Source organism: Mycobacterium lehmannii (assembly GCF_002245535.1).
Lineage (GTDB): Bacteria > Actinomycetota > Actinomycetes > Mycobacteriales > Mycobacteriaceae > Mycobacterium > Mycobacterium lehmannii.
On record NZ_NKCN01000011.1, the window covers coordinates 112,974 to 166,893 of the forward strand.

Here is a 53,920-nt window from a genome sequence, read left to right on the forward strand (position 1 = left end):
TCCCGCGCTGCTGCTCGAACTGGCCCGCACACACTACGACGCCGCGATCACCCGGATGGCCGCAGCGCTGCGGGTGATCTTCCCCGCCGGGTTCGCCGAGCGGATCGGCGAGGAGACCGTCGAGGAATTGGCCGACACAATCCTGCGGTATGCGGTGATGGTGTTGCTGCTGCCCAGCTCTCAGCCCCTTGAGTCAGCCGACGACGTTCGTGCTTTCGCTCGCAAACACTTCCTCCCCAGCCTGCCCACGGCTTTGCGAACCGTGCCCACCGGTTAGGCGAACTGCGTTTCGTATTTCGGCTCTCCGGGCAGTCATGGTCCATGACCAGCGAACAAGGCCAGGAGAACGAAGGGTTCATCGAGGAGCAGCGCAAGGCTGAACCGGAGACCGACGAACACCACCAGGTCACCAGCGAGCAGGAAACGCCGCCGCCCACCGAGAAACCCGAAGTGACCGACGAGCATCGGGAAAAGGCCAAAGAGATGCACAAGGCCTACGAAGAAGAAAGGCCGACCACGAAGATGCCGGGCAGCGGCGGCGCCGTCGCGGGTACCGCGGTGAACGACTGGCTCGACGATGACGGAAACCCGAAGTTCAGCAAGGAATCTGCGGGCAGCGAAGCATCCGAGGGCAGCGGCACCTGACTGGCCGAGCGGTCGCGTGCCTACGCTAGGCGACCGTGACCCCTCTGGAACAGATCGCGCCGGCGTTCGTTGACATGGCCCACTCGATCGTGTGGGCCTCGGTGGCCACTGTCGACGCAAACGGCCGGCCGCGCACCCGCATCCTGCATCCGTTCTGGGAGTGGGACGGGACCGATCTCCTCGGCTGGATCGCCACCGTGCCGTCGCCGGTGAAGAAGAACCACCTCGCGGTACACCCCGAGGTCTCGGTGAGCTACTGGACCACCAATCACGACACGTGCAGCGCGGAGTGTCTGGTCGAGTGGTACGTCGACGACGAAACCAGGGCCGCGGTATGGGACAAGTTCGCCACCGCCCCCGCACCGGTGGGCTACGACCCACGGATCATCCCGATGTGGCAGGACGGGCCGACCTCCGAGCAGTTCGCCGCGCTGCGGTTGACGCCGTACCGCATCCGGGTCATGCCCGGGACGGTGATGACGAAAGGCGAAGGCGCACCGCTCACCTGGTCGGCGTGAATATCGCGTACCGGTGCCGAGCCGCCGCGACCTGGGCGATGATCTGCACATGACCACCACGCTCGACGTCTCGGCGTTGCCGCTGGTGCCGAAGAACCCGCTGCCGATCTGGCGGTTGGTCCGACTTCTCCGCAGGCTCGACACCGGCCAGGACGTCATCCGCGACGCCGGCGGCCCGATCACGCGCATACAGGTCGCGCCGAAGTGGCTGTATCAACCGATCGTCGCCGTGATGTCGCCCGCCGGTATGCGCGACATACTCGGACGCCCCGATGGCTCGTCTGAGCGATGCATCTACCACGACGAAGTCCGCAACATGGCAGGCGACAGCCTGTTCGTGCTGCCCAACGAGCTGTGGCGGCCGCGCAAACGGGCCCTGCAGCCGGTGTTCACCAAGCAGAACGTCCGCAATTTCGGCGGCTACATGTCCGCGGCCGCCCAGGCGTTCGTCGACCGCTGGCCCGATGGCGGCGAGCTCGACCTCGACGTCGAGTGCCGCCGCGTCGCGATGCAGTCGCTGGGACATTCGGTCCTGGGTGTCGACCTCAACGAGCGCGCCGACACCATCGCCCGCTGCATGCACGTCGCGTCCTCCTACACCGCCGATCGCGCACTGCGGCCGGTGCGGGCGCCGCGCTGGCTGCCCACGCCTGCTCGTCGCCGGGCCCGCCGCGCGGTCGCCGAGATGAGGGAGATCACCGACGAGATGGTGCGCGCATGTCGCGACGACCCGACGCGCGACGCCCCGCTCGTGCGGGCGCTGATGGCGGCCAGGGATCCCGAGACCGGGGTGCCGCTCTCGGACGACGACATCTCCAACGACCTGCTGATCTTCATGCTCGCCGGGCACGACACCACCTCGACTGCGCTCACCTTCTCGTTGTGGGCGCTGGGGCGTCATCCCGACATCCAGGACCGCGTCGCCGCGGAGGCCGCAGCCATCGGCGAGCGGGAGCTGACCCCCGACGATGTGCCCCGGCTGACGTACACGGTGCAGGTGCTGCACGAGGCGATCCGGCTGTGCCCACCGGCGGCCGGGGTGGCCCGGCTGGCCACCCGCGACATCGCGGTCGACGGTTATCGCGTCGAGGCGGGCACCCTCGTGGCGCTCGGGCTCTACGGACTGCATCACGATCCGGCGCTCTGGCCCGACCCGATGGTCTTCGACCCCGAGCGGTTCAGCCCCGAGAACACCGCTAACCGCGAGCGCTGGCAGTTTCTGCCGTTCCTCGCCGGCGGGCGCCCGTGCATCGGCGAACACTTCGCACGGCTGGAGACGACGCTGGCGCTGGCCACGATCGTGCGGGCCGCCCGCATCGAATCGCTGGACAGCACGTTCGAGTGCGACGTGCCGTTCACCACCATCGCCAAGGGCCCGATCTGGGCCCGCCTGCGGCCGCGCGCTTAGACCCGCGTCAGCAGGACGGCCTGGTCGAACGGCAGCAGCCCGAACAGGGGCCGCATCCACCCGGTGACCGACGGCGCCGCCTCGGCTTTCGTCACCACCCGGGGGTCGCGGACGGCGAAAGTCCGGCCATACCTTCTCATCCGCCCACCGCCTGCCGCGGTGATGTTCTTCAACCAGTCCCGGTCCGGGCCGTAGGTGAGCAGAACGGCCACCCCGTCATGGGTCGGGAACACCGTCAGCGGGGTCCGGTAGGGCCTACCCGATTTGCGCCCGGTGTGCTCGAGGATGCCCATCGACGGAGCCCAGCCCGCCCACAACCGCTGGATCGGATTGGTGACCCGGCGGTTGAACCGGGCGAGCCACTGTGGGAGCTGCATGGCCCCCATCCAACTCGGAAGCCGCACGCGGCTCAAGCGGGTGACCACTACACCCTGTAGTTGACGGTTTGCACCCGGCTGGGACACTGGTGGCCATGCGTGCTGACCAGATCACCACCGAGGTGTCGGCGCGGTTGTTCGCCGAGGCGTCGGCCGTCATCCCGGGCGGGGTGAACTCACCCGTGCGGGCGTTCACCTCGGTCGGCGGCACCCCTCGGTTCATCACCTCGGCCAACGGTTACTGGCTGACCGACGCCGACGGCAACCGCTACGTCGACCTGGTCTGCTCGTGGGGACCGATGATCCTCGGCCATGCGCATCCGGACGTGGTCGCCGCGGTGCAGCGGGTCGTGACCGACGGCCTGTCCTTCGGTGCGCCGACCCCCTCGGAGTCGGAATTGGCCGCCGAGATCATCGGCCGGGTCACACCGGTCGAGCGGCTGCGGCTGGTGAACTCCGGCACCGAGTCCACGATGAGTGCGATCCGGCTGGCGCGCGGCTACACCGGACGGGCCAAGATCGTGAAGTTCTCCGGCTGCTACCACGGCCACAGCGACGCGCTGCTCGCCGACGCCGGTTCCGGTGTCGCCACGCTCGGGTTACCGTCCTCGCCGGGTGTGACGGGCGCCGCCGCAGCCGACACGATCGTGCTGCCTTACAACAACGTGGCCGCCGTCGACGAGGTCTTCACTCGGTTCGGCGACGAGATCGCCTGCGTGATCACCGAAGCCAGTCCGGGCAACATGGGCACGGTGGCACCGCAGGACGGTTTCAATGCCGCGTTGCGCCGCATCACGGCCGACCACGGCGCCCTGCTGATCGTCGACGAGGTGATGACCGGCTTCCGGGTCAGCCGGTCCGGTTGGTACGGCATCGATCCGGTCGACGCCGACCTGTTCACCTTCGGCAAGGTGATGAGTGGCGGGCTGCCCGCGGCGGCGTTCGGCGGCCGCGCCGAGGTGATGGAGCGGCTGGCCCCGCTGGGGCCGGTGTATCAGGCCGGCACGTTGTCCGGGAACCCCGTCGCGATGGCGGCCGGTCTGGCGACACTGCGCGCGGCCGACGACTCCGTGTACGCCACACTCGACGCCAACGCTGACCGCCTCACGGCGCTGCTCGAGCAGGCGTTGACCGAATCCGGTGTGGCGCATACGGTGTCGCGGGCCGGAAACATGTTCAGCGTGTTCTTCACCGACCAGCCCGTCACCGACTTCGCCTCGGCGCGGGCCTCGGAGACGTGGCGGTTCCCGGCCTTCTTCCATGCGCTGTTGGACGCCGGTGTGTATGCGCCGCCGAGTGCTTTCGAGACGTGGTTCGTGTCAACGGCTTTGGATGACGAGGCATTCGACCGCATCGCCGCCGCGCTGCCCGGCGCGGCGCGCGCCGCCGCCGAGGCGGTCAAACCGGCATGACCGACAAGCCGTCCGGGGCCGCCGAGCCCGTGAAGACAGTGGTGCACGTCATGCGCCACGGTGAAGTGCACAACCCCGACAAGATCCTCTACGGTCGACTTCCCGACTACCACCTCTCCGAGCGGGGTCGAGCGCAGGCCCAGGCCGTGGCGGGCTGGCTCGCGATGCGCGACATCGTGTACGTGGTCGCCTCACCGCTGGAGCGGGCGCAGGAGACCGCGGCCCCGATCGCGGCGGGTCTGGGACTGTCCGTCGACACCGATGACGAGCTCATCGAATCGCTGAACATCTTCCAGGGACAACGGGTCTCGCCGGGCGACGGTGCGCTGCGCGACCCGCGCAACTGGTGGCATCTGCGCAACCCGCGCATCCCGTCGTGGGGGGAGCCGTACCACGAGATCGCCGAGCGGATGACCGCTGCCGTGCATCGTGCCCGGGCCAAAGCAACCGGCCACGAGGCGGTGTGCGTCAGCCATCAGCTGCCCGTTGAAACGCTGCGTCGATCGATGACCGGTCAACCGCTGCACCACTTCCCGACCCGGCGGCTGTGCAACCTGGCGTCGGTGACGTCGTTCTACTTCCACGGGGACACCTACGTCGGCTGGGGTTACGCGGAGTTGGCCGGGCAGTGAGTCGGTGGGTGGTGCTCGGCCGTCGGCTCTTCGCGCAGGCGGTCATCGCGGCCTGCGCCGGATGTGTCGCGCTGGCGGGCTGCTCCACCGGTGACGACGCCGTCGCGCAGGGCGGCACCTTCGAGTTCGTCGCCCCCGGCGGTCAGACCGACATCTTCTACGATCCCCCGCAGGATCGTGGCCGCCCCGGCCCGCTTCGCGGTCCCGATCTGATGGACCCCGACAAGACCATCTCCCTCGACGATTTCGCGGGCAAGGTGGTGGTGCTCAACGTGTGGGGCCAGTGGTGTGGTCCGTGCCGAACCGAGATCACCGAGCTGCAACAGGTTTACGACGCCACCAAGGATCTCGGTGTGCAGTTCCTCGGCATCGACGTCCGGGACAACAACCGAATCGCGGCGCGCGACTTCATCGTTGACCGCGATATCACCTTCCCGTCGATCTATGACCCGCCGATGCGGACCATGATCGCGTTCGGGGGCCGCTATCCGACGACGGTGATCCCCTCGACGGTGGTCCTGGATCGTGAGCATCGCGTCGCCGCGGTGTTCCTGCGTGAGCTGCTGGCCGAAGACCTCCAACCGGTGGTGGAACGCCTTGCGCGCGAGAAGAATGGGGCCGCCGAGCCCGAGAAGGCCGGCACATGAGTCTCGACCAGGTGGACCAGCTGATCGCCGGTGGTCCGGTTCTGTTGGCTCTCCTGGTCAGCGCGCTCGCCGGGCTGGTGTCGTTCGCATCGCCGTGCGTGGTGCCGCTGGTGCCCGGTTACCTCTCGTATCTGGCCGCGGTCGTCGACGTCGAGGACACCGCTGCCCCCGGGCACACCCCGGTATTGGTTCGCCGGGACCGACGTTCTGGCGGAAATACGGGGGAAGAACCCGCCAAAACGTCGGTCTCGGCGAGAACCACCCGGCTGCGGGTCGCAGGCGCGGCCGCATTGTTCGTCGCCGGGTTCACGGTGGTGTTCGTGCTCGGCACGGTCGCCGTACTCGGGATGACGACATCGCTGATCACCAACCAGCTTCTCCTGCAACGCATCGGCGGTGTGGTCACGATCGTGATGGGGCTGGCCTTCGTCGGATTCATCCCCGCATTACAGCGTGAGGCCCGCTTCACGCCGCGTCAGATCTCGACGCTCGGTGGCGCCCCGCTGCTCGGCGCGGTCTTCGCCCTGGGCTGGACACCGTGCCTCGGCCCCACCCTGACCGGCGTGATCGCGGTCGCCTCGGCCACCGATGGCGCCAACGTCGCTCGCGGCGTCGCGCTCGTCATCGCCTACTGCCTCGGCCTGGGAATCCCGTTCGTGCTGTTGGCGTTCGGCTCGGCGCGCGCAGTGCAGGGTCTGGCGTGGTTGCGCAGAAACACCCGCACGATCCAGATCTTCGGCGGCGTGCTGCTGATCCTGGTCGGCGTCGCGCTGGTGACGGGGCTGTGGGGAGACTTCGTGTCCTGGGTGCGGGACGCCTTCGTCAGTGATGTGACGCTGCCGATATGACGAAAGTGTTTGCGCTGGTACGTAACACCTGGCGGACCCTGACATCGATGGGCACCGCGCTGGTGTTGCTGTTCCTACTGGCCCTCGCGGCGATCCCGGGCGCCCTGCTGCCGCAGCGCAGCCTCAACGAGTCCAAGGTCGACCAGTACATCGCCGAGCACCCGACCATCGGGCCGTGGCTCGACCGGCTGCAGGCGTTCGACGTGTTCTCCAGCTTCTGGTTCACCGCAATCTATGTGCTGCTGTTCATCTCGCTGGTGGGCTGCCTCACCCCACGGCTGATCGAACACTTCCGCAGTATGCGGGCCAACCCCGTTCCCGCTCCGCGCAACCTGGGTCGGCTGCCCAAACACCACACCGCCGAGGTGTCCGGTGAGGCGGATGACCTGGCGGCGACGGTGAACGCGCGGTTGCGCGGATGGCGCAAGGTCACCCGTGAAGACGACGGAACCGTCGAAATCTCGGCGGAGAAGGGCTATCTGCGCGAGTTCGGCAACATCGTGTTTCACTTCTCGCTGCTCGGCCTTCTCGTGGCGGTGGCGGCGGGCAAGCTGTTCGGTTACGAGGGCAACGTCATCGTCATCGCCGACGGTGGCCCGGGGTTCTGCTCGGCCTCACCGGCGGCGTTCGACTCGTTCCGCGCCGGAAACACCGTCGACGGCACCTCGTTGTACCCGATCTGCTTACGGGTCAACGACTTCGACGCCGACTATCTGCCGACGGGACAGGCCACGTCGTTCGCCGCCGACATCGAGTACCAGGCGGGCACCGACCTGGAGTCGGGCACCTGGCGGCCCTACCACCTGAAGGTCAACCACCCGCTGCGGGTCGGCGGTGACCGCGTCTACCTGCAGGGCCACGGTTACGCCCCCACCTTCACCGTGACCTACCCCGACGGACAGACGCGCACGCAGACATTGCAGTGGCGACCCGACGACCAGATCACCTTCCTGTCGTCGGGCGCCATGCGATTCGACCCGCCCGCGGGCACCTATCCGGACGCCGACGAACGTCGCAAGAACCAGCTCGCGATCCAGGGCCTGTTCGCCCCCACCGAACAGCTGCACGGCACGCTGCTGTCCTCGAGCTTCCCGGCGCTCAACGACCCCGCCGTCGCGATCGACGTCTACCGCGGCGACACCGGCCTGGACAGCGGACGCCCGCAGTCGCTGTTCACCCTCGACGCCCGCCTGATCGAGCAGGGCCGGCTGACCAAGAAGGCGCGGGTCAACCTCGGCGCGGGCGAATCGACGCGGCTCGACGACGGCACCGTGGTGCGCTTCGACGGCGCCGTGCCGTTCATCAACGTCCAGGTCTCCCACGATCCGGCGCAGGTGTGGGTGCTGGTGTTCGCGATGACCATGATGGCGGGCCTGTTGGTGTCGCTGGTGGTGCGCCGGCGCAGGATCTGGATTCGGATCAGCCCCGCCGGGCCGGGTACCGTAACCGTCGAGCTGGGCGGGCTGGCGCGCACCGACAACTCGGGGTGGGGCGAGGAGTTCGAGCGGTTGACGCAGCGCCTCCTTCCCGACGCGAGGCCGGCGCACGCCGCAGGAGAGAAGGTCACATGAACCCCGAGCAGATCGACGTCGGTTTGGCCCGCTACTCGGACTGGGCGTTCACCTCATCGGTGCTGGTCCTGGTCGGTGCGCTACTGCTGCTCGCGATCGAGTTGGCCTACAGCCGCGGCCGCAAGGCCGATGCCAGAGAGCTCGTGGGAGCGGCGGCGACATCGGGGCGGGGAGCCGCTTCAGCCGGCAGGGTGGGCGCCGACAGCACCGCACCGGGCGTCGTCACCGAGACCCGGCGCCGCCCGCTCGACGAACGGATCGGCGGTGCGGGTCTCGCACTGACCTACCTCGGCATCGGCCTGCTGCTTGCCTGCATCGTGCTGCGCGGTGCGGCCACCTCGCGGGTGCCTTGGGGCAACATGTACGAGTTCATCAACCTGACCTGCTTCTGCGGGCTGGTCGCCGCCGCGGTGGTGCTGCGCCGCCGCCAGTACCGGACGCTGTGGGTGTTCGTGCTCCTTCCGGTGCTGATCCTGCTGACCGTCTCGGGTCGCTGGCTGTACACCAACGCCGCGCCGGTGATGCCCGCGTTGCAGTCGTACTGGCTGCCCATCCACGTGTCGGTGGTCAGCCTCGGGTCGGGGGTGTTCCTGGTCGCCGGCGTCGCCAGCATCCTGTTTCTGCTGAAGATGTCGCGGTTCGCCGACCCCGAGGGTCGCTCGGGCGACGGCATTCTCACCCGCGCGCTGGACAGGCTCCCCGACGCGCAGACCTTGGACCGGATCGCGTACCGCACCACGATCTTCGCGTTCCCGGTGTTCGGGTTCGGCGTCATCTTCGGCGCGATCTGGGCCGAAGAGGCTTGGGGCCGTTACTGGGGCTGGGACCCCAAGGAGACCGTGTCGTTCATCGCGTGGGTCATCTACGCCGCGTACCTACACGCTCGCTCCACCGCTGGGTGGCGCGACAAGAAGGCCGCGTGGATCAACATCGCCGGCTTCGTCGCGATGGTGTTCAACCTCTTTTTCATCAACCTGGTCACCGTCGGACTGCACTCCTACGCCGGCGTCGGCTGAGTCGGGAATTGGCTAAGATCCGCGACGAAATCTTGCTAAGCCTTGGGGGGGCCGTCAGCGTGTCTGAACAACCGGTGCACCACGCCCAGGATGGTGTCGGCAAGGACGTGGCTCCTCCCGCGATAGTGCCTGAAAACGCCTATGCACCAGGGGGATTCCGCGCACAGAGCCGGTTCAGCGATCCCGCGGCCGATCCGCCGCCCGAATCGACCGCAACCACGCCGCCGCACGGCCTTCCGGTCGTCTCCCCAGCACCGAATACCGTCGAGGCCGACCCGGCGCCGTACCTCGACCTCTCGACCGTCGCGCTGCTCGGACAACCCAAACGCGCGCCTGCCGAGGGCTGGCGCAAGTGGCTGTACTACGGGTCTTTTCGATTGATCAACCTCGGTGACGGGCCGAAGGCGCGACGCCGACAGGCCCTCACCGCAGAGATTCAGCGCCCGTTGCGCGGGTGCCACCGCATCGCGGTGCTGTCGCTGAAGGGCGGGGTCGGCAAGACGACGATCACCGCGACGTTGGGCGCGACCCTGGCGTCGCTTCGCGGCGACCGCGTCATCGCCGTCGACGCGAACCCCGACCGCGGCACCCTGGGCGAGAAGGTGCCCCTCGAGAGCCCGGCCACGGTGCGGCACCTCCTGCGCGACGCGAAAGGCATCAAGGCCTACAGCGACGTCCGCGCCTACACCTCCCAGGGCCCGAGCCGGCTGGAGGTGCTCGCCTCCGAAAGCGACCCCGCGGTGTCGGAGGCGTTCAGCTCCGACGACTACAGCCGCACCCTCGAGGTGCTCGAGCGCTTCTACAGCCTGGTGCTCACCGACTGCGGCACGGGGCTGATGCACTCGGCCATGGCGGCGGTGCTGGCCAACGCCGACACGCTGGTGGTGATCAGTTCCGGTTCGGTCGACGGGGCCCGCAGCGCGTCGGCGACGCTCGACTGGCTGGACGCCCACGGACATCAGGACATGGTGCGCAGCTCGATCGCGGTGATCAACGCGGTGCGCCCACGCTCAGGCAAGGTCGACATGCACAAGGTCGTCGACCACTTCAGCCGACGGTGCCGGGCCGTGGTCGAGGTGCCGTTCGACCCGCACCTCGAGGAAGGCGCCGAGATCAGCCTCGACCGGCTCAAACCGGAAACAAGGGCGGCGTTGCTGGAGCTCGCCGCCGAAGTCGCGGTCGGATTTCCTGGCGCCCGACGCTAGAACCGCGCGGTCACGGTCTCGGGTTGTCCTCCTGGCCGAGCCGACGCAGGAATTCAGGATCGTCGTCCGGCCCGATCACCCGGGTGCGCGGACGGCTCGAAGACACTCGGGTCAGCCGCCAGCCGACATACGCCAGCGTGCACACCACGAGAATCAGGAGCAGATACGCCACGAGAACAAAACCTCCTTGGTTCGAATATACGCGCCATCGGTAGGCTCGGTTCGTGTCCGACGGTCGCCAGGGAACTCGCCTCGTGGTGGACGTGCTGGCCTATGTGCTGGCACGGCTTCTGCTCGTCGCGGCGGTCGCGGCAGCGATTCTCGGCGCCGGACATCTGCTCGGACTGCGCGAATTCCCGCTCATCGTCGCGTTGCTCTTCGCCTTGGTGATCGCACTGCCGCTGGGCATCTGGCTCTTCGCCCCCCTTCGTCGCCGCGCCACCGAGAGCATCGCCGCCTTCGACGAACGCAGGCGCCGCGACCGGGAGCAACTCCAGGCCAGGCTGCGGGGCGAAGACCCGCCGTCTCGAGGATGACCGCAGGCATCCGCGCATCGGTGCGCGCCGGGGCCGTCCGCGCCGGATCCACCGCTTCAACGACGAGAACGACCTCGATCGATTGCTCGACACGCTGGGCTGATGTGACGTTCCCCCAATTACCGCCCATTTGCCCATGTCGTACTCGTCGGTAGATTGCGTTTCTCGCCCCGGGCCGGGTAAGACACCAACATGATTTCGCCTAAAGAGCTATACACACGATGGATAGACGAATTGTGGGCGGGAGAACCCGTTGCGGCTGAGCTGGTCACCGAAGAATTCGTAGGACATTGGCCGGGCCGGGACGTCCGAGGCCCTGCGGACCTGCAGGCGGTCGTCGGGGAGACCCATCAGATGCTCAGCGACCTGAAGTTCGTGATCGAAGTCGAGCCGTTCGTCGACGGCGACATGCTGGCGGCCAGGTGGATCGGAACGGGCGCGGCCCAGGACGGACCGAAGCGGTTCACCGGTAACGACATCCTGCGCATCGAAAACGGCCGCTTCGCGGAGTACTGGACCGGAACCAGCACCGGCTAACCCGCAGCGTCCTGCAGCACCTGCTGCAGCTTGTCCAGCGGATCCCCGGAACCGGGATCCAGCCGCAACGCGTCCCGGGGTGTGTCGGCGTCGGGTGCCACCGGAGCGGGGGCCGGCGCCGCCGGTGGTGGGGGCGGCGCCAGCGGCGGCGGAGGCGGAGGCGCAGCGGTCAGACCGGCCAGTTTGGCCTGCAGCCGCGGTGCCGCGTCGTTGCGTACGGCGCGCCGATCGGGATCGGGGTCGGCGTTTCCTCCGAAGCAGCCGTCGGGTGCGTTCTCGACGAGACCCAGCGCGCTGAGGTACCGGTCGCGCGCCGCGTCGGGCCGGTTCTCCCACGCGTCGATGTCGCCCTGGCGCTCGCGCACGAGTTCCAGGTTGACCAGTACGGGACAAGACCGATCCGGCGCAGTGCGGCTCAGCGCTTCGGAGAAGTGATCGTCGGCGTCGGCGAGGCGGTCGTCGAGGACCGCGAGAGTCCCCGCCGCGAACGGCGCCTTCGCGGGTTCGACGATGTTGAGCAGACCCATCACCGCGACATCGCCGCGCAGTGCATCGGCGTCGCGGTCGGCGAAGTTCGACACCGCGGACTCACCCGCCATGACAGTGGAGATGAGCTTGAGCGCGATCGCCAGCGCCACGATCACGACGGGCGCCGAGAACAGCAGCAACCGGCGGCGCAGCCGCAACCGGGAAGGACGCATCAGACCACCTCGTCCCGCCGAGCCGCGCGACTGGTGCGGAACTCGCGCAGCGTGAGGTAGATCTCGAACAGCAACAGCACCGCGGCCACCATGGTGAAGAACCAGTACAAGTCCGTTCGATCGGAGGCGGTGGCGTCGGCCTGCGCCGACGAGACACCGTCGACATCGGGGGCAGCCTCGGTGACCGCCTGCGAGGTGTCCCGGGCCACGAACGGCACGCCGAGCTGATCGGCGATGGCCCGCAGACGCGACTCGTCGCGGGTCGCCCCGTAACCGAACACCGCACCGCCGTCCACCGACCCGGGCACCGGATCGAACTCGCCCTGCGGGGCCTGCGACCCGGGCGCCCCGGACCCGAAGTAGAACACCAGGTTGTCTGCGTCCGGGCTGCGCTGGCCCGCCGCGATCAACTGGTAACGCAGGACATTCGCGGCCGCGGCCGCGTTCACCTCGGCCCCGGCGGTGTCGGGGGCCACCGCCGCGACCACCGGCTTGAGGCTCCAGTTGTCTTCGGACAGCGGCCATTCCACCGAGGAGCGCCCGGCGAACGTGATGAGTGCAAACCGTGCTTGCGGGTAGTGGTCGATGAGCGCGGCGACGTCGTCGCGAATCTCGGCGATCGCCGATCCGGCGGAGGTGTCGACGATCAGGAACACGTTGGCCGTCGTGTCGCCGTCCGAGCCGGTCGTGACCGATTGCTCGGCGTCACCGCCGATGGCCGGTCTGGCCGCGGCGATCAGCATCAGCACCACGGCGAGCGTCAGCGCCGACCACCGCCACACGGTGGTCCATCGTTGGCCGGCACTGCGCGCGAGCTGGCGCATGGTGATGAGCCGCAGCACGATCGCGGCGACAGCGACCGCGATCAGCAGTACCGGCGGTACGACGGGGGAGAACGTCATCGTCGAAGCACCGCCAGCGACAGGCACAGCAGCGCCGACACCGCGACCGCGATCGCCAGCGGGACGGTCGGGGTGTCACCCCGGAATCCTGCGAGGGTGGCGGCCCGGTCAGCCTCGGGCGGATGCGCTCGGATCCCGTCCAGTTGACCCGCCAGGTCGGGCCCGATCGGTGCGTATCGCCCGCTCGTGGCCGATACGACAGACCGCACCGGACCCGGTGAGGACACCAGCGCGTTGACCTGGATTCCGCGCTCCTGCACCAACTCGGCGACCTGTTGTTCGGTGTAGAGCGACGGGCGGGCCTCGTCAGAGGCGCGAAGTTCACCGGGCCCCAGGTAGATGATCGAACGGCGGCGCTCACCGGGGCGCTCGTGGGAGGGGAAGCCCGCGGCGCACAGCGCGAGGACGTCGGCGACGCTGGTCGCGTAGTCCACGTATGTCACGGGCGCGGCGAACGACGCGAGGCTGTTGCGCTGGGCGGGCGTGAGCGCCGAATCGTCGGGTAGCCCGGCGAGACCAGCTGCCTCCCCGAGTCTTTCGACCGCGAACTGGTAATCGCGGGTCAGCGGGATCACCCGGCGGTTGACCGAGGTCAGCCCGATCCGCTGCGTGCCGAACGTTCCGGTGCGCTGCGCGAAATAGGACAGGAACGCGCCGGTGCTGGGATCGTCGACCGGTTCGGCGACACACAACATGACGTCCTCGGGTACCTCGGACGTCTGGAGTGACCACCACAACCCGCTGGGCCGGGCGCTGGCCAGCACGGCTGCGCCGAACAACAAGACGAGCAGCGCGATCGTGACGACCATCGACACCGTTCGCGCCCGCGCCACCCGCGCGTATTCCGGCAGACGGGTGAGACGGGTGGTGTTCGCCAACGGCCGCAACTGTCGCTGCAACTGCTTGGTCGGCACGAGGACCGCGAGCGCGACAGCGCCTGCCAGACAGGCGAATCCGATGACTGCGATCGGCCACCAGGTCAGGGCCACGAGCGGATCAGCTCCTCGGTCGTCGCGCCGACCTCGTCGACCCGAACCGGTGAGGCCGCATTGAACTGCGCGTCGTCGAGTGCGGCGAGCATCGGCGCGGCGGGCGCCAGCTCACCGGATGCGATGTCGTCGAGCTGCATGTACTGGGTCCGCGTTCCAGTCGCCTGGTGCAGGAAACTGCGCAGAGTGCGGCTCATCGCGGCGCCCGCCTCGGCATCGGTGAGCTCGCCGTCGCGGTGGCCGGCCGCAATGCGTTGCACGCAGCGCGCGAAGCGACGGCGCAGCAGCCGGGCATGCAGGGATCGCACCACGGGAAGACGCCGGAGCTGCTGCGCCGGCAGCGTCCACACGAAAACACCGATGTACCAGGCGATTACCAATAGCACGATCAGCAGGCCGAGCCACAACCACCCCGACGAGTACGGCATCGGCCCACCGACGAACCGCAACAAGTCATCCGGCACGGGCGAACACCTCGGTCAGCGCGACGAGCCGGGTGCGGATCTCACCGCTGCCGCCGATCCTGGTATGCGGGACGGCGCGGGCGGTCATGAACTCGTCGAGTCGCTGCGCCCGCGCCTGCTCGGCCTTGCGGTACGCCGCGACCACCCGCGGACCGAGCGTGGCGGTGTCGAGCACGAACCGGCCGGTCGACACGTCGAATCCGGCCCGGTCGTCCGTGGCGCCGATGGCGGGCATGTCGGAGACCGTCGCCCACAGCACGTCGTGGCGGGCGGTCAGCCGGGTGACGGCGTCGGTCAGCCGGTCGTCGACCTCCGGCTCATCGGAGACCACTACGACCAGCATCGGGTGGCGGTAATGCGTTGCCACGTAATCGAGTTGGCAGACGATGTCACTGCGGCCCGTCCCGAGCGATGCGTGACCGTAGTACCTGTGCAGCAGGCTTTCGATGTGGGTTTCGCCGCGGCGCTGCCGGATGTTGACGCACCCGCGGGTGTCGCCGAACACCATGCCGATCTGGTCGGACCGCCCGAGCGTGATGAGCCCGAATGCACCCAGGATGTTCACGGCCACATCGCGTTTCAACTCCCCGCTCGGGGTGAGGGCCGCCATATTGCGACCGGCGTCCGCGACGAGCAGCAGCTTGTGGTGCTTCTCGGACACGAACCGCTTGATCAGCACATGACCCGAACGCGCCGAGGCCTTCCAGTCGATGTCGCGGACGTCGTCGCCCGGTACGTAGGGCCGCAGATCGTCGAATTCCAGGCTGCGGGTGTGCAGCAACGCGTAGCGACCGCCTTCGAGCATGCCGCGGGTGTCGGTGCCGAAGTGCGTCCTCGCCGTGGTGAGGTGTCTGCCCATACCGGCCCTACGGCACTCGAACCGCTTGCAGCACAGCGTCGATGATCAGCTCGGGGGTGACGTTCGCGCTGGCGGCCTCGAAACCGAGGATGAGCCGGTGCCGCAGCACCCGATGGGCGAGCTTGGCGATGTCGCCGGGGATGACATGCCCGCGGCCGGACAGCAGGGCCAGCGCCCTGGCGGCATTGCAGAACGCGATGGTGGCGCGAGGGCTGGCGCCGTACTCGATCAACCGGGCCAGTTGGCGCGGAAGATACTGCTCGGGTTCACGGGTGACGGTGACCAGTTGGCTGGCGTAGTGCATCAGCGCGCGGTCCATGTGGACGTGGCGCACGACTGCGCGCAGCCGGCGGATGTCGTCGAGGCCGGCGACCGGCCTGCTGCGGTGCTCTTTGTCGTAGAGCCCAGCGTCCATCCGGGACATCATCTCCACCTCTTGCTCGGGGGTGGGGTAGTGCACGACGTCCTTGAGCATGAACCGGTCAGTCTGGGCTTCCGACAGCGGATAGGTGCCTTCCTGGTCGACGGGGTTTTGCGTCGCGATCACCAGGAACGGCTCGGGAATCGGATACTCGGTGCCCGCGATCGTGGTCTGACGCTCCTCCATCGCCTCGAGCATCGCGCTCTGCGTCTTGGCGCTCGACCGGTTGATCTCGTCGAGCAGCACGATGTTGGTGTGCACCGGCCCGAGCTGGGTGACGAACGAATTGGTCGCGGACTCGTAGATCTGGGTGCCGATGATGTCGCTGGGCAGCAGGTCGGGCGTGCACTGGATGCGTCGGAACCCGCCGTCGATGGCTTCGGCGATCACGCGCGCAGCCGTCGTCTTGGCCAGCCCCGGAACGCTCTCGATGAGGATGTGACCGCCCGCGAGCAGGCCGATCAGCAACGACTCGCGCAGGTTCTCCTGGCCGACGACCTTGGCCGAGAATGCGTCAGAGACCGCGGCGACGACGCGTCGCGCTTCGGCGAGATCGCGCTGGTCGAGTTGAGTTCGTGCTGCGGTCATGGATGCCTCTCGTCTCCGGCTGCCGGATGCGGATACCCGGGCCAGGGTATTCACACACCGCTGATCGGGCGAACAGCCGCGACGATCCGCGCGAGGGCTAGGCCAAAAAGCGTTCGACGTACGGGGCGAAGCGGGCCGCCAATTCGTTCGGGTCGAGTCCGAACATCTCCGGCGAGGTCGCCACCCGCCCGAGCCGGCCCCGCTGGTGTCCCGCGAGGTACTCGGCCATGGCGGCGCGGGCGTCCCCGCTCATCGCCTCGTCGGCAAGCGTGTAAATCGCTGCTGCGGTGCCCATTTCGTCGGCCATGAAGTCGTCGAACCTGACGTCGATCGAGCGTTCGGCCCCAATGACGTCGCGATCGCGGATCAATGCGGCCAGCATCAGCTCGAGACGGTCGATCCAGCATGCGGCGATGTCCTCGACCGGAACCGGTGCGCAGTGCATGCGCGCGGAGTAGGTCAGCATCGCGAGCATCGACAGCACGACGGGGACCGGATCGCGGTGGGTCGTGATCACCACCACACCGGGAAAGACCCGGTCGAGCACGGGCAGCTGCTCGAGGTGCTGCGGGGATTTGAGCAGCCACCGTCTGCCCCCGCGCAGGAACTGCAACGCCTTCAACTGCAGCGCCAGGTGCTCGTAGTGGGGCGTCTGGTCATGTGAGAGGTAGTAGTCGCGCCACCGCGGCACATACGCCAACGTCTCGAACAGCATCGAGCTGAAGTCGTTGGCCAGCAGCTGGATCTCCTCGTGCACGTGGTCGGTCGTCATCTCGTGCATGAGCGCGAAGTGCGGCATCACCGCGTTCATGAACTCCACCGCGGCATCCATCCGGGTGCGCCGGGGATCCGGGTCGATACCGGCCTCTGAGGGCAACGGGAACGGTTCGTTGCTCTCGAAGTACGGAAGGGTGCGAAAGGTCGGACCCGCGGCCAGCAGGTTGTGCAGGTGGGTGGTGCCGGTGCGTGGCAGCCCGGCGATGACGACCGGCGGCGCCAGTTCGATGTCGTGGATCTCGGGATGGCTGGCCAGGAGGTCGGTGAGCAGCAGGCGGTTCTTCAGCAACTGGACCAGCTGGGCGTGGAAGTTCACCACTCCGGCGTCGCTCAGTCCCGGAATCTCCTGCAACGCAGCCAGATACACGTCGAGGCGGTCGCGGTAATCGTCGGGGCCGAAGTCGTCGAGCCCGGTCTCCGCGCTGGCCTTTGCGTGCAGGACGTCGGCGTCGAGCGGACACTCGGGCGCCATCGCCGCCATCATGTCGCGAATCGGCTGGATCTCCACGGGGAAGCGCGGCTCGGCGAGGTCGTCGAGGACGACGGGCGGCGCAGGTGAGATGTCGGTCACAGTGAGTTATGTTACTGTCGGTTTCGTAATGACGACGGAAATTGGCCGACCCCGCGACAAGCGCATCGACGACGCGGTGCTCAGCGCGACGGTCGACCTGCTCGGATCCACCGGTTACGCGGACCTCACCGTCGACGCGATCGCCCGTCGCGCGGGCACGAGCAAGCCTGCCATTTACCGCCGCTGGCCGGGAAAGGCCCATCTCGTGCACGAGGCGGTGTTTCCCCTCGGCACGGCGACCGAACTCCCCGACACCGGGTCGCTGGCCGGCGACATCCGCGAGATGCTCAGCCGCACCGTCGGCGTGCTGACCACCCCTGCCGCGCGCGCCGCACTACCGGGCCTGGTCGCGGAGATGGCCGCCGATCCCGCGCTGCACGCCGCGCTGCTGCAGCGCTTCTCGCACGTGCTCTCGCGCGGGCTGACCGAACGGCTCGACGCGGCCGCGGCCCGCGGCGAGGTACGGCCGGAGGTGTCGGCCGCCGACGTCGTCGAGGCCATGGCGGGCATGACGTTTCTGTGCCTGATCACCCGAGCAGATCGACTCGACGACGCGTGGGTGGACCGGACCGCCACTTTCATCACGAGAGGAATCAGCGCATGACGCACGAATCGACGAGCGCGTGGCGAGAACTGCTCGACACCCTCGGCGGCCTGGACCGCAGCTTCCTCGAAGGGGACCGCGCCGTCTCCGACGACCGTCACATTGCCGACGGCTACCGCATGCTGGCCACCACGCTCGGCGTCGCGTTCGACACATATCTCTTCGCCGAGCCGAGCCGGCCCGTGTGGGTCGAACTCAACACCCCGTTCCGTCGCGACCGGCGCTGGGGCGGGGACAACACCGACGCCTTCTACTTCATGTGCCCGGTCGACCCGAAGCGCCGCTACCGCATCAGCGGTAACAGGGGCGACAGCGTCTACTTTTCGGTGACCGCCTACAACGAGCCGTCCCCCGGCGCGTGGTCGGATCGGATCGTCGCGCTGGTCCGCGACGACGACCTCGAGTTTGATGCCGACGGCAACTTCTCCTTCGAATACGGCCCGACCGACGGCGGTGTGGTGCTGGTGACCCGCGACTACCAGGCCGACCCGCTGACGGGGCGCCCAGTGTCCTGGCATATCGAGGCGCTCGACGAGCCCGACCCGATCCGGCACGGCGACGCCGAGACCGCAGCGGCGCTGCGGTCCAGCGCGGCGTGGCTGCGCACGATGTTCGCGATCCTGCCGCTGGCGGTCGGTGTGCGAGTCGACGACGCCCACACGCTCGGTCACGAGATCGCCCAGGCCGCAAACGAATTCGCCGAGCCATACCAGGTGCCCGACGCGAACTTCGGGTGGTCGGCACGCGACGCGTGCTACTCCTACGGCAGCTTCGTGCTCGAAGACGACGAGGCGCTCGTCGTCACCCACCGGCCGCCGGCTTGCCGGTTCTGGAACCTCGTCGTGTGGAACCAGTTCATGGCGGGTGTGACCGACGCCAGGACGTCGATCAACGGTTACAGCGCGGTGCCCAACTCCGACGGTTCAATCACCGCCGTCATCTCCCGCGGTATGACCGCGCACCCGAATTCCATTACCACCGTGGACTATCCGCGCGGCAACCTGGCGTTCCGGTGGTTCCTCGCCGATGCGGTACCCGCCAAGCCGGAGGTGACGCTGGTGAAGGTGACCGACGCCCCGACCGACGTCACCTAGTCAACTTCAGCGCGAGCGTGCGTGTTGGCACACGACACGTCGCGAAATCCCGACATTTCACGCACGCTCGCGCGGCGTGAGATCACCCGAGCGCCAGCGCAAGCGCCACAGCGACCGCCCACACCAGCATCGTCAACCCCGTGTCACGCAGAACCGGGATCAGGTCCTTACCGCCACGGCCTCGACGCACCGGTGCCGCCGCGCGCACCGCGAGCGGCAGGGCCACCAGGGCGACAGCCGCCCACGCCGTCGCAAGCATCAGCGCCAACGTCAACGCGAATGCCACCACCAGCAGCAGCTGATACAGCAGCCGGGTCCGCGCGTCGCCGAGTCGTACGGCCAGCGTGATCTTCCCTGACTCCGTGTCGGTCGGGATGTCGCGCAGGTTGTTGGCCACCAACACCGCCGACGACAGAGACCCCATCGCCACCGCGATCGCGGCGCCCACCCAGTCGATCCGCAGCGCCTGGGTGTACTGGGTGCCCAACACGGCCACCAACCCGAAGAACACGAACACCGCGACCTCGCCGAGTCCGAGATAGCCGTACGGCTTCGACCCGCCGGTGTACAACCACGCCCCGGCGATGCACACCGCGCCGACCGCGATCAGCCACGGGGCGCTCACCACCGCCAGCACCAGACCCGCGATCGCCGCCATGACCAGGCTCACCACCGCGGCGGTCAGCACGGCGCGAGGCGTGGCGACCTTCGAGCCGACCAGCCGCAGCGGCCCCGCGCGGACGTCGTCGGTGCCGCGGATGCCGTCGGAGTAGTCGTTGGCGTAGTTGACCCCGACGATCATCGCGACGGCGACCGCCAATGCGAGCAGCGCCTTCCACCAGCACGCGGCCTGCAGCCACGCCGCGGCACCGGTGCCCGCGATCACGGGTGCGATCGCGTTGGGCAGCGTGCGCGGCCGAGCGCCCTCGACCCATTGCGCGAATGTCGCCACGAGCGCCAGTCTCGCACGGCGGCAGGCCGTGGCAGACTGAGCGCATGGAGGACCGACTCAGCAAGGCGGAGATCCGCAAGGACGCCGTGCAGGAGATCTTCGACTCCGGCGTATCGACCGTCGGCGAGGTGGTGTCGATCGTCACCACCGCGGTCAAGGACGTCGCCAATGCGATCGGCGGTTTCGCGACCGACGCGTTCGAGATCCGTGACACCGTGCGGCGCGCGTCGCAACAGGTCGACGAGACCGACGACCAACCGCCCGCGTAGACGTGCTGGGAGTCATCGGCGGGAGCGGTTTCTACAGCTTCTTCGGGCCCGACGCCCGCAGCGTCACCGTCGACACCCCCTACGGCGCGCCGAGCGCCGCGATCACCATGGGCGCCGTGGGCGCGCACGAGGTGGCGTTCCTGCCGCGCCACGGCGCCGACCACGAGTTCTCCCCGCACACGGTGCCGTACCGGGCCAATATGTGGGCGCTGCGCTCCCTCGGGGTGCGACGCATTTTCGCGCCGTGCGCGGTCGGCAGCCTCACCCCCGCCCTCGGGCCCGGGGCCATGGTGGTGCCCGACCAGCTCGTCGATCGCACCCGCGGGCGCGTCGACACCTACTTCGACTCCGGCGGCATCCACGTCGCGTTCGCCGACCCGTACTGCCCGAGCCTGCGCGCGGCGGCCACCGACCTGCCCGGCGTCGTCGACGGCGGAACCATGGTGGTGGTGCAGGGGCCGCGGTTCTCCACCCGCGCCGAGAGTCGGTGGTTCGCCAACCAGGGCTTCACCCTGGTCAACATGACCGGCTACCCCGAGGCGGTGTTGGCTCGTGAACTCGAGATGTGTTACGCACCAATCGCATTGGTGACTGATCTGGATGCCGGCATCGACAGCGGTACGGCCGTGCGCACTGTCGACGTGTTCGCCGAGTTCCAACGCAACCTGGTGCCGTTCAAGAAGCTCGTGCACGACGCCATCGAAAACACTGCAAACACGGCCGAGGTGAATTCCTGTACGCACTGCCTGGCGCACGAGGGTGTCCGACTGCCGTTCGAACTCCCGTGAGAGTCGTGCTGACCGGCGCGGCCGGATTCATCGGGGCCCGGATCCACGAGGCGCTACGCGACGCGGGACACGACGTGATCGCCGTCGATGCGATGCTCCCCGCCGCCCACGGGCCGGGTGCCGAACCGCCGCCGGACTGCCGGATGGTCGACGTGCGCGACGCGTCCGCGCTGGCGCCGCTGATGAAGGGCGTCGAGGTGGTGTGCCATCAGGCGGCCGTGGTCGGTGCGGGTGTCAACGCCGCCGACGCGCCCTCGTACGGCTCGCACAACGACTACGGGACGACGGTGGTGCTGGCCGAGATGTTCGCGGCGGGCTGCCAACGACTGGTGCTGGCGTCGTCGATGGTGGTCTATGGGCAGGGCCGTTACGACTGCGCCGAGCATGGACCGGTCGACCCCCATCCGCGCACGCGCGCCGACCTCGACGCCGGCGTGTTCGAGCACCGGTGCCCTGTGTGCGGCGAGATCGTCCAGTGGCGACTGGTGGCCGAGGACGCGCCGCTGCGGCCCCGCAGCCTGTACGCCGCCAGCAAAACGGCGCAGGAGCACTACGCGCTCGCGTGGGCGGAGGCCGTCGGCGGCGCGGTTACCGCGCTGCGCTACCACAACGTCTACGGCCCTTACATGCCCCGCGACACCCCGTATTCCGGCGTGGCCGCGATCTTCCGCTCCGAGCTCGAATCCGGCGATGTGCCACGTGTTTTCGAGGACGGTGGGCAGATGCGTGACTTCGTGCACGTCGACGACGTGGCGGCGGCCAACGTCGCGGCTGTGGAATTTGAGCGGGGAGGATTCGACGCGTTCAACGTGTGCTCGGGACGACCGATCTCGATCCTCGAGGTGGCGACCGCACTGTGCGAGACGCGTGGCGACGCTCCGCCGGTGGTCACCGGCCAGTACCGCAGCGGAGACGTCCGCCATATCGTCGCCGACCCGGCGCGCGCCGCCGAGGTGCTCAGGTTCTCCGCGGCGGTGGACCCGCTCGACGGGTTGCGCGAGTTCGCGTTCGCGCCGTTGCGGACCTGATGCACCGCACCGTCCGCGTTGTCGTTATCGTCACGCTCGTGGCGTCCGGTCTGATGGGTCTGCTGTGGTCTCAGCAGCGGCGGTTGGTCTACTTCCCGTCGCCGGGTCCCGTGCCGTCCGCCGCCACGGTGGCGCGCAACGGACAAGACGTGGTGATCGAAACCGACGACGGAATCCGTTTGGACGCATGGTATTTCCCGGTTGAGGGGGACGGTCCCGCCGTGCTGGTACTGCCGGGCAACGGCGGGGACCGGTCGATGCGCGCGCCGCTGGCCGTGGCGCTCAACCGGATGGGCTCCTCGGCGCTGCTGGTGGATTACCGCGGTTTCGGGGGCAATCCGGGCCGCCCGTCGGAGGACGGTCTGGCCGCCGACGCGCGGGCCGCGCAGTCGTGGCTGGCCGCACAGGACGGGGTGAACGAGATCGCCTACTTCGGCGAATCTCTCGGCGCCGCAGTCGCTGTCGGTCTTTCCGTCGAGCGACCGCCGCATGCGTTGATGCTGCGTTCACCGTTCACCTCGCTACCCGACGTCGGGGCGGTGCACTATCCGTGGCTGCCGGTGCGGTGGCTGCTGCTGGATCGCTACCCGTCGCTGGAGCGGATCCCGTCGGTGCGCGCGCCGCTACTGGTGATCGCGGGGGACCGCGACGACGTCGTGCCCGAGCCGATGAGCCGACGGCTTTACGACGCCGCCAACGAGCCGAAGAGCTACGAGCTGGTGCCCGGCGCCGGGCACAACGACCTCGAGCTGCTCGCCGGCAAGCAGATGCTCGACGCGATCCGGCGGCTCCTGTCTCGGGGGTGACCCGGGGTAGCCATACTGGCCGGGTGAAACCAGCGATTTGTGAGCAGTTCGGCATCGACTTCCCGTTGTTCGCGTTCAGCCACTGCCGCGACGTGGTGGCCGCGGTGTCCAGCGCGGGCGGCTTCGGCGTGCTGGGCGGAACGGCGTACACACCCGAGCAGCTCGACCAGGAGCTGTCCTGGATCGACGACCACGTCGGGGGCAAGCCGTACGGCGTCGACCTGATCGTCCCGGCCCGCTACGAGGGCAAGGGCGAGGATCTGACGATGAGCGACCTCGCGGGCCGGATCCCCGACGAATACCGCGGCTTCGTCACCGAGCTGCTGGCCGCACACGACATCGAGGCCGAGGAGGCGCCGCGGTTCGGCAACGCCGCCCTCTCGGGCAACACGGGCAAAGACCTGCTGGACGTGGCGATGAACCACCCCATCCGGTTGATCGCCAACGCGCTGGGCGTCCCGCCTGACTACATGATCAAGGCCGGCAAGGAGAACGGCGTGCCGGTGGCCGCGCTGGTCGGTGCCAAGGAGCACGCCGTCAAGCAGGCGCATGCCGGCGTCGATGTGATCGTCGCACAGGGCACCGAGGCCGGCGGGCACTGCGGTGAGGTGACGACGCTGGTGCTGGTGCCCGAGGTGTTGGAGGCGCTGGCGGCGATCGGCAGCGACATCCCGGTGCTCGCCGCGGGGGGAATCGTCACGGGCAGGCAGATGGCCGCGACGGTGGCGATGGGCGCGGCCGGCGCCTGGACCGGTTCGGTCTGGCTGACGACCGAAGAGGCCGAGACCGCGCCCTACACCAAGGAGAAGTTCCTCGCCGCCTCGTCACGCGACACCGTCCGTTCGGCGGGCAGGACAGGAAAGCCTGCGCGCCAACTGGTTTCGGATTGGACCCAGGCGTGGTTGCCGAACGAAGGCGGCCAGAAGCCGCTGCCGCTTCCTCTGCAGTCGATGCTCGCCGAGCCCGTCGTGCGTCGCATCGATGTGCTGGCCGCGCAGGGGCATCCCGGCGCCCAGGCGCTGGCGACGTACTTCGTCGGACAGGGTGTCGGGCTGATGAACAAGGTCAAACCGGCGCGCGAGGTGGTGCGTGAGTTCATCGAGGACTACGTCGCCGCGACCGAACGGCTGAGCAACTCGCTACCCGACTAGTGGGGTGATTTCGGTGCGCTACGTATCGCAGAGCGATCGATAATGCACCGAAATCACCGAGCATCGAAGGTGATCCGCACCGAGATCGGGTCGCTTTCCATAGCCCGCATCGTCAACGCGGTTGCCGACTGGCCGAGCCTGCCCGCGCCGCCGAAGGTGCGGGCGCGGGCGCGCACGTCGTCGTCGGGCTCGAACGTCGCGGTGCCCGTGCGCCATTCGCCGTTGATGCGGACGCGCACCCTGGGGTTCGACGCGATGTTGTAGGCCCAGCCCGCGCGGCGACCGTGTTGCGAGATCACCCATACGCCGGTGTCGTCGGAGCGGCCGGCCAGCGGTACGAGCCGCGGCTGCCCGCTCTTGCGTCCGATCGTCTCGAGGTCGACCACAAGCGACGACCGGATACCCACGCGGTCGAGCGCGGCGACCACGGGGTTCATCAGGACGCGTCCCAGCTGCCGCTCGAACTTGAACTTGCGCACCGCCTTGTCGGCACTTCGTGTAGTCATCGCGAACCTCCTCGGGGGATGAGGTCAACGACTTTACTTGAGTGATCACTCAAGAACAAGGCCCCAAGCGGTCGAGCGAGAAGCCACGGTCGTCGAACGCGCCGCTCAACGACCAGCGACGGTGTAAATCAGTCCGTCGCCAGCGGCAGCCGCACCTCGAAGCGTGCGCCCGTGCCCAGGTTGCGGGCGGAAAACGTCCCGCGATGGGCCTGCACCAGGCCCGCGGCGATCGCGAGCCCCAGCCCCGACCCACTGGGCAGCGACGAATCGGCACGCGGCACGCGATCGTTGGACCCGCGATAGGCGACGTCGAAAACCCGCGGGAGGTCGGCCTCGTCGATGCCGACGCCGGTGTCGTCGACGCGCGCCCACGCACCGTTCTCGTCCGAGCCCAGCGACAGCGACACCCGGCCCCCCTCCGGGGTGTGGGCGATCGCATTGGCCACCAAGTTGGACAGCACACGCACCAACGCGCGGTCGCTGCCCAGCACCCGCACCGGCGCCTCCGGCAGTTCGGCCGTCAACGCCACTCCCGCGCGCTCGGCGGTGATCCGGTGTGCGGTGAGCACATCGTCGACCACCTCGTCGAGCGCCACCTTGTCGAACACCGGTTGGACCGCACCCGCGTTGATTTTCGACATCTCGAACAGGTCGTCGACCATCTCGGAGAGCCGAACCGACTCTTGCTCAATGGTTTTGGCGTGTACACGGACCTCGGCGTCGGGCACCACGCCGTCGGCGATCGCCTCGGACACCGCCCGTATCCCGGCCAGCGGGGTCCGCAGATCGTGGCTGACGAACGCGACCAGCCTGCGGCGCGACTGCTCGGCGGCCCGTTCGGACTCGCGGATCTCCTGCTCCCACACGGTGCGACGGGCCTGATAGCGCGCGAGCATCACCGCGGCGGGGATCGTCACCACCGAGACGATCACCAGGACGATCGCGGTCTTCTCGAAGGTTTCGGTGATCATGAAGCGGCTTGCGCCGAGCACACCGGTGAACGTCGCCAACACCGGGATGAGCACCAGCGCCACCATGCTCACCGCCAGCGACCACGACCGGGCCAGGCGAATGACCAGTGCGCCCGCGAGCACCACGGGAACCGAACATGCCAGCGCCAACCCGATGATGTCCCAGAGGTCGGACGGCACTAGGCGCTCTGCCCTTCCGGCGAGCGGGCCTCGCTGCTCCACAGATAGCCTCGGCCCCACACCGTATGCACCCTGTGGTGCTCACCGAGCTTCGACCGCAACCGCTTGACGTGCACGGTCACCGTCGACAGGTCGCCGAAATCCCAGTGCCACACCTGTTTCAACAGTTCCTCGCGGCTGAACACGACGTCGGTGTGGGTGAGGAAGAACAGCAGCAGGTCGAACTCGCGGTTGGTCAGTGACACCGGCTGCCCGGCGACGGTCACGGTGCGCGCGGCCGTCGACACGGTCAGGCCGCCGACCGCGATGTCCAACGCCCGCCGGCCCGTCGGTGCGGGCGCGCGCCGCAGCACCGAGCGCACCCGCAGCGCCAGTTCGCGCGGGCTGAACGGTTTGGTCAGGTAGTCGTCGGCGCCGGCCTCCAGGCCCGCGATGCGGTCGTCCTCCTCGCCGAGCGCGGTCAGCAGGATCACCGGCATCGTGTATCCGCCGCGCTGGCGCAAGTTGCGGCACAGCGTCAGCCCGTCCGGGCCCGGCATCATCACGTCAAGCACCGCGACATCGATGTGCTGGGAGCCGAGCAGCCGCAGGGCCTCGGCTCCGTCGTGGGCGATTGCGACGTCGAGCCCGTCGCGCTCGAGGTAGCGACGCACGACATCACGCACGACGCTGTCGTCGTCGGCGATCAATACCCGCGTCACAGTTTCCGAGAGTAGTCCCGTGCGGCGACTACCTGCGCCGATGTCACGGATCCGTCATTGATCCACTGGTCGGCGCGGTCAGGGGCTGGTTAGCCTCGAACCCATGCCCGACTGTTCGGTGACCGTGGTGCTGCCGTGTCTCAACGAGGCGCAGTCGCTGCCGGGCGTGCTTGCGGCAATCCCGGACGGATATCGGCCGCTGGTGGTCGACAACAACAGCACCGATGCGACCGCGGACGTCGCCCGGGAGCATGGAGCGCAGGTGGTACCTGAGAAGCGGCCCGGTTACGGCGCCGCAGTGCACGCCGGGGTGGTAGCGGCGACGACGCCCATCGTGGCGGTGTTGGACGCCGACGGTTCGCTGGATCCCCGTGACCTGCCCGCTCTGGTCGACGACCTCCACCACGGGGCCGACATGGCGATCGGGCGGCGCCGGCCGGTGCCGGGGCTGAAGTGGCCGTGGCATGCCCGCCTCGGCACCGCGGCGGTGTGCTGGCGGCTACGGCAGCGCCACGGCCTGGCGGTACACGACATCGCCCCGATGCGGGTCACCCGCCGCGACGCCCTGCTCGCTCTCGGCGTCAGCGACCGCCGCTCCGGGTACCCCCTCGAAATGCTGGTTCGGGCGGCGGCCGCCGGGTGGCGCGTCGTCGAGCGCGATGTCGACTACCGCGCGCGCACCGGCGGCAAGTCCAAGGTCAGCGGATCGGTGCGCGGCAGCGCTGTGGCCGCCTTCGACTTCTGGCGTGTGATCTCGTGACGGTGCTGGCGGTGACGGTGTTGGTGGTGGCGAAGGCGCCGGTGGCGGGGCTGGCGAAGACCCGGCTCGCGGCGACGATCGGCGACGCCGCCGCGGCCGACCTCGCCGCCGCCGCGCTGCTCGACACCCTCGATGCCGTCACCGCCGCGCCGGTCGGACGCAGGGTCGTCGCGATGACCGGCGATCTCAGGCAGGCGAGCCGAGGTGACGAAATAGCCTGCAGTTTAGCGGGATTCACGGTGATACCTCAACGTGGCGCGGACTTCGCCCAGCGACTGGCCAACGCGCACGCGGACGCTTTTGCCGGCGACCCGGTACTGCAGATCGGCATGGACACCCCACAGGTCACCGCCGGGCTACTCGCCGAATGCGGCCAAGCGCTGATCGGAAGCGACGCGGTCCTGGGACCCGCTACCGACGGCGGGTGGTGGGTGTTGGGTGTCTCGCACCCGTCCATGGCCGAATGCCTGCAGAGCGTGCCGATGTCGCGGTCCGACACCGGCGCTTTGACTCTGGAGGCGTTGCGCGGCAATGGCATAGACGTCGGTCTGCTCGACGAGCTCGCCGATTTCGACACCATCGCCGACATCGACGCGGTGCGCCGGCGATGCGCGCCGGACAGCCGGTTCGTTCTGGCCGCCGAGTCGGTGCTCGCCTGATGCTGGGCAACCTCTACGACTGCGCGCTCGACGGTGAGCAGTGCTGGATCCGAAGCGACGACGGTGAGGTACGTGCCCTTCCCGTGCATCGTTGGATCGGAGGCGTGCACGCCGATTGCCGCTTCGACCGCGCCGTCGTCGGGCTGTGCGAAGGGCCGACGATCGACTTGGGCTGCGGCCCAGGACGATTGGTGATAGAGCTGATCCGCCGGGGCATACCTGCGCTCGGTGTCGACCAGTCCGCGACCGCGGTCGGGCTCGCGCGACGCAACGGCGCGCCCGTCCTGCGCCGCGACGTGTTCGGGCAGCTGCCCGCGACCGGGCGGTGGCAGACCGTGCTGCTGGCCGACGGCAACGTGGGCCTCGGCGGCGACCCGTTCCGGATGCTGCACAGGGCAGCGGAGTTGTTGCGCCGAGGCGGTCGATGCATCGCCGAGTTCGAGGCTCTGACACAGGGTGTGCGCAACCGCTGGGTCCGGCTCGAGTCGTCGCGTGTCGTCGGCCCGTGGTTTCCGTGGGCGTCGGTGGGCATCGACTGCGCCGCCGAGGTCGCCGAGACCGCGGGCCTGGCGTTAACCCGCGTCCATCCGATCGGCAAGCGGGTGGTCGCCAGCCTGACGCTGGCTTAGTTCCTGGCCGTCGCCAGCCGTACGGCATAGACGACGGCGCCGACCCCGAACATCGTGGACGTTCAAGAGCGACCAGCCGGGCTACGCCAGCGGATAACCCGCTGCACCCGGGCGGCGCCGGGTTGCACGGTTCCAGGGTCCCGGCAATGTCCTACGGATGTGCGTGGCGACCAGCGTCCGTTACCAATTCGTCAGAATGAAGTGGTTGAGCAGCAGGGCGCCCACCACGTTGACGCCGAGCCACCAGCGGTGTGACCGCGGCGGTAGCAGTGCGCCGGCGGCGGTCAGCCAGACGGTGAACGGCAGCCAGATGCGTTCGGTCTCGGCCTTGCTCAGCATCGACAGGTCGGCGAACAGGATCGCCAGCAGCGCGCCGAGAAGAAGCATGGGCAGGCCGGGCCGACGCCGGATCGCCGCGATGTCGAACACCCTGCCGAGACCGGCCACACTGCCGAGGCCGATCGCGCACACGACGGAGGCGAAGTTCGCCCACCCCCAGTACTGGAACGGCCGGTCGTTGGCGATGCCCTGCCAATAGCGTTCCTGCACCAGCTGATAGCCGTCGAACCACCAGAACCCCATCACCGCGAAGGCCGCCACCACGGCGAGGACGACCCCGACCGCCGGAACCGCGGCACGGGCCGCGGCCCGCCAGTCGGTCGCGCACATCAGCACCGCGAGCGCGGGTAAGGCCATCAGAACCAGGCCGTAGTTGAGGAACACGCCCCAGCCCAGCAGCAGACCGGCTCCTGCCGCAGCGAGGACGGGCCATCTCGCGGTGCCCCCGACGGCGATCGCCAGCAGCGCGATACCCCACGCCGCGACTCCCGCGAAGTAGCCGTCGGCCGACACCGCGATCCAGATCGCTGTGGGCGCAACGGCGACGAACGGGGCAGCCAGCCGCGCGGTCGCTTCCCCCGACAGTGCGCGCACCGCGACGAGGATGGCGGCTGCGGCGCTGGACCCCACCAGCAGGCACAGCAGGCCGGCCCACGCGCCGCCACCGAGGCCGATGCGGTCAAGCCAGACGAAGCTGAGCAGCGCCCCAGGGGGATGGCCCGACACATGGGTGATCCACGAATCCGGTTGGTAATCAAGGATTCTGTCGGAGAATGTGCGCAGCGCATGGGGTATGTCAGTGACGGTGGGAACCTGACGCAGATACTCGTGGCGAGCGACCAGCCTGCCGGCGAAACCACGCTGCCAACCGTCGATCATGGCCAGCGAGAACGCCCATCCGCACGCCGTCACCCATGTCGCCCACGGCAACGCACGCCACGACATCCGTTGCGCGGCCTTCGGCCCCCACCACACCACCGCGGCGCCGATCACGACCGCGGGGACCGTGCCCCACCCGACGTGTGCGTTCCACCATCCGAAGATCGGCGCGGTGTCGGCGAACTGGCGTAGGCGCCCTGGCGTCGCGTTGATCAGTGGCGTGACGATCCCCAGGTCGAGATGCGGCACCACGAACGCGGCGACCACCAGCAACACACCGACGGCGACCGCCACGATTTCCTTGCGACTGGTCGGCATTCCATCACCCTATTCGCCGAGCCGCACCCAGATCTGAGTGATTTCGGTGTAGTTTCGTCGCATTCACCGCGACGGACTACACCGAAATCAGTACAGCCGGGTGCGGGTGTTGGCCTCGCTGTAGTACTCGTCGAGTTTGGCCTGGGTCCATTCGGGCCGGATCGCCTTGAGTAGCTGCGCGACGCTCGGCAGCGCCGATGGGTTCCACGTCGACGGGTCCCAGGTCTCCGAACGCAGAAAAGCCTTGGCGCAGTGGAAGAACACCTCTTCGACCGCAACCTCCAACGCAAGGATCGGACGCTTGCCCTTGACCGCGAGCGCGTCGAAATAATCGGCGTCCGAGACGATTGTGGCGGTGCCGTTGATGCGCAGGGTGTCGCCACGGCCGGGGATCAGGAACACCGTGCCCACATGCGGATTCTGCAGGACGTTGAGATAGCCGTCGACACGTTTGTTGCCCGGCCGCTCGGGGATCGCGATCGCGGTGTCGTCAATGACGTGCACGAAGCCGGGCGGATCGCCCTTGGGTGACACGTCGACTCGACCGCGCGCATCCGTCGTCGCGACGAAACCGAGCGGCGAGTGGGCAAGCCAGTCGCGCTGTACCGGCGACAGGCGGTCCTTGACCTTGTTGGCGACGTAGTGGTCCGGTCGCCCGACGACGGCTCGCAACTCGTCGACCGTGTTGACTTCGCGACGCATGGGTCCATCATGCTCGACCGCGCAATGGGTTAACCCCGTCGGTCGCCGGGTAGCCGAACGGGCGGAGGTGAGTGCAATGGCACACCACGTCGAGGTCGATGCCGCGCTGTGGGACGAATTCCACCGCGTGGTCAACATGACGTCCCGCGAACTACTGGACTGGCTGCGCACCCGGTCGGCCACTGAAGACTCCGAAGAGATGCCCGACCAGGCGGGCACCGAGACCGGCCGCGCCGTGCTCGAGATCCTGCAGAAGCGCTCGGTCGACCTCACCGACGAGGACGTGCGCGTGATGCGCAAGGTCGTCGACCGCGTCCACGCCGAACGCGGCGTCGACCTAGAGCCCAAGGCCGGTCAGGAGAACTGGCGGCACAGGCTCATGACGATCGGTCACGACCCGCTCAAGCCTGTGGCTTAACTGGAGAACTCGGCCGCCAGCGCGCGCCGGTCGACTTTGCCGATGCCGCGGCGCGGTATTTGGTCCACGACGTGGAACTCGCGCGGTGCCGCGGTGGCGTCCAGGGTCGCGGTGACATGCTCGCGCAGCTCGGCGGGCGTCGGGCAGGCGTGTCCGGTAGCGAGCACGACGGCCGCGGCCACCCGCTGGCCCAGCCGCTCATCGGGCACCCCGAACACCGCGCATTCGGCCACCGCATCGTGGGTTGCAAGGGCGGCCTCCACGATCTGCGGCATGATCGTCAACCCGCCGCTGCCGATCGCGTCGTCGACCCGGCCGAGCACCGTCAACCGGCCCTCGGAGTCGACGGCTCCCACGTCGTCGGTGCGAAACCAGCCCGCATCGGCGAAGGGATCGGGGTCAACCGGGTTGCGGTAGCCCTTCGCAAGCGTCCGGCCGCCCAACACGATTCGGCCCCCATCGGATGTCACCGGCCGCGTGCTGTCGCGAATCCGGACCCGCACACCGTCCAACGGCACACCGTCGTACACGCATCCGCCTGCGGTCTCGCTCATCCCGTAGGTGCGGACGATCGAAATCCCCGCCGCGGCAGCACGTTCGGCCAGGCCCGCCGGCATCGGCCCCCCGCCGATCAGGACGGCGTCCAGCGTGGCCAGTGCGTCGGCCGCCCTCTCGTTGCGCAGAGCTTTGTCGAGTTGCACGGCCACCAGCGAGGCGTAATGCCGTCCGGGGCCCAAAGCGTCGACGGCAGAGGGCAATTCGTCCGGATCGAACGTCGGCGCCAAGGCCACCGGGGTCGTACCTGCAACGACGCTGCGGACCAGCACCTGAAGCCCCGCGATGTGATGGGCCGCCAATGCCAGCAGCCAGCGCCCCTGCCCGCCGAGCCGGTGATGTGTCGACTCGGCGCTGGCGGTCAATGCGGCAGCGGTCAGCATCGCACCCTTGGGCGTCCCGGTAGTACCCGATGTCGGCACCACCACCGCCACGTCGTCGTCGATCTCCGCGCCGCACCGCAACGCCTCTGACAGAAAAGATGATTCGCGATCGTCTCCGGCAGGCACCGGCAGCACGGCGGCACGGCCAGCCAGCATGTCGTGCACGACGGGCAGCAATGACAACGCCGCGGCACCGGACCCGACCGCGACCGCGCGCAGGACGCCTATGGGTCACCCTCCCCGTCGCGTGGATCATCGAGGGGCCAGCCGCGGACCGCCAATCGTTGGCGAACTCGCTCCACATCCTCAGACGTCGGCAGCGCATCGGTGATCTGGGTGATGAGGACTCCGATATCGGCGTCGTCGAAGTCGCCGTTCCGCTTGAGCTCCATGGCGACGGTTCGCACCTCGTCCTCGGTGAGGCGCCGCCGCAGGAGCGAGAACAACGGCACCCGGTCCGGACCGGGCACCCCTTCGGGGTATCCCGCTGTGATCCACGCGACAATTTTGGCCAGAAACTTCGTCACTGCGCCCTCCCGCGTGTCGCATCGGGTCTACCCACTCCCGATTGGATGATGCTAGTGCGCGACCGGACAAGACGAGTTCGGCGTCGCCGGCAAACGCTCGACCGCCGGCGGGTGAACAATGGATGAACACATGGCCCGAGAAGGCGAAATGCCAGATGACACGCTGGTCCAAGAGCGTTGCAGATTAGGTGAATCGAACTCTATGGCCGCAGAATTAACGCCGTGAGCGCTGAGTTGATCGTCCTCGTGCTGTTGATCACAACCGCACTGGCCTTCGACTTCACCAACGGCTTCCACGACACCGGCAACGCGATGGCCACGTCGATCGCCACCGGTGCGCTCAAGCCCAAGACCGCGGTCCTGTTGGCGGGCATCCTCAACCTGGTCGGCGCGTTCCTGTCGGTCGAGGTCGCGGTCACGGTGACCACCTCGGTGCTCAACGTCCAGGATGGCCAGACCGGCGCCCTGCTGCCGTCGATCGATGCGTCGACCGGTTTGACGATCATCTTCGCCGGGTTGATCGGCGGCATCCTGTGGAACCTGCTGACGTGGTTGTTCGGCATCCCGTCGAGTTCCTCGCACGCGCTGTTCGGCGGGCTCATCGGCGCAGGCCTGGCCGCCATGGGCACCGCAGGCGTCAACTGGAGCGGCATCAGCCAGAAGGTGCTCATTCCCGCGATCGCCGCGCCGCTCATCGCGTGCCTGGTGGCCGCCTGCGGCACCTGGCTGGTGTACCGGATCACCCGCAAGGTGACAGAGCGCCGCCGCCGGGAGGGCTTCCGCTGGGGCCAGGTCGCGACGGCCTCGCTGGTCGCGCTGTCGCACGGCACCAACGACGCGCAGAAGACGATGGGTGTCATCGCGCTCGCGCTCATCACCACCGGGCACCTGAGCGGCGACGTCAAGGAGAACGGCCTGCCGTTCTGGGTCATCTTCAGCTGTGCGGTCGCGATCGGGCTCGGCACCTACCTCGGTGGCTGGCGCGTCATCCGCACCCTGGGCAAGGGTCTGGTGGAGATCCAGTCACCGCAGGGCTTCGCCGCTGAAGCATCCTCGGCCGCAATCATTCTCAGCTCGAGCGCCGCGGGTATGGCGTTGTCCACCACCCACGTCGCCACCGGTTCGATCCTAGGCAGCGGCGTCGGCAAGCCGGCCGCCGAAGTCCGCTGGGCGGTGGCGGGCCGAATGGCTGTGGCCTGGCTGATCACCCTGCCGGCCGCGGGACTCGTTGGCGCGCTGTCCTTCTGGCTGGCCCACGGCGTCGAGGCGCTTACGGGATCGGGCCTCGCGGGTGACGGGTTCATCTTCCTGGTGTTGGTGGGCCTGTCGTTCTACATGTGGTGGCGTGCTCAGCAACAGAAGGTCGACCACACCAACGTCAACGCCGAGTGGGACGGTGCGACCAACTCCGTGGTCCCCGCCGAACTGCGGGCCGCCATCGAGGAAGCCATGCCCGAACCCGCCAGGCCGCCTGCGACGGTGTAGCCGAGGAACATTGATGACCTATCTCGAGAGCATTCTGAAGGTACTGGTGGTCGGGCTGGTCCTGGGCGCGGGACTGCCCGCGTTGTTCGCCACCGGCTTGATGGCCTTTTCGAGCGGCGCCGGCGACGAGTCCGCCGACGGCACCGTGACCGCACCCAACCGGGTCCGCAAATACCTCGGCGTCGGTTTGTTCGTGTTCGTCGGATGGGTGATCGTCACCGCGGTGCTGTGGATCACCAGGGGCACGATCATCCACCACACGGGGATCGACCTGTTCCCCTTCATGCCGCAGAAATGAGTTGCGCCACACCATGACCGAGAACCGCACCGTGCTGGACAGCGTGCTCAACTGGCTGCGCCGCGGATATCCGGAGGGCGTGCCACCCACGGACTACTTCCCGCTGCTCGCGCTGCTGAAGCGCTCGCTCGCCGAGGACGAAGTGGTCAGCGCCGCGCAGGCGGTGCTCCGCAGCGCGAACTCGGACATCGTCACCGAAGCCGACATCCGCGCGGCAATCCACCAGGTCACCGCGCAAGAGCCGAATCCCGAAGAGATGCACCAGGTGGCGTCGCGGCTGGCGTCGGTCGGCTGGCCGCTGGCCCCCGCGCGCTGAGTTTCTGGTTCGTCACCGCCGGGTGTCGCGGCGCAGCGGGTGCGTCTCGGGCACCTGAACGAAGATCAGCAGCACGCCGTCGGGGTCGTTGACGTGCATCTCATGCAGACCCCACGGTTCCTCACGTGCCTCCCGCGCGATCGGTACACCCCGGCCGGACAGTTCCTTCTCGGTGGCGTACACGTCGCGCACCTGAAGCCACATCGTGCCGCCCGCCCGAGGACCACCGTGACCGGCGAGTTCGATCAACGACTGGCCGGCGTAGAAGACCGTGCCCGCTCCGTAGTCGCGGGCGATCGCCAGCCCCAACTCGTCGCGGTAGAAGGTCAGGGAACGCTGATAGTCCGCCGGCCGAATGAGCATCCGGCTGGCCAGAATCTCCATGACATCGTGTCTATCACGCTCAGCCGATCCGCCGCCCGACACCTTCCCAATAGGGTTCGCGCAGCGCGCGCTTGAGGATCTTGCCGCTGGGGGTGCGGGGCAGGTCTTCGGCGAACGACACCGACTTGGGTAGCTTGAATCCCGCCAGCCGCTCACGTGCATACGCGATGAGGTCAGCCTCGCTGGGGGAGCAGCCCACCGCCGGCACCACGACGGCCTTCACCGCCTCACCCCACGTCGGGTCCGGCACGCCGATCACCGCCACGTCGGCGATATCCGGGTGTGTCATCAGAACGTTCTCGATCTCGGTCGGATACACGTTCTCGCCGCCGGACACGATCATGTCCTTGACCCGGTCGTGCAGGTACACATAACCCTCGGCGTCGACGTAGCCGGCGTCGCCGGTCTTCAACCAGCCGTCCGGGGTGACAGTGGCGGCCGTAGCGGCGGGGTTGTTCCAGTAGCCGCGCATGTTCTGGCGCGAGCGTGTCCACAGCTCGCCGACAGTCCCGGTGGGGACGCCGCGGCCCGCGCCATCGACGATGCGGACCTCGACCCACCCGAACGGCTTACCGCAGGAGCGCAGCAGTTCGGGGTCGTGACGGTCGAGTTGGGTGATGGATCCGGTGGTTTCGGTCTGCCCGTACACCTGCAGCAGATCGCAGTTGAACCGCTCGAGCGCCCGGACGAGGACGTCGTCGGTGATCGGCGATGCGCCGTAGACGATGGCGCGCAGGGCCGAGAAGTCCGTCGTCTCCACCCCCGGCGTTTCCAGCAGTCGCTGGATCACCACCGGAACCAGCAGCATGTTCGTAATGCCGTGCTGCGCAACGGCATCGAGAATGGCGGTCGGGTCGACGTCGCGCAGCACGACCGTGCGCGCACCCTCGCACAGACCCACCAGTGCCCAGCCGGAGCCGGCCATGTGGAACATCGGCATCACGGCCAGGCTCACGCTGTCGGCGTCGAAGCGCCATTTGTCGGCGATCCCGGTGGCCTTGCAGAAGTAGTTGTCGTTGGTCAGCATCACGCCCTTGGGCGCTCCGGTGGTGCCGGAGGTGTACATCAGAAACGCGACATCGTCTGGTTGCGTTGCGACGCAGGGGTCGTCGGCGGGATAGGCGCCCATCCAGCGATCGAACTCCGGCCACCGGGGGTGCTCGCCGACGGCGACGACCAGTGCCGTCAGCCGGTCCTCGATCGCCTCGACGTGACAGAAGAAGTCGGCGCCGACGATCACCACCTTTACGTCGGCGTCGTCGATGATGTGCAGCATCTCAGGTGGTGCCAGTCGCCAGTTGACCGGCACCACGACCGCGCCGAGTTTGGACAGCGCACAGGCGACTTCGAAGAACTCGATGCCGTTCTTCTCGATGAACGCGACCCGGTCGCCGAACCCCACACCCGCCGCGCGCAGCGCCTGGGCTACCCGGCTGGACCGGGTATCGAGGTCACCGAACGTCGTGGTGCGATCACCGGCGATCAATGCGACCGCGTCCGGACGTTCGGCGCCGAAGACGCGTGCGATGTCGGCGACGGTCGCGATGTCGGGGTGGGGCATTTACTTGTTCGGTTGTAGGCGTTGCCGTTTCATCACGGCGTCGACGACCGCGGGTGCGAAGCTGTTGAGCACCTGGGCGCTGACAGCCATCCGCGGCGCGATCCGCACGGGCCGGGTCTTGGCGGCCGTGACCATCCACTCGGCGGCCTCGTCGGAGGACAGCCCCGGCAATCCGTCGTAGGCGCGAGTGGGGGCGATCATCGGCGTGCGCACCAACGGATAGAACAGCGTGGTCGAGTGCACTCCGTCAGCGCTCCACTCGGTTTCGATGACTCGGCTCACCGCGGTCAGCGCCGCCTTCGACGCGTTGTACACCGAGAACAACGGCGACGACTCGCTGAGCACACCCCAGGTGGACACGTTGATGATGTGGCCGTCGCGCCGCTCGCGCATGCCCGGCGCCAGGCCGCGGATCAGTCGCAACGGCCCGTAGTAGTTGATCGCCATGGTGCGTTCGACGTCGTGCCAACGGTCCAGCGACTCGGCCAACGGTCTGCGGATCGACCGGCCGGCATTGTTGATCAGGATGTCGACGCCTCCGAGCTCAGTGACGACACGTTCGACCAGCCCGTCGACCGCCTCGAGATCCGACAGGTCGCAGGCGTGTGCCCTGGCGTCCCCGCCGTCGTCGGCGATCCGGTCGACCAGCGCGTCCAGCAGCTCCTGTCGGCGTGCCGCCACCACCACGATGGCGCCGCGGCGGGCGAACTTCTCCGCGGCCGCCTCGCCGATCCCCGATGACGCGCCCGTGAGCAGGATGCGCTTACCCCGCAGGTCAACGATGTCGCGGCCGGGCTGGTACTGCAGCAACTCGGGGACCACGGGCGGGCGCATGGTGGTCAGGACGAGTTGGTCGGCCAACCGCCGCAACGGGCTCTTGCTCACGAGGGGTGAGTCTAGGCGAGCGGCTTGTGCACGAGAACGCGCGCTCACCGCTCCAGAACGTGCACAAATCGCTCAGTTGCGGCCGGCGGCCAGCAGACCCGACGACGGGAACTTCAGCCCGGGCGCCGTCGCACCCTGACTAGCGATTCCGGTGCGCTACCAGTCGCTCAGCGATTGCTAGTGCACCCAAACCGCCGCCTAAAAGTAGCGCGGGAAGGCGCTCCAGTCGGGGTCGCGCTTCTCCAGGAACGCGTCGCGACCCTCGACCGCTTCGTCGGTCATGTACGCCAATCGTGTTGCCTCACCGGCGAACAGCTGCTGACCGACCAAACCGTCGTCGGTGAGGTTGAACGCGTACTTGAGCATCCGGATCGCCTGCGGAGACTTGCCGTTGATCTCCGAAGCCCACTGCAGCGCGACGGTCTCCAGTTCGGCGTGGTCGACAACGGCGTTGACCGCACCCATCGCGTGCATCTGCTCGGCGGTGTAGGGGCGGCCAAGGAAGAAGATCTCGCGGGCGAACTTCTGGCCGACCTGTTTGGCCAGATACGCGCTGCCGTATCCGCCGTCGAAGCTGCCGACGTCGGCGTCGGTCTGCTTGAACCGGGCGTGCTCGCGGCTGGCCAGCGTCAGGTCGCACACCGCGTGCAGGCTGTGTCCACCGCCGGCGGCCCACCCGTTGACCAGACAGATCACCGGTTTGGGCATGAACCGGATCAGCCGCTGCACCTCCAGGATGTGCAGGCGCCCGGCGCGCGCCGGGTCGACGGTTTCGGCGGTCTCGCCCGACGCGTACTGGTAACCGCTGCGGCCGCGGATCCGCTGATCCCCGCCCGAGCAGAACGCCCATCCGCCGTCCTTCGGTGAGGGCCCGTTTCCGGTCAGCAGCACCACACCGACATCCGATGACATCCGTGCGTGGTCGAGGACGCGGTACAGCTCGTCGACGGTGTGCGGCCGAAACGCGTTGCGCACCTCGGGCCGGTCGAACGCGACGCGCACCGTGGGCCGCGGAACGCCGTCGACGACGTGGCGGTGATAGGTGATGTCGGTCAGTTCGAAGCCCTCGATGGGCTGCCACAACGACGAGTCAAAGGGGTTGTCACTCACGGGGTTACCTTATCGATGCGGAATACCGGGCAGCGACCGGCGAGCGCCTCGAACTCGTCGGGGTCGGGTCCGGTGACCAGTCCGGCGCTCTTGATGAAGTCCACCCCGGTGGGCACCTTCGAAGGGAACTCCCGCAACAACGGTCGCGCCTTGTCGACGGGCATCTCCACCATCCGCACACGTTCGCTGCGGCGGCCGATGTGCAGCGTGACCTCACCGGCCGCCCTGACGTTGGCGGCCCAGTCGGAGCCGGGTACCCCGCCGACCACGTAGCGCTGACCATCGACCTCCATCGGGGTGACCGGGGTGGACCGCATCTTGCCGGTCTTGCGTCCCGGTACGGACAGCACGACGGGTCCTTTCTCCCCGAGGATGCCGAGCTTCTGCAGGCCGATCATCACCTTGTTGACGTACTTCAACCACCACGGGAGGCGAATGTCGGACATGGCGCAAACGCTACGTGATCGGATCGACGCGGAACACCGGCAGCCGGCCCGCCATCCCCTCGAGCTCGTCGGGTGTCCCGGTCTCCAACACACCCGCCCGCGTCATCACGTCGACACCGACGGGAACCTGCGCCGGGAACTGCCGCAGCACCGGGCGCGCCTCGTCAGGGGTGAGCTCGACGAGGCGCACCCGCTCCGAGCGCCGGCCCTGACGCAGCGTGACATGGTTCGCCGCACGGGCGTTGCGCACCCAGTCCGCGCCCGGGTAGCCGTTGATGACGTAGCGGGCGCCGTCGACGAACATCGGCGTGATCGGCGTCGACCGTGGCTTGCCGGTCTTACGGCCCGGCACCGTCAACACCACAGGCGACTCGTGCCGCGAGATCGGCAGCCCGAGGCGCAGCAGCACCATCACCAACTTGTTGGCGAATTTGAGCCACCGCGGGGGCGCCATCCGATCGCCCATCCCGTGAGGCTATCGCTCAGACCGCGACGCCGTAGCCGGACAACGCGGTTCGCAGACCGTCCGGGCGCTCGGTGGTCGGCAACGGATCGACCAGGGCGAACCGGCAGCCCACCGCGCGGGCGCCGCCGTCGGCCTCGTCGCTGTCCCCGATCATCAACGCAGACGCGGCGTCCACGCCCAGCCGGTCCAATGCGAACTCGAAGATCGCCGGGCTGGGTTTGACCGCGCCGACTTCGAAGGACAACACGAACTCGTCGACGAATTCGGCCGCACCGAGGGACACGAACGCCGGTCGCACGTCGAAGGCGATGTTCGACACCACCGCCGTCCTGATGTGCTTGCGATGCAAACCCTGCAGCACCTCGGCGGTGTCGGGATACGGAGTCCAGTTCATCGGGTCGATCAGCAGCCCGTACAGCGATTCGGCGTGCTCGTCGGCCAACCCGGACTCGCGCAGCACGTGCAGATACGCCTCGCGATGAAGATGCGGCGCCAGATCGCGGTTCACCCATACGCGGTGAGCCTCCGGAGTCATCTCGACGTGCTGGCCCGTCGGCGCGGTCATCCGGCGCATCAACTCGGCCTGCACATGGCCGTCGACCTCGCGGTCGTCGACCGCAATTCCGTGAAACCAGCTCTCGTCCTCCTCGAGCCGGAACAACGTGCCAGAGAAGTCGAACAGGACGGCCTTGATCTCGCTCATTGCGCCGATGCTACCGGCGAACTCGATTTACCTTGTCGCGCAGCACTTCCCGTTCCCGCTCGTTGTCGGTCATGGCGGCTGCCCGGTCGAACTCGCCGGCGGCCTCTGCGCCGCGGCCCAACCGGGCGAGCAGTTCGCCGCGCACGCTCGGCAACAGATACGAGCCGTCCAACCCAGTCAACGAATCGATGATCTCCAGCCCCGCCTCGGGGCCGTCGGCCATCGCCACCGCCACCGCCCTGTTCAATTCGACGACCGGCGACGGCGCCGCGCGAGCCAACCCGTCGTACAGCGTGACGATGCGGTGCCAGTCGGTGTCAGCGGCGGTGGGCGCGGTGGCATGGCACTCGGCGATCGCTGCCTGCAGCGCATAAGGGCCCCATCCAGTGCCCTTGCGCCGCAACGTGTTCGCGGTCCGCTCGAGTGCGGCCACCCCGCGTTGGATCTGCGCTCGATCCCATTTCGCCCGGTTCTGGTCCTCCAGCAGGATCGGCCTGCCGTCGCTGTCGGTGCGGGCGGCGAAGCGCGACGACTGCAGTTCCATCAGCGCCACCAGGCCGTGGACTTCCGGTTCGTCGGGCACCAGCGCAGCCAGCACCCGGCCGAGGCGGAGCGCCTCGGTGCACAGCTCGTCGCGGATCCAGCGCTGACCGAACGACGCCGAATAACCCTCGTTGTAGATCAGGTAGATCACGCTCAGCACCGCGGACAGCCGCTCCGGATACTCCGAGCGGCCCGGCACCTCGAACGCCACGTTCGCGGCCGCGAGGGCCTTCTTGGCGCGAGTGATCCGCGCGGCGACCGTCGCGGTGGATGTCAGGAAGGCGCGGGCGATCTCCTCGGTCGTAAGCCCGCCGACGACCCGCAATGTCAACGCGATCCGGCCTTCGCGCGGCAGCACCGGATGCGCAGAGATGAAGATCAGCCGGAGCACGTCGTCGTCGATGCGGTCGGGGTCCCACGATTCCTCGACGTGGCTTTCGAGCTCGCGAGCCATCGCGGCGTATTTGCTGTCGAGATTGTCCTGGCGGCGCCACAAGTCGATGGCCTTGCGTTTGGCAACGGTGGTCAACCATGCGCCGGCGTTGCGCGGTACACCCGTCGTTGGCCACTGCTCAAGCGCGTCGACGAGCGCGTCGGCGGCCAGGTCTTCGGCGAGCCCGACATCGCCGACCGAGCGCGTCAGAGTCGCGACGATTTTCGCCGCCTCCATGCGCCACACCGCATCGACGGTCGCCTGCACGTCGCTCACGCGTTCATTGTGCCGACGCGGGCTCACGCAAAAAGAATCGGGACGCGCAATCTACGGTTTCCTGCGGCGTGTCGCAGCGCTTTCGCCGGGCTCGCGACGGAAAGTTAGAAGGTATGACCCACAGGTTGGTCACAGCGTATTGGGAAGGCCGCAAGGCGTTCCCGCACACGCTCGTCAACCCTTACGCGGGACTGGGGGATCGGGCGATCGCGAGGATGTGGCGGCTGGGCTGGCAGCGGGCCGCCGACGAGCAGCGGGGCATTCCGAGCGAAGAGGAGCGACTGGCTCGCTTCGCCGCGGAAATCGATGCCCTCCTGGGCTAGTCGCCTCGACGCGCTGCGGCGCCGACAGCGCCGCGTCGTTCTCGGCGTCACGGGTGCGCCGGGCGTAGGCAAGTCGACACTGGCCGAGGCGATAGCGACCGCGGCCGGCGATGCGGTGTACGTGCCGATGGACGGCTACCACCTCGCCGACGCCGAACTGCAGCGCCTGGACCGCCTCGACCGCAAAGGCGCCATCGACACCTTCGACGCCTACGGGTATCGCGCTCTGCTGCAACGCATCAGGGCCCAGGGCGACGAGACCGTCTACGCGCCGGCGTTTCACCGCGATCTCGAACAGCCCATCGCCGGCAGCATCGCCGTCCTGCCCGACCATCGCCTGATCGTGACGGAGGGTAATTACCTCCTCGACGACGAGCGCCCATGGCCGACGATCCGCGCCCTGCTCGACGAGGTGTGGTTCGTCGATGCCCCGCCCGACGTTCGCCGTCGTCGCCTCATCGCCCGCCACGTCGAGTTCGGTAAGTCGCCCGAACAGGCCGAGGCGTGGGTACGCGCCGTCGACGACCGCAACGCTGCGCGCATCGAAACGGTCCGCGACAGAGTCGATTTCGTGGTCACGCCGTAGCAAACCCCCGCGAGCGACCGTGTCTGCCCGCCGACACGCCGCGAACGCGCGTGCAAAAGGGGTCGCTCGCAGCAAGAAAAGCTAGCCGACAGCGCGTTCAGAACCCTCCCAGAACTGCGCGCGCACGGCCTTCTTGTCCGGCTTGCCCAGCGCGGTCACCGGCACCGAGTCCACGACGATCACCTGCTTGGGTGACTGCACCGATCCCTTGCGCTCCTTGACCGCCGCCTGGATCTCGGAGGTCATCTGCGCGACGGCCGCCTCGGAGCGGTCGGCCTCGGGGCGCAGCACCACGACAGCGGTCACCGCCTCGCCCCACTTCTCGTCGGGCGTTCCGATCACACACACCTGGGCAACCGAAGGGTGCTCGGCCACAACGTCTTCCACCTCGCGGGGGAACACATTGAACCCACCGGTCACGATCATGTCCTTGGTCCGGTCGACGATGTAATAGAAGCCGTCCTCATCCTCGCGGGCCAGATCGCCGGTGTGCATCCAACCGTCGCGAAACGTCTCGGCCGTCGCCTCCGGCTTGTTCCAGTAGCCACCGGACACCAGCGGCCCGGACACGCAGATCTCGCCGACCTCGCCCTGGGACACCGGGTTGCCGTCACCGTCCAACAGCGCCACCCGCGCAAACACCGTCGGCCGCCCGCAGGACGTCAACCGCTTCTCGTCGTGATCGCCCTTGGCCAGGTACGTGATCACCATCGGCGCCTCGGACTGGCCGTAGTACTGGGCGAAGATCGGGCCGAACCGGTCGATCGCCTCGCGCAGCCGCACCGGGTTCATCGCCGAGGCGCCGTAGTACACCGTCTCCAACGACGACAGGTCGCGGGTGCGCGAATCCGGGTGGTCCATCAACGCGTAGATCATCGACGGCACCAGCATCGTCGCGGTGATCTTCTGCTCCTCGATCACCCGCAGCACCTCGGCCGGGTCGAACTTGGTCAGCACGACCAGCTCGCCGCCCTTGATGATCGTCGGCACGAAGAACGCCGCACCCGCATGCGACAGCGGGGTGCACATCAAGAACTTCGGGCGTTCCGGCCACTCCCACTCGGCCAACTGGATCGTCGTCATCGTCGTGATCGACTGCACGGTGCCGATCACGCCCTTGGGCTTACCGGTCGTCCCGCCGGTGTAGGCCATGCCGCCGATGTGATCGGGCGGCAGGTCCGCCGCCACCAAGGCCTGCGGCGAGTACTTGGCGGCCTCGGCGGTCAGGTCGACGCCGACGCCCTCCAACTCGGCAGGCACCGGACCGATCGTCAACACCTGCTTGAGCGTGGGCACCTTCTCCAGCAGTCCCTGCGCCCGCTCGACGAACATCGGGTTCGGGTCGATGATCAGCGACGTGACCCCGGCGTCGTTCAACACATACGCGTGGTCGTCCAGAGAGCCGAGAGGGTGTAGTGCGGTGCGGCGGTAGCCCTGGGTCTGCCCGGCGCCGATGATCATCAGCACTTCCGGCCGGTTCAGCGACAGCAGGCCGGTGGCCGTTCCCGAACCCGCGCCCAGCGCCTCGAACGCCTGAATGTACTGGCTGATCCGCTCGGCGAGCTGTCCACCGGTGAGCGTGGTGTCCCCGAGGAACAGCACCGGCTTGTCCTTGTTCCGCTTCAGTGCCCCGACGGTGAGATGGCCGGAGTGGATGGGATGGCGCAGCAGGTCGCCTGATGAGCGCTCGCGCGAAGAAGCAGCAGCCTGAGTCATGACCATCAGACTAGAACGTGTTCCAGTTCCAGTCACCAGGTCCCCGGGAATCGCCGCGCGAAGCGGTTCATCGACGAGCTCTCGCTGACGGCGAGCAGTCTACGAAACTCGAATGAACGAGAGCTCTCGCTCGTGTTGGTGATAGGTGCGGTAACGGCCTCCCCAATCGTCATAAGTTGACGTCCATCCTCTTCGAGTCATGTGTGGTGACGGATCCCGTCGTTGAAGCAACGGCGACAGCCACATCCGGCTGCTATCGGACATCGCGACGGCCAACGTCCGCGGAGGGGTGATCCGCGACTCCGGGGTCTGCGCGGGCGCGTAACGCGTAGGGTTCGGCCGGTGGGCACCGATGCCAGGCAGCGGCTGCGCGAGACGATCCTGAGCCTCGCCCGTGAACGCGGCCCGGACAAGACGATCTGCCCGTCCGACGCGGCCCGCGCCGTCGGCGGTGACGACTGGCGCGAGCTGATGGACGACGCCCGCGGGACCGCTCGCGACCTTGCCCGCGACGGTGACGTCGAGATCACCCAGAAGGGTGAGGTGCTCGACCCTAACGCGACGTGGCGCGGACCCATCCGGATCCGCGCCACCTAGCGACCGTTCAGCCCAACTTGTCGGCCTCCGCCCGTGCCTGCGCCGCGATCTTCTCGGCCAACTCGGCCTTCCACTGGATTTCCTTCTTGATCCACGGATTGTCTTGCGGGAACTGGTCGGTCTCGCCGACCAGCCGCACCTCGAGCTTGACGCCAGGTCCCAGGGGGCACTTCTGAGCCCACTGCTTGGCCTCCTGCTTCGAGGAGACGTCGATGATCCAGAAGCCATTGAACAACTCCTTGGCCTCGGTGTACGGGCCGTCGGTCACCACCGGTGGATCGGAGACGAAGTCGACGACGAAGCCGTCCTCCGGCCCGGTCAGGCCCTCGCCCGCGAGCATCACACCGGCCTTGATCAGCTCCTCGTTGTAACGGCCCATCGACTCGATGACCTCGCTGAAGTCGACATCGGCCTCGGCGAACGCGGCCTCGGCCTCCGGGGTGACTCGCATGATCAGCATGTATCGCGCCATTGTTCTTCACCTTTCGTCGGGAAGGGGCCGGCCGTGTCGTGGGGTGCCCCTCATGACTACGTCGAACGACCCTTCACCGAAATCGACACGCGGCGCGACATTTTTTCATCGGACTTCTCCTGCGACTGAGAAGATTGCCGTATGCCTGCCGCTGACCTGGCCATCCGCGGAACCGTCCTGACGGTCGACGACAACCAGCCGACCGCCGAGGCGCTTGCGGTGAGCGACGGCCGCATCGTCGCGGTCGGTAGCCGCAGCGATATCGACGGCTGGGTCGGCCCCGACACCGAGACTGTCGACGTCGACGGCTGCGTGATGCCCGGATTCGTCGAGGCGCACGGCCACCCGCTGATGGAGGCCATCGTGCTGTCGGAGCGGATGGTCGACATCCGACCGGTCACCCTGCCCAATGCCGATGACGTCGTTGCCGCGATCCGGGCCGAGGTCGCCAATTGCGGCGCCGATGGCGCGTACCTCAACGGCTGGGATCCGCTGCTGCAGGCGGGATTACCGGATCCGACGTTGGCCTGGCTCGACGACGTCGCACCGGACAACCCGCTGGTCATCGTGCACAACTCCGGGCACAAGGCTTACTTCAACACTGCCGCCGCCCGACGCTTCGGTCTCACTCGCGACACTCCCGACCCCAAAGGCGCCCGGTACGGTCGCGACGAACACGGTGACCTCGACGGCACCGCCGAGGAGACCGCCGCGGTGTTCAGCCTTCTGGCCGGCGTGATCGATCCGGCCGCCTACCCGGCGATGCTGCACGCCGAACTGCAGCGGCTCAACGCGGCAGGGCTGACCACGTGCTCGGAGATGGCCTTCGACCCGGTGTTCCGGCCCGTGATCGAAGCACTGCGCGGTGAATTGAGCGTGCGACTGCGGCTCTACGAGATTTCCAATGCCGAGATGTCCACCGACGCAGCACCGGCCGACGGCGACGACCTGCTCCGTCAGGTCGGCATCAAGATCTGGGTGGACGGGTCGCCGTGGATCGGCAACATCGACCTGTCGTTCCCGTACCTGGACTCCGACGCCACGCGCACCATCGGCGTCGCGCCCGGATCGTGTGGGCACGCCAACTACACCCGCGAACAACTCACCGAGATCGTGCACGCCTACTTCCCCAAGGGGTGGCCGATGGCGTGCCACGTGCACGGTGACGCCGGTGTCGACACCATCCTCGACGTGTACGAAGAAGCGTTGCGGCGCTGGCCCCGCGACGATCACCGGCTGCGGCTCGAGCACGTCGGCGCCATCCGTGACGATCAGCTGCAACGCGCACACGATCTCGGCGTCGTCTGCAGCGTGTTCGTCGACCAGATCCACTACTGGGGCGACATCATCGTCGACGGGCTGTTCGGTGCCGAACACGGAAGCCGTTGGATGCCATGCGGATCCGCGGTCGCCACGGGTATGCGGATTTCGCTGCACAACGATCCGCCGGTCACCCCGGAGGAACCCCTGCGCAACATCAGCGTCGCGGCCACCCGCACGGCGCCCAGCGGGCGGGTGATCGGCCCGGAGCAGCGCATCTCCGTCGAGCAGGCGATCCGCGCACAGACGGTGGATGCGGCCTACCAGTTGTTCGCCGACGATGTGGTCGGATCGCTGGAGGTGGGCAAGTATGCCGACATGGTGGTGCTGTCGGCCGATCCGCGCTCGGTGGCAGCCGAGGACATCGCCGACCTCGAGGTTCAAGCCACATACCTTGCCGGACGGCAGGTTTACCGGAAAGGCGCCTGATCAGACCGCGACGGTCGCTAGGCTTCGCCCATGTCTGACCTGCAAGACCCGCGATTTCTCGACGAACGGCTCGCGCATTGGGCCGAAACCAAACCCGACGCCGAGGCGATGACCTTCCTCGACCGCAGCTGGACATGGTCGGAATGGAACGAGCGGGTTCGCCGCCTGGCGGGCGCACTACAGCAGCGTGGCGTCAAACGCGGCGACGTGGTGGCCTTCCTCGACAAGAACCACCCGGCCTGCGTCGAGTTGACCATCGCCGCAGCGTCGCTGGGCGCCGCGACCGCGATCATCAACTTTCGGCTGGCCGCCGATGAGATCGACTACGTGCTCACCGACTCGGGAGCCAAGCTGTTGATCGTGGGCACGGAGTTGAAGCCGACGATCGAGAAGATCCGCGACAAGCTCACCCACGTCGAACATCTCATCGAGGTGACGCCCGAGGGCGGTGACGGTGACGAGTACGAGGCGATGCTCACCGACGCGACACCGGTCAACCGCAGCGCCGATGTAGAACCCGACGACGTCGCGATCATCATGTACTCCTCAGGGACGACGGGGCGCCCGAAGGGTGTGCAGATCACACAGGCCAACCTGATCGCGCACACCATCAACGCGCACAACGGCTGGGGCTTCGACGAAGGCGACAAGAGCATGGTGTCGATGCCGCTCTTCCACGTCGGCGGATCGTCCTACGTGCAGTTCAGTATTCACGACGGTGTGCCGGCGGTGATGACACGCGAGGTCGACGGCGCGGCGCTGGCCGGCGCAATCCTCAACGGCGCCAACCGAACGTTCTTGGTGCCCGCGGTGCTGGCCAAAGTGTTGGAGTCCGGCGAGGACGCGGTCAAGCTGTTCGGCGCACTGAAGACCTACGTGTACGGTGCGTCGCCGATGCCGTTGCCGCTGCTGCGCGCGGCGTTGCAGGCTTGGCCCGACACCGACTTCATCCAGGTGTACGGGCTGACCGAGGTATGCGGGGTGATCAGCCAGCTGCTGCCCGACGACCACCGCTCCGGTCCCGAGGACCGGCTGGTCAGCGCGGGACGGGTGATCCCCGGCGCCGAGGTTCGCGTGGTCGACCCGGACACACTGAACGACGTACCGGCCGGTGAGCAGGGTGAATTGTGGTTCCGCACACCGCAACTGATGAAGGGCTACCACAACAAGCCCGAGGCAACGGCAGAAGCGATCACCGACGACGGCTGGTTCCGCACCGGAGACATCGGCCGCATCGACGAGGACGGTTACATCTTCGTCGAGGACCGTCTCAAGGACATGATCATCTCCGGCGGCGAGAACATCTACTCCATCGAGGTCGAGCGCGTCATCGCCGAACATCCCGCCGTCACCGACGTCGCGGTGATCGGCGTGCCCGATGAGAAGTGGGGCGAGGTGGTCAAGGCCGTTGTGTCGGTCGAGGATCCGGTGGCGCCGGAAGACCTCATCGCGTGGTGCCGGGAACGGCTCGCGGCGTACAAGTGCCCGAAGACGGTCGACATCACCGATGAGTTGCCGCGCAATCCGACGGGCAAGATCCTGAAGAAGGAGCTGCGCAAGCCCTACTGGGAGGGCCGCGACCGCGCGACGGTCTAATCGGTGGGCCGCACCGGGATCGCGATCTCGTTGCGGCGACGGAACGGCAACGTCCAGGGCGGGTCGTAGAACCAGGACTGCGGCGGCCCTACGGCCTCGATTCCGTTGGCGCGCAGCGTCGCCGAGAGCTCCCGCGTGCGCTCGGCGACCGCGCGCGGACTGCGGTCGCCGGTGAACCTCAGCACCGCGACCGTTTCGCCCGGCACCTCCACCAACCGCACCTTGTCGTCGTCCGGAGTGGGCAACGTGTCCATCGTCCACTTCGACGGCATGTAGAAGCGGATCGTCGAGTTCTCGCCGTCGCGGGCCTGTGCGACCGGCGCCGTCATCGCGATCTTCTCGCGCGCCTGCTGGCTGACCGGGGCGGTCATCGCGATCGTCTCGTCGCGGTGGTTGCCACCGAAGATGTAGCCGGCAAGGCGCCGGAACCCGATGTTTCTGGCGCGGTCCTCGTCGGCGCTCACGGTGGTCTCGGCCGCGATCCGGGGGCCGTATCGGCGTATCTCCACCTGCTCGGACAGCTTTGTGGCCAGATAGTGCGGCTCCTCGGTGCCCACCCGGATCCCGACCATCGAGAACACCGACTCCGCGACCTGGCGGGGGATCTCCAGTAGCCGCATCATCGGCGGTTCAGGAACCAGATGTGCGACGACAGCACGGTCGCGAACGCACACCACAGCGGATACAACGCCAGCGGCGCCGCCTTGGCGCCCCGCACCTGCACGGCACGACGGGTGAGGTCGGCGCTGCTGAGCGTCAGTGCGCCTGCCGCCACCGCCGACGTGGCGAGCTTGCCCTGGTTGAAGAACAGCCACGACCAGCTGCCGTTGAGCACCAGGTTGATCGCGAGAGCGGCGAGGTAGCGTCGACGTTCCTCGGTCTGGCCTCGGCGCTCGAGCTCATCGAGCGTTGCCGACGAGGTCACGGCGATGTCGGCGTACAGGATGGGCCACACGATCGGAAAGGCTTGTGCCGGTGGCTGATACGGTGGCTTTCGCAGCTTCGCGTACCAGAGGGACTGCGAGTCCTTACTGGCCAGGCCGCCGGCAACCGCCGTCGCCGTCACCGCCAGCGCCGAGGGGACCAATGTCTTCAGTTGCACCATGTGCTCCTATGACGAATCACAATTAGTTAAGCAACTGAAAGGTAGCCGGATTCGCGAGCGCTAAACCTCTCGGTCCGCAACCGGCAGGATGGTGCGCATGCCGCAGCTCGACGACGTCCTCGACCGTATGCACGTGGTCGCGCTCCCGATGCGGGTGCGCTTTCGCGGCATCACGATCCGCGAAGTGGCGCTGATCGAGGGCCCGGCCGGGTGGGGCGAGTTCGGTGCGTTCCCCGAATACGAGCCGCCGGAGGCGGCGCACTGGCTGGCATCGGCGCTGGAGGCGGCCTATGAGCCACCGCCGCAGGCGCGTCGCGACCGGATCCCGATCAACGCGACCGTGCCCGCCGTCGACGCCGCCCAGGTGCCCGAGGTGCTCGCGCGCTTCCCCGGTGCGCGCACCGCGAAGGTCAAGGTCGCCGAGCCGGGCCAGACCTTGGCCGACGACACGGCGCGGGTCAACGCGGTGCGGGCGATCGTTCCAACGGTGCGGGTCGACGCCAACGGAGGCTGGAGCGTCGACGAAGCGGTCGCTGCGGCGGCGGCGCTGACCGCTGACGGGCCGCTCGAATACCTCGAACAGCCGTGCGCCACGGTGGCCGAACTGGCCGAGTTGCGCCGCCGCGTCGACGTCCCGATCGCCGCCGACGAAAGCATCCGCAAGGCCACCGACCCCCTGCGGGTGGTGCGGGAGAAGGCGGCCGATGTCGCAGTGCTCAAGGTCGCACCGCTGGGCGGGGTGCGCGCGCTGCTCGCGATCGCCGTGCAGATCGACATCCCCGTCGTGGTCTCCAGCGCGCTGGACTCGGCGGTCGGCATCGGCCGCGGGCTACTGGCCGCCGCGGCGCTGCCGGACCTGCGCCACGCCTGCGGGTTGGGCACCGGCGGGTTGTTCGCCGAGGATGTCGCCGAACCCGTTCCCCCGGAAGACGGATATCTCTCGATCGGTCCGGTGGTCCCCGATCCGGCGCGGCTTTCGGCGCTGGCCGCCCCTGCCGAGCGTCGCCGATGGTGGATCGACAGGGTGCGCGCCTGCCACCCGTTGACACGATGACACAAATCACTAGTCTTTGTGTCAACGCGTATCGGAGGCGACATGACGCAGACGGCCGAAGCTCACCATGTCCATCAGGCCGGCGGCGAGGTGCGCCCGAAGGTCATGCGCGAGTTCCGCAAACACAGCGGCAGCGCGTTCGGCGGGTTCTTCGGCGCGGCCGCATTCGACGAGGTCGCGTTGGTGCCGGTGGCTGCGGCCGTCGACAAAACCGGTCGATTCGAGGCCAACTTCGCCGATCGAGGGGTGCGAAGTGGGTTCTCGGCGTTCCTCGCGATCTGGGGCGACCCGTGCGACCGCGCCGCCGAGGGGGAGCGGCTCAAGCGGATGCACCGGGAGGTCCGCGGCCGCGGGGACGGGAGCTTCGCCGACGTGCGGTACAGCGCTCTCGACCCGCGGCTGTGGAACTGGATCGCGGTCAGCGGGATGTTCATGGTGCTGAACTCGTTCACCCCGTGCACCGGCATCACCATGACCCCGGCCGAGAAGGACGCCGCATACGAGCAGTTGCTCGAGGCCTTCCGCTCTCTCGAGCTCCCTGGCAACAACGCCAAACTGCCCGCCAGTTACGGCGAAGCCGTGCGGTACTACGACGCCATGGTCGAAACCCGACTCGCCGACAACGAATTCCTCAGGCGTGTCACCGATGACCTAACCAAGCTCCCGCTGCCCACCCTGTTGCTCCCACCGGCCATGCGGCGCGCGTTGACCCCGCCGTGGCTGCTCGCGCGACCCGTGGTCGGCCGGATCGTCAAGATCTGCTCGTTCGGAATCATGCATCCCGGTGTCCGTGAGCTGACGGGGTTCCGCTGGGAGGATCGCCACGATCGGGAATTCGAGGTGTACACCCGCGTGCTGCAGCTGGCGTGGCGGGTGCTTCCGGAGAAGCTGACGTTGATTCCCTTGGCGCGCAACCGCCTGGAGTACGAGAAGCTGGTCCGGTTTCACCGCTCGGTCGGCCTGGACTCGTTCGCCCCGCCTGCGGCGTGCCCGGCCGGTCGGCAGGCCTAACCTAAACCGATGCGACGGCTCCGCAACACCGACAGCCGCACCGAACAGGAGGCCGCGATCCTCAAGGCGGCCGCCGAGGAGGTGGCGCTCGTCGGCGTCGGCAGGGCGAGCATGGACGTCATCGCGCGCCAAGCCGGTGTCAGCCGCAGCACGCTGTATCGCCGCTTTCCCAGCCGCGACGTGTTGATCACCGAACTCGGAAGGCAGACATTCGATTTCGCGATGGCACGCCTGCAGACCGTCGGCATCGAGTCCGGCGCGAAAGAGGCTGCCGTCGCAGCCTTCTGTGAGGGCCTGCGGCTGCTGACCGCCGAACCGGTCATGCGTCGGTTCCTGCGGCTCGACGGCGACCTGTCGGCGATGTCGGGCATGTACGACGAGGCCCAGGAGTTCCTCGAGAGCGCCTCCGCGGCCATGGCCCGGGCGCTGAGGGCCGCAGGCGCGACGATGCCCGACGACGACCTGCTGGCGGTCAGCGAGTTGCACATCCGGCTGGCCGCATCGCTGGCCCAGGTACGCACACCGGCGCTCGACGTCACCGACGATGACGCGGTACGCGCCTACGCGCTCAAACACCTCGCCCCGCTGGTGTGGTGATCCACCGACCGTCGATGTCCTGATCTGTGGGGTGCCTGGCCTAGACGCCATCGACCGGGTGGCCAACACTGGGTTCATGCGATCGGTGGTGATCCTCGGTTTTGCCGGTGTACAGGCTCTCGACCTGGTCGGTCCCTTTGAGGTGTTCACGGGAGCGTCCCGATATCTGCAGGACAAGGGTCGCGAGGGCTACGACGCCAAGGTGGTGACCCTCGACGGCGAACCCGCGACCACCGGCACGGGTCTCGCGCTCGTCGCCCAACCGCTACCGGACCCGCGCGAACCGATCGACACCCTCGTCCTTCCGGGCGGCATCGGGGTTCACGACGCCAAGACCAACCTCGACCTGGTCAACTGGATCCAGACCGTCGCGCAGAATTCCCGACGGGTCGTCACCGTGTGCACCGGCGCGTTCCTCGCCGCCGAGGCCGGTCTGCTCGATGGCTGTACCGCCACCACGCACTGGGCCTTCACCGAACAGTTGGCGCGTGAATATCCGACGGTGACAGTCGATCCCGAACCGATCTTCGTGCGCAGCAACGACGGGATATGGACCGCGGCCGGTGTCACCGCGGGCATCGACCTCGCACTGTCGCTCGTCGAGGACGACCACGGCACCGATGCCGCGCAGACGGTTGCGCGCTGGCTCGTCATGTACCTGCGCAGGCCGGGAGGGCAGACGCAGTTCGCCGCACCGGTGTGGATGCCACGCGCCAAGAAAGCCCCCATCCGCGAGGTGCAGGAGGCCATCGAGACCGAACCCGGTGGCGTGCACAGCATCACGGAGTTGGCTCGCCGCGCGGCGATGAGCCCGCGTCACTTCACCCGGTTGTTCACCGAGGAGGTGGGGGAGGCGCCAGGCGCCTACGTCGAGCGGATCCGCACCGAAGCCGCGCGCCGTCAGCTCGAGGAGACCGACGACACCGTCTCCGTCATCGCCGCGCGTTGCGGGTTCGGCAGTGCCGAGTCACTTCGGCGCAACTTCGTTCGCCGACTTGGTATTTCACCCGACCAATATCGCAAGACCTTTGCCTGAGACAGGAGACGACCCATGACCCAGATCGCCATCATGGTGTACCCCGGCTACACCGCACTCGACTTCATCGGACCCTACGAGGTGTTGCGCAACTTACCGGGCGCCGAGGTGCGGTTCGTCTGGCATGAACCGGGACCGATCGAGGCCGACTCGGGCGTGCTGCTCATCGGCGCCACCCATTCGTTCGACGAGACGCCCTCGCCCGACATCATCCTGATCCCCGGGGGACTGTCGAGCTTCCAGCACGCCCGCGACGAGAAGGTGCTCGACTGGGTGCGCACGGCCCACGAGACGTCGACGTGGACGACATCGGTGTGCTCGGGTTCGGT

General features: G+C 68.1%; 66 protein-coding genes (2 of these 66 only partly in view). 37 read left to right on the forward strand and 29 right to left on the reverse strand.

From position 1 onward, the window contains the following. The 4 genes in view from CEX87_RS14355 to CEX87_RS14370 are tightly spaced (at most 49 nt apart) and all read left to right on the forward strand, a layout consistent with a single transcriptional unit that may run on beyond the window. Positions 1–277, forward strand: partial view of a TetR/AcrR family transcriptional regulator gene (locus CEX87_RS14355; RefSeq protein ID WP_064427097.1) — the 3' end only. Its footprint begins 344 nt before the window's first position; the window shows 277 of its 621 coding nt (coding positions 345–621); the start codon falls outside the window, past its left edge; the stop codon is at positions 275–277. Between the two features lie 44 nt (positions 278–321). Then, positions 322–645 (forward strand): hypothetical protein, encoded by a 324-nt coding sequence (locus CEX87_RS14360; RefSeq protein ID WP_064419912.1) that lies wholly within the window; start codon positions 322–324, stop codon positions 643–645. Positions 646–680: 35 nt separating this feature from the next. Then, positions 681–1,163 carry a pyridoxamine 5'-phosphate oxidase family protein gene (locus CEX87_RS14365; protein WP_094287825.1) on the forward strand — a complete coding sequence of 161 codons (483 nt, stop codon included), beginning with the start codon at positions 681–683 and terminating at the stop codon, positions 1,161–1,163. A 49-nt stretch (positions 1,164–1,212) separates the two neighbouring features. Then, on the forward strand, positions 1,213–2,571 hold the full coding sequence (locus tag CEX87_RS14370; RefSeq protein WP_094287862.1) for a cytochrome P450: 1,359 nt from the start codon (positions 1,213–1,215) through the stop codon (positions 2,569–2,571). On the opposite strand, the gene CEX87_RS14375 is transcribed toward CEX87_RS14370, so the two are convergent. Next, positions 2,568–2,948, reverse strand: coding sequence for a nitroreductase family deazaflavin-dependent oxidoreductase (locus CEX87_RS14375; protein ID WP_064399672.1), 381 nt, complete (start codon positions 2,946–2,948; stop codon positions 2,568–2,570). The two genes, CEX87_RS14370 and CEX87_RS14375, sit on opposite strands and share 4 nt — an antisense overlap. A gap of 95 nt (positions 2,949–3,043) precedes the next feature. On the opposite strand from CEX87_RS14375, the gene hemL reads away from it, so the two are divergent. The 7 genes from hemL (at position 3,044) to CEX87_RS14410 (ending at position 10,279) form a co-directional block, all read left to right on the forward strand. Then, a complete protein-coding gene (gene hemL / locus CEX87_RS14380; RefSeq protein ID WP_094287827.1) occupies positions 3,044–4,360 on the forward strand; it encodes a glutamate-1-semialdehyde 2,1-aminomutase in 1,317 nt (438 codons plus the stop codon). Next, positions 4,357–4,992, forward strand: a complete 636-nt coding sequence (locus tag CEX87_RS14385) for a histidine phosphatase family protein (RefSeq protein ID WP_094287829.1) — start codon at positions 4,357–4,359, stop codon at positions 4,990–4,992. The genes hemL and CEX87_RS14385 overlap by 4 nt, the downstream gene beginning before the upstream one ends. Then, positions 4,989–5,639 carry a TlpA disulfide reductase family protein gene (locus CEX87_RS14390; protein ID WP_082693776.1) on the forward strand — a complete coding sequence of 217 codons (651 nt, stop codon included), beginning with the start codon at positions 4,989–4,991 and terminating at the stop codon, positions 5,637–5,639. The genes CEX87_RS14385 and CEX87_RS14390 overlap by 4 nt, the downstream gene beginning before the upstream one ends. Further along, entirely contained in the window at positions 5,636–6,487 is an 852-nt protein-coding gene (locus CEX87_RS14395; RefSeq protein WP_064399670.1) for a cytochrome c biogenesis CcdA family protein, read from the forward strand. Before CEX87_RS14390 ends, CEX87_RS14395 begins: the two co-directional genes overlap by 4 nt. Then, on the forward strand, positions 6,484–8,058 hold the full coding sequence (resB, locus tag CEX87_RS14400; RefSeq protein WP_064399669.1) for a cytochrome c biogenesis protein ResB: 1,575 nt from the start codon (positions 6,484–6,486) through the stop codon (positions 8,056–8,058). Before CEX87_RS14395 ends, resB begins: the two co-directional genes overlap by 4 nt. Then, on the forward strand, positions 8,055–9,074 hold the full coding sequence (gene ccsB, locus CEX87_RS14405) for a c-type cytochrome biogenesis protein CcsB (RefSeq protein WP_094287831.1): 1,020 nt from the start codon (positions 8,055–8,057) through the stop codon (positions 9,072–9,074). The genes resB and ccsB overlap by 4 nt, the downstream gene beginning before the upstream one ends. A gap of 107 nt (positions 9,075–9,181) precedes the next feature. Then, positions 9,182–10,279, forward strand: a complete 1,098-nt coding sequence (locus tag CEX87_RS14410) for a MinD/ParA family ATP-binding protein (protein WP_332888954.1) — start codon at positions 9,182–9,184, stop codon at positions 10,277–10,279. Positions 10,280–10,289: 10 nt separating this feature from the next. Here CEX87_RS14410 and CEX87_RS27370 read toward each other — a convergent pair whose 3' ends face one another. Beyond that, positions 10,290–10,451, reverse strand: a complete 162-nt coding sequence (locus CEX87_RS27370; RefSeq protein WP_094287833.1) for a hypothetical protein — start codon at positions 10,449–10,451, stop codon at positions 10,290–10,292. Positions 10,452–10,503: 52 nt separating this feature from the next. Between CEX87_RS27370 and CEX87_RS14420 the strand changes: the two genes are divergently transcribed. Together CEX87_RS14420 and CEX87_RS14425 are read left to right on the forward strand one after the other, a co-directional pair. Next, positions 10,504–10,815, forward strand: a complete 312-nt coding sequence (locus CEX87_RS14420; RefSeq protein ID WP_064419905.1) for a DUF4229 domain-containing protein — start codon at positions 10,504–10,506, stop codon at positions 10,813–10,815. 192 nt (positions 10,816–11,007) lie between these two features. Then, on the forward strand, positions 11,008–11,352 hold the full coding sequence (locus CEX87_RS14425; RefSeq protein ID WP_064419904.1) for an ester cyclase: 345 nt from the start codon (positions 11,008–11,010) through the stop codon (positions 11,350–11,352). Here CEX87_RS14425 and CEX87_RS14430 read toward each other — a convergent pair. The 7 genes from CEX87_RS14430 to CEX87_RS14460 all read right to left on the reverse strand — a co-directional run bounded on the left by CEX87_RS14430 (position 11,349) and on the right by CEX87_RS14460 (position 17,537). Further along, on the reverse strand, positions 11,349–12,053 hold the full coding sequence (locus CEX87_RS14430; protein WP_198957228.1) for a hypothetical protein: 705 nt from the start codon (positions 12,051–12,053) through the stop codon (positions 11,349–11,351). The two genes, CEX87_RS14425 and CEX87_RS14430, sit on opposite strands and share 4 nt — an antisense overlap. Then, entirely contained in the window at positions 12,053–12,955 is a 903-nt protein-coding gene (locus CEX87_RS14435; RefSeq protein ID WP_064427091.1) for a vWA domain-containing protein, read from the reverse strand. The genes CEX87_RS14430 and CEX87_RS14435 overlap by 1 nt, the downstream gene beginning before the upstream one ends. Further along, the gene (locus CEX87_RS14440) at positions 12,952–13,944 is read right to left on the reverse strand and encodes a hypothetical protein (protein WP_094287835.1); all 993 of its coding nucleotides are present in this window, start codon (positions 13,942–13,944) and stop codon (positions 12,952–12,954) included. Before CEX87_RS14440 ends, CEX87_RS14435 begins: the two co-directional genes overlap by 4 nt. Beyond that, complete coding sequence (locus tag CEX87_RS14445) at positions 13,935–14,408, reverse strand: hypothetical protein (protein ID WP_094287837.1); 474 nt, start codon at positions 14,406–14,408, stop codon at positions 13,935–13,937. The genes CEX87_RS14440 and CEX87_RS14445 overlap by 10 nt, the downstream gene beginning before the upstream one ends. Next, on the reverse strand, positions 14,398–15,267 hold the full coding sequence (locus CEX87_RS14450; protein ID WP_066810729.1) for a DUF58 domain-containing protein: 870 nt from the start codon (positions 15,265–15,267) through the stop codon (positions 14,398–14,400). The genes CEX87_RS14445 and CEX87_RS14450 overlap by 11 nt, the downstream gene beginning before the upstream one ends. A 7-nt stretch (positions 15,268–15,274) precedes the next feature. Continuing rightward, the gene (locus CEX87_RS14455; protein WP_064425323.1) at positions 15,275–16,276 is read right to left on the reverse strand and encodes an AAA family ATPase; all 1,002 of its coding nucleotides are present in this window, start codon (positions 16,274–16,276) and stop codon (positions 15,275–15,277) included. Between the two features lie 97 nt (positions 16,277–16,373). Next, complete coding sequence (locus CEX87_RS14460; protein WP_094287865.1) at positions 16,374–17,537, reverse strand: sulfotransferase family protein; 1,164 nt, start codon at positions 17,535–17,537, stop codon at positions 16,374–16,376. Positions 17,538–17,652: 115 nt separating this feature from the next. On the opposite strand from CEX87_RS14460, the gene CEX87_RS14465 reads away from it, so the two are divergent. Both CEX87_RS14465 and CEX87_RS14470 read left to right on the forward strand, forming a co-directional pair. After that, positions 17,653–18,228 carry a TetR/AcrR family transcriptional regulator gene (locus CEX87_RS14465; protein WP_064419898.1) on the forward strand — a complete coding sequence of 192 codons (576 nt, stop codon included), beginning with the start codon at positions 17,653–17,655 and terminating at the stop codon, positions 18,226–18,228. Further along, positions 18,225–19,322 carry a DUF1214 domain-containing protein gene (locus CEX87_RS14470; protein ID WP_064427087.1) on the forward strand — a complete coding sequence of 366 codons (1,098 nt, stop codon included), beginning with the start codon at positions 18,225–18,227 and terminating at the stop codon, positions 19,320–19,322. The genes CEX87_RS14465 and CEX87_RS14470 overlap by 4 nt, the downstream gene beginning before the upstream one ends. 82 nt (positions 19,323–19,404) lie before the next feature. On the opposite strand, the gene CEX87_RS14475 is transcribed toward CEX87_RS14470, so the two are convergent. Then, positions 19,405–20,274, reverse strand: a complete 870-nt coding sequence (locus CEX87_RS14475; protein WP_064427086.1) for a 1,4-dihydroxy-2-naphthoate polyprenyltransferase — start codon at positions 20,272–20,274, stop codon at positions 19,405–19,407. Between the two features lie 44 nt (positions 20,275–20,318). On the opposite strand from CEX87_RS14475, the gene CEX87_RS14480 reads away from it, so the two are divergent. The 5 genes from CEX87_RS14480 to CEX87_RS14500 are packed head-to-tail and all read left to right on the forward strand — an operon-like array spanning position 20,319 to position 24,316. Further along, a complete protein-coding gene (locus tag CEX87_RS14480) occupies positions 20,319–20,543 on the forward strand; it encodes a hypothetical protein (RefSeq protein ID WP_064399655.1) in 225 nt (74 codons plus the stop codon). Positions 20,544–20,545: 2 nt separating this feature from the next. After that, positions 20,546–21,331 (forward strand): S-methyl-5'-thioadenosine phosphorylase, encoded by a 786-nt coding sequence (locus CEX87_RS14485; protein ID WP_094287839.1) that lies wholly within the window; start codon positions 20,546–20,548, stop codon positions 21,329–21,331. Next, a complete protein-coding gene (locus tag CEX87_RS14490) occupies positions 21,328–22,359 on the forward strand; it encodes an NAD-dependent epimerase/dehydratase family protein (RefSeq protein WP_064399653.1) in 1,032 nt (343 codons plus the stop codon). Before CEX87_RS14485 ends, CEX87_RS14490 begins: the two co-directional genes overlap by 4 nt. Next, positions 22,359–23,165 (forward strand): alpha/beta hydrolase, encoded by an 807-nt coding sequence (locus CEX87_RS14495; RefSeq protein WP_094287841.1) that lies wholly within the window; start codon positions 22,359–22,361, stop codon positions 23,163–23,165. The genes CEX87_RS14490 and CEX87_RS14495 overlap by 1 nt, the downstream gene beginning before the upstream one ends. Before the next feature lie 23 nt (positions 23,166–23,188). Next, a complete protein-coding gene (locus CEX87_RS14500) occupies positions 23,189–24,316 on the forward strand; it encodes an NAD(P)H-dependent flavin oxidoreductase (RefSeq protein ID WP_066810725.1) in 1,128 nt (375 codons plus the stop codon). 53 nt (positions 24,317–24,369) lie between these two features. Here the strand turns inward: CEX87_RS14500 and CEX87_RS14505 are convergent, their stop codons facing one another. The 3 genes from CEX87_RS14505 to CEX87_RS14515 form a co-directional block, all read right to left on the reverse strand. Then, on the reverse strand, positions 24,370–24,822 hold the full coding sequence (locus CEX87_RS14505; RefSeq protein WP_068200573.1) for a nitroreductase family deazaflavin-dependent oxidoreductase: 453 nt from the start codon (positions 24,820–24,822) through the stop codon (positions 24,370–24,372). Between the two features lie 128 nt (positions 24,823–24,950). After that, positions 24,951–25,973, reverse strand: a complete 1,023-nt coding sequence (locus CEX87_RS14510; RefSeq protein WP_064399649.1) for a sensor histidine kinase — start codon at positions 25,971–25,973, stop codon at positions 24,951–24,953. Beyond that, positions 25,973–26,674, reverse strand: coding sequence for a response regulator transcription factor (locus CEX87_RS14515; protein ID WP_064419889.1), 702 nt, complete (start codon positions 26,672–26,674; stop codon positions 25,973–25,975). Before CEX87_RS14515 ends, CEX87_RS14510 begins: the two co-directional genes overlap by 1 nt. Positions 26,675–26,777: 103 nt before the next feature. Here CEX87_RS14515 and CEX87_RS14520 point away from each other — a divergent pair, with 103 nt between their 5' ends. Genes CEX87_RS14520 through CEX87_RS14530 form a run of 3 tightly spaced genes read left to right on the forward strand, consistent with a single transcriptional unit; the run spans position 26,778 to position 28,722 of the window. Continuing rightward, positions 26,778–27,434, forward strand: coding sequence for a glycosyltransferase family 2 protein (locus CEX87_RS14520; protein ID WP_064419888.1), 657 nt, complete (start codon positions 26,778–26,780; stop codon positions 27,432–27,434). Further along, positions 27,431–28,093 carry a TIGR04282 family arsenosugar biosynthesis glycosyltransferase gene (locus CEX87_RS14525; protein WP_068200575.1) on the forward strand — a complete coding sequence of 221 codons (663 nt, stop codon included), beginning with the start codon at positions 27,431–27,433 and terminating at the stop codon, positions 28,091–28,093. Before CEX87_RS14520 ends, CEX87_RS14525 begins: the two co-directional genes overlap by 4 nt. Continuing rightward, positions 28,093–28,722 carry a methyltransferase domain-containing protein gene (locus CEX87_RS14530; RefSeq protein WP_064419886.1) on the forward strand — a complete coding sequence of 210 codons (630 nt, stop codon included), beginning with the start codon at positions 28,093–28,095 and terminating at the stop codon, positions 28,720–28,722. Before CEX87_RS14525 ends, CEX87_RS14530 begins: the two co-directional genes overlap by 1 nt. A 180-nt stretch (positions 28,723–28,902) precedes the next feature. Here the strand turns inward: CEX87_RS14530 and CEX87_RS14535 are convergent, their stop codons facing one another. Beyond that, positions 28,903–30,258, reverse strand: a complete 1,356-nt coding sequence (locus CEX87_RS14535) for a hypothetical protein (RefSeq protein WP_068200577.1) — start codon at positions 30,256–30,258, stop codon at positions 28,903–28,905. An 87-nt stretch (positions 30,259–30,345) separates the two neighbouring features. Next, entirely contained in the window at positions 30,346–30,960 is a 615-nt protein-coding gene (locus CEX87_RS14540) for a pyridoxamine 5'-phosphate oxidase family protein (RefSeq protein WP_064425321.1), read from the reverse strand. Between the two features lie 76 nt (positions 30,961–31,036). On the opposite strand from CEX87_RS14540, the gene CEX87_RS14545 reads away from it, so the two are divergent. Continuing rightward, the gene (locus tag CEX87_RS14545; RefSeq protein WP_064399642.1) at positions 31,037–31,378 is read left to right on the forward strand and encodes a DUF3140 domain-containing protein; all 342 of its coding nucleotides are present in this window, start codon (positions 31,037–31,039) and stop codon (positions 31,376–31,378) included. Here CEX87_RS14545 and menE read toward each other — a convergent pair. Together menE and CEX87_RS14555 are read right to left on the reverse strand one after the other, a co-directional pair. Beyond that, positions 31,375–32,493: an o-succinylbenzoate--CoA ligase gene (gene menE, locus CEX87_RS14550; protein ID WP_207544979.1), complete on the reverse strand. Its 1,119-nt coding sequence runs from the start codon at positions 32,491–32,493 to the stop codon at positions 31,375–31,377. The two genes, CEX87_RS14545 and menE, sit on opposite strands and share 4 nt — an antisense overlap. Before the next feature lie 47 nt (positions 32,494–32,540). After that, the gene (locus CEX87_RS14555; protein ID WP_064399641.1) at positions 32,541–32,843 is read right to left on the reverse strand and encodes a DUF3349 domain-containing protein; all 303 of its coding nucleotides are present in this window, start codon (positions 32,841–32,843) and stop codon (positions 32,541–32,543) included. A gap of 222 nt (positions 32,844–33,065) precedes the next feature. Here CEX87_RS14555 and CEX87_RS14560 point away from each other — a divergent pair, with 222 nt between their 5' ends. From CEX87_RS14560 to CEX87_RS14570, 3 genes are read left to right on the forward strand one after another with little or no spacing between them, the layout of a single operon-like run. After that, on the forward strand, positions 33,066–34,328 hold the full coding sequence (locus CEX87_RS14560) for an inorganic phosphate transporter (protein WP_064399640.1): 1,263 nt from the start codon (positions 33,066–33,068) through the stop codon (positions 34,326–34,328). Between the two features lie 13 nt (positions 34,329–34,341). Then, the gene (locus CEX87_RS14565; RefSeq protein WP_064399639.1) at positions 34,342–34,626 is read left to right on the forward strand and encodes a hypothetical protein; all 285 of its coding nucleotides are present in this window, start codon (positions 34,342–34,344) and stop codon (positions 34,624–34,626) included. A 13-nt stretch (positions 34,627–34,639) separates the two neighbouring features. Beyond that, entirely contained in the window at positions 34,640–34,942 is a 303-nt protein-coding gene (locus CEX87_RS14570; protein WP_064399847.1) for a DUF3349 domain-containing protein, read from the forward strand. Between the two features lie 12 nt (positions 34,943–34,954). On the opposite strand, the gene CEX87_RS14575 is transcribed toward CEX87_RS14570, so the two are convergent. The 8 genes from CEX87_RS14575 to CEX87_RS14610 all read right to left on the reverse strand — a co-directional run bounded on the left by CEX87_RS14575 (position 34,955) and on the right by CEX87_RS14610 (position 41,710). After that, on the reverse strand, positions 34,955–35,326 hold the full coding sequence (locus tag CEX87_RS14575) for a VOC family protein (RefSeq protein WP_064351352.1): 372 nt from the start codon (positions 35,324–35,326) through the stop codon (positions 34,955–34,957). A gap of 19 nt (positions 35,327–35,345) precedes the next feature. Next, on the reverse strand, positions 35,346–36,887 hold the full coding sequence (locus CEX87_RS14580) for a long-chain-fatty-acid--CoA ligase (RefSeq protein WP_094287843.1): 1,542 nt from the start codon (positions 36,885–36,887) through the stop codon (positions 35,346–35,348). Continuing rightward, positions 36,888–37,772, reverse strand: a complete 885-nt coding sequence (locus CEX87_RS14585; RefSeq protein WP_094287845.1) for an SDR family oxidoreductase — start codon at positions 37,770–37,772, stop codon at positions 36,888–36,890. A gap of 198 nt (positions 37,773–37,970) precedes the next feature. Continuing rightward, on the reverse strand, positions 37,971–38,882 hold the full coding sequence (locus CEX87_RS14590; RefSeq protein ID WP_064398102.1) for a 1,4-dihydroxy-2-naphthoyl-CoA synthase: 912 nt from the start codon (positions 38,880–38,882) through the stop codon (positions 37,971–37,973). Continuing rightward, on the reverse strand, positions 38,879–39,328 hold the full coding sequence (locus CEX87_RS14595; protein WP_064398104.1) for a nitroreductase family deazaflavin-dependent oxidoreductase: 450 nt from the start codon (positions 39,326–39,328) through the stop codon (positions 38,879–38,881). Before CEX87_RS14595 ends, CEX87_RS14590 begins: the two co-directional genes overlap by 4 nt. Before the next feature lie 10 nt (positions 39,329–39,338). After that, positions 39,339–39,794 (reverse strand): nitroreductase family deazaflavin-dependent oxidoreductase, encoded by a 456-nt coding sequence (locus CEX87_RS14600; RefSeq protein ID WP_064398106.1) that lies wholly within the window; start codon positions 39,792–39,794, stop codon positions 39,339–39,341. 16 nt (positions 39,795–39,810) lie between these two features. Further along, positions 39,811–40,497 carry an HAD family hydrolase gene (locus CEX87_RS14605; protein WP_094287847.1) on the reverse strand — a complete coding sequence of 229 codons (687 nt, stop codon included), beginning with the start codon at positions 40,495–40,497 and terminating at the stop codon, positions 39,811–39,813. A 10-nt stretch (positions 40,498–40,507) separates the two neighbouring features. Next, positions 40,508–41,710, reverse strand: coding sequence for an RNA polymerase sigma factor (locus tag CEX87_RS14610; RefSeq protein ID WP_094287866.1), 1,203 nt, complete (start codon positions 41,708–41,710; stop codon positions 40,508–40,510). Between the two features lie 152 nt (positions 41,711–41,862). On the opposite strand from CEX87_RS14610, the gene CEX87_RS14615 reads away from it, so the two are divergent. Then, entirely contained in the window at positions 41,863–42,072 is a 210-nt protein-coding gene (locus tag CEX87_RS14615) for a hypothetical protein (RefSeq protein WP_064398109.1), read from the forward strand. Further along, entirely contained in the window at positions 42,056–42,658 is a 603-nt protein-coding gene (locus CEX87_RS14620) for a nucleoside/nucleotide kinase family protein (RefSeq protein WP_094287848.1), read from the forward strand. Before CEX87_RS14615 ends, CEX87_RS14620 begins: the two co-directional genes overlap by 17 nt. An 81-nt stretch (positions 42,659–42,739) precedes the next feature. Here CEX87_RS14620 and fadD8 read toward each other — a convergent pair whose 3' ends face one another. Continuing rightward, complete coding sequence (fadD8, locus tag CEX87_RS14625) at positions 42,740–44,380, reverse strand: fatty-acid--CoA ligase FadD8 (protein ID WP_369816241.1); 1,641 nt, start codon at positions 44,378–44,380, stop codon at positions 42,740–42,742. A 336-nt stretch (positions 44,381–44,716) separates the two neighbouring features. Between fadD8 and CEX87_RS14630 the strand changes: the two genes are divergently transcribed. Next, entirely contained in the window at positions 44,717–44,971 is a 255-nt protein-coding gene (locus tag CEX87_RS14630; RefSeq protein ID WP_064425313.1) for a DUF3253 domain-containing protein, read from the forward strand. Positions 44,972–44,978: 7 nt separating this feature from the next. On the opposite strand, the gene CEX87_RS14635 is transcribed toward CEX87_RS14630, so the two are convergent. Beyond that, a complete protein-coding gene (locus tag CEX87_RS14635) occupies positions 44,979–45,443 on the reverse strand; it encodes a YciI family protein (RefSeq protein WP_064425312.1) in 465 nt (154 codons plus the stop codon). 141 nt (positions 45,444–45,584) lie between these two features. On the opposite strand from CEX87_RS14635, the gene CEX87_RS14640 reads away from it, so the two are divergent. Then, positions 45,585–47,192 (forward strand): amidohydrolase, encoded by a 1,608-nt coding sequence (locus CEX87_RS14640; RefSeq protein ID WP_068200596.1) that lies wholly within the window; start codon positions 45,585–45,587, stop codon positions 47,190–47,192. A 30-nt stretch (positions 47,193–47,222) separates the two neighbouring features. After that, complete coding sequence (locus tag CEX87_RS14645) at positions 47,223–48,788, forward strand: long-chain-fatty-acid--CoA ligase (protein WP_068200598.1); 1,566 nt, start codon at positions 47,223–47,225, stop codon at positions 48,786–48,788. On the opposite strand, the gene CEX87_RS14650 is transcribed toward CEX87_RS14645, so the two are convergent. Further along, a complete protein-coding gene (locus CEX87_RS14650) occupies positions 48,785–49,408 on the reverse strand; it encodes an SOUL family heme-binding protein (RefSeq protein WP_082695040.1) in 624 nt (207 codons plus the stop codon). The two genes, CEX87_RS14645 and CEX87_RS14650, sit on opposite strands and share 4 nt — an antisense overlap. After that, positions 49,408–49,890: a TspO/MBR family protein gene (locus CEX87_RS14655; RefSeq protein WP_064398159.1), complete on the reverse strand. Its 483-nt coding sequence runs from the start codon at positions 49,888–49,890 to the stop codon at positions 49,408–49,410. Before CEX87_RS14655 ends, CEX87_RS14650 begins: the two co-directional genes overlap by 1 nt. Before the next feature lie 91 nt (positions 49,891–49,981). On the opposite strand from CEX87_RS14655, the gene CEX87_RS14660 reads away from it, so the two are divergent. The 5 genes from CEX87_RS14660 to CEX87_RS14680 form a co-directional block, all read left to right on the forward strand. Beyond that, positions 49,982–50,947, forward strand: a complete 966-nt coding sequence (locus CEX87_RS14660; RefSeq protein ID WP_068200600.1) for an o-succinylbenzoate synthase — start codon at positions 49,982–49,984, stop codon at positions 50,945–50,947. 42 nt (positions 50,948–50,989) lie between these two features. Continuing rightward, positions 50,990–51,958: an oxygenase MpaB family protein gene (locus CEX87_RS14665; RefSeq protein WP_064419106.1), complete on the forward strand. Its 969-nt coding sequence runs from the start codon at positions 50,990–50,992 to the stop codon at positions 51,956–51,958. A 9-nt stretch (positions 51,959–51,967) separates the two neighbouring features. After that, positions 51,968–52,555, forward strand: coding sequence for a TetR/AcrR family transcriptional regulator (locus CEX87_RS14670; RefSeq protein ID WP_064398148.1), 588 nt, complete (start codon positions 51,968–51,970; stop codon positions 52,553–52,555). Positions 52,556–52,631: 76 nt separating this feature from the next. After that, a complete protein-coding gene (locus tag CEX87_RS14675; protein WP_064419127.1) occupies positions 52,632–53,591 on the forward strand; it encodes a GlxA family transcriptional regulator in 960 nt (319 codons plus the stop codon). A gap of 15 nt (positions 53,592–53,606) precedes the next feature. Further along, on the forward strand, positions 53,607–53,920 hold the 5' portion of the coding sequence (locus CEX87_RS14680) for a DJ-1/PfpI family protein (protein WP_064419105.1). The gene runs 412 nt beyond the window's last position; 314 of the gene's 726 nt are visible here — the first part of the coding sequence; it begins with the start codon at positions 53,607–53,609; the stop codon falls past the right edge of the window.

Excerpts from the sequence above, each read along its gene's own strand:
- CEX87_RS14600 (WP_064398106.1), bottom strand. The coding sequence starts at position 39,794 with ATGGGCGATCGGATGGCGCCCCCGCGGTGGCTCAAATTCGCCAACAAG.
- CEX87_RS14610 (WP_094287866.1), bottom strand. The coding sequence starts at position 41,710 with ATGGAGGCGGCGAAAATCGTCGCGACTCTGACGCGCTCGGTCGGCGAT.
- CEX87_RS14535 (WP_068200577.1), bottom strand. The coding sequence starts at position 30,258 with ATGCCGACCAGTCGCAAGGAAATCGTGGCGGTCGCCGTCGGTGTGTTG.
- CEX87_RS14670 (WP_064398148.1), top strand. The coding sequence starts at position 51,968 with ATGCGACGGCTCCGCAACACCGACAGCCGCACCGAACAGGAGGCCGCG.
- CEX87_RS14660 (WP_068200600.1), top strand. The coding sequence starts at position 49,982 with ATGGTGCGCATGCCGCAGCTCGACGACGTCCTCGACCGTATGCACGTG.
- CEX87_RS14455 (WP_064425323.1), bottom strand. The coding sequence starts at position 16,276 with ATGACCGCAGCACGAACTCAACTCGACCAGCGCGATCTCGCCGAAGCG.
- ccsB (WP_094287831.1), top strand. The coding sequence starts at position 8,055 with ATGAACCCCGAGCAGATCGACGTCGGTTTGGCCCGCTACTCGGACTGG.
- CEX87_RS14565 (WP_064399639.1), top strand. The coding sequence starts at position 34,342 with ATGACCTATCTCGAGAGCATTCTGAAGGTACTGGTGGTCGGGCTGGTC.
- CEX87_RS14460 (WP_094287865.1), bottom strand. The coding sequence starts at position 17,537 with ATGATGGCGGCGATGGCGCCCGAGTGTCCGCTCGACGCCGACGTCCTG.
- CEX87_RS14480 (WP_064399655.1), top strand. The coding sequence starts at position 20,319 with ATGGAGGACCGACTCAGCAAGGCGGAGATCCGCAAGGACGCCGTGCAG.
- CEX87_RS14385 (WP_094287829.1), top strand. The coding sequence starts at position 4,357 with ATGACCGACAAGCCGTCCGGGGCCGCCGAGCCCGTGAAGACAGTGGTG.
- CEX87_RS14470 (WP_064427087.1), top strand. The coding sequence starts at position 18,225 with ATGACGCACGAATCGACGAGCGCGTGGCGAGAACTGCTCGACACCCTC.
- CEX87_RS14570 (WP_064399847.1), top strand. The coding sequence starts at position 34,640 with ATGACCGAGAACCGCACCGTGCTGGACAGCGTGCTCAACTGGCTGCGC.
- CEX87_RS14540 (WP_064425321.1), bottom strand. The coding sequence starts at position 30,960 with ATGCGTCGCGAAGTCAACACGGTCGACGAGTTGCGAGCCGTCGTCGGG.
- CEX87_RS14580 (WP_094287843.1), bottom strand. The coding sequence starts at position 36,887 with ATGCCCCACCCCGACATCGCGACCGTCGCCGACATCGCACGCGTCTTC.
- CEX87_RS14615 (WP_064398109.1), top strand. The coding sequence starts at position 41,863 with ATGACCCACAGGTTGGTCACAGCGTATTGGGAAGGCCGCAAGGCGTTC.
- CEX87_RS14505 (WP_068200573.1), bottom strand. The coding sequence starts at position 24,822 with ATGACTACACGAAGTGCCGACAAGGCGGTGCGCAAGTTCAAGTTCGAG.
- CEX87_RS14635 (WP_064425312.1), bottom strand. The coding sequence starts at position 45,443 with ATGGCGCGATACATGCTGATCATGCGAGTCACCCCGGAGGCCGAGGCC.
- CEX87_RS14650 (WP_082695040.1), bottom strand. The coding sequence starts at position 49,408 with ATGCGGCTACTGGAGATCCCCCGCCAGGTCGCGGAGTCGGTGTTCTCG.
- CEX87_RS14545 (WP_064399642.1), top strand. The coding sequence starts at position 31,037 with ATGGCACACCACGTCGAGGTCGATGCCGCGCTGTGGGACGAATTCCAC.
- CEX87_RS14520 (WP_064419888.1), top strand. The coding sequence starts at position 26,778 with ATGCCCGACTGTTCGGTGACCGTGGTGCTGCCGTGTCTCAACGAGGCG.
- CEX87_RS14620 (WP_094287848.1), top strand. The coding sequence starts at position 42,056 with ATGCCCTCCTGGGCTAGTCGCCTCGACGCGCTGCGGCGCCGACAGCGC.
- CEX87_RS14370 (WP_094287862.1), top strand. The coding sequence starts at position 1,213 with ATGACCACCACGCTCGACGTCTCGGCGTTGCCGCTGGTGCCGAAGAAC.
- CEX87_RS14675 (WP_064419127.1), top strand. The coding sequence starts at position 52,632 with ATGCGATCGGTGGTGATCCTCGGTTTTGCCGGTGTACAGGCTCTCGAC.
- CEX87_RS14645 (WP_068200598.1), top strand. The coding sequence starts at position 47,223 with ATGTCTGACCTGCAAGACCCGCGATTTCTCGACGAACGGCTCGCGCAT.
- CEX87_RS14435 (WP_064427091.1), bottom strand. The coding sequence starts at position 12,955 with ATGACGTTCTCCCCCGTCGTACCGCCGGTACTGCTGATCGCGGTCGCT.
- CEX87_RS14395 (WP_064399670.1), top strand. The coding sequence starts at position 5,636 with ATGAGTCTCGACCAGGTGGACCAGCTGATCGCCGGTGGTCCGGTTCTG.
- CEX87_RS14465 (WP_064419898.1), top strand. The coding sequence starts at position 17,653 with ATGACGACGGAAATTGGCCGACCCCGCGACAAGCGCATCGACGACGCG.
- CEX87_RS14375 (WP_064399672.1), bottom strand. The coding sequence starts at position 2,948 with ATGCAGCTCCCACAGTGGCTCGCCCGGTTCAACCGCCGGGTCACCAAT.
- CEX87_RS14360 (WP_064419912.1), top strand. The coding sequence starts at position 322 with ATGACCAGCGAACAAGGCCAGGAGAACGAAGGGTTCATCGAGGAGCAG.
- CEX87_RS14425 (WP_064419904.1), top strand. The coding sequence starts at position 11,008 with ATGATTTCGCCTAAAGAGCTATACACACGATGGATAGACGAATTGTGG.
- hemL (WP_094287827.1), top strand. The coding sequence starts at position 3,044 with ATGCGTGCTGACCAGATCACCACCGAGGTGTCGGCGCGGTTGTTCGCC.
- CEX87_RS14595 (WP_064398104.1), bottom strand. The coding sequence starts at position 39,328 with ATGTCCGACATTCGCCTCCCGTGGTGGTTGAAGTACGTCAACAAGGTG.
- CEX87_RS14530 (WP_064419886.1), top strand. The coding sequence starts at position 28,093 with ATGCTGGGCAACCTCTACGACTGCGCGCTCGACGGTGAGCAGTGCTGG.
- CEX87_RS14665 (WP_064419106.1), top strand. The coding sequence starts at position 50,990 with ATGACGCAGACGGCCGAAGCTCACCATGTCCATCAGGCCGGCGGCGAG.
- resB (WP_064399669.1), top strand. The coding sequence starts at position 6,484 with ATGACGAAAGTGTTTGCGCTGGTACGTAACACCTGGCGGACCCTGACA.
- CEX87_RS14575 (WP_064351352.1), bottom strand. The coding sequence starts at position 35,326 with ATGGAGATTCTGGCCAGCCGGATGCTCATTCGGCCGGCGGACTATCAG.
- CEX87_RS14495 (WP_094287841.1), top strand. The coding sequence starts at position 22,359 with ATGCACCGCACCGTCCGCGTTGTCGTTATCGTCACGCTCGTGGCGTCC.
- CEX87_RS14450 (WP_066810729.1), bottom strand. The coding sequence starts at position 15,267 with ATGGGCAGACACCTCACCACGGCGAGGACGCACTTCGGCACCGACACC.
- CEX87_RS14640 (WP_068200596.1), top strand. The coding sequence starts at position 45,585 with ATGCCTGCCGCTGACCTGGCCATCCGCGGAACCGTCCTGACGGTCGAC.
- CEX87_RS14430 (WP_198957228.1), bottom strand. The coding sequence starts at position 12,053 with ATGCGTCCTTCCCGGTTGCGGCTGCGCCGCCGGTTGCTGCTGTTCTCG.
- CEX87_RS14605 (WP_094287847.1), bottom strand. The coding sequence starts at position 40,497 with ATGAGCGAGATCAAGGCCGTCCTGTTCGACTTCTCTGGCACGTTGTTC.
- fadD8 (WP_369816241.1), bottom strand. The coding sequence starts at position 44,380 with ATGGTCATGACTCAGGCTGCTGCTTCTTCGCGCGAGCGCTCATCAGGC.